Genomic DNA, 57364 nt, shown 5'->3' on the forward strand with positions numbered 1-57364 from the left:
CTGGTGCGCGTCGAAGAAATGCGCCAGTCGACGCGTATTGCAAAACAATGTATTGAGTGGCTGCGGAAGAATCCTGGCCCGGTGATGACCGACAATCACAAGGTCGCGCCGCCGCATCGTGATGGCATGAAGACGAACATGGAGGATCTGATCCACCATTTCAAGCTCTTCACCGAAGGTTTCCATGTGCCGGAAGGCGAGGCATATGCCGCTGTCGAACATCCGAAGGGCGAGTTCGGCATCTATCTGATCTCGGACGGTGCGAACAAGCCGTATCGCCTGAAGATTCGCGCGCCGGGGTATGCGCACCTTTCCGCGCTCGACGAAATGGCGCGGGGCCACATGATCGCCGACGCTGTGACGATCATCGGTACGCAAGATATCGTGTTCGGGGAAGTCGACCGTTAAGCTGTCTCGCGATGCCGGCCGGCAACGGCGGGTGTCGCAGGCGGCAAGTCCGCTCGCGGGGCGACGCGAAGCTCGCGGCCCCGCCAGGAGCCAAGAGGAGCGCTAGGTCTGTCGCATGAATGGTCGGCGGCAGGTTTTCGTTCGGTAGGAATTGAAAGAGTCGTGTCTGAAAATGATCTCAGCTGAAGGCCTGAAAGAAATCGATCGTGCGATCGCGAAGTATCCCGCCGATCAGAAACAGTCCGCCGTGATGTCGGCGTTGGCCGTCGCTCAAGAAGAGCGCGGCTGGCTGTCGCCCGAAATCATGCAATACGTGGCGGACTATCTCGGCATGCCTGCGGTTGCCGTGCAGGAAGTCGCGACGTTCTACACGATGTATGAGACGGCGCCTGTCGGCAAATACAAGATCACGCTCTGCACGAATCTGCCGTGCCAGCTCGGCCCGGACGGCGGCTCGGACAGCGCTGCCGACTATCTGAAGAAGAGGCTCGGCATCGACTTCGGCGAAACCACGCCCGACGGCAAGTTCACCCTGAAAGAGGGCGAGTGCATGGGTTCGTGCGGCGACGCGCCGGTGCTGCTCGTGAACAACCATCGCATGTGCAGCTTCATGAGCCGCGAAAAGATCGACCAATTGCTGGAGGAACTTTCGAAATGACGTCTCTCCACGATCGTCACATCAAACCGCTGATTCTCGCCGGCCTGAACGGCGACAACTGGCACCTCGAAGACTACGTGGCGCGCGGCGGTTACGCCCAGCTGCGCCGTATTCTCGAAGAGAAGATTCCGCCCGAGCAGGTGATCGCCGACGTCAAGGCGTCGGGTCTGCGCGGCCGTGGCGGTGCGGGCTTCCCGACCGGCTTGAAGTGGAGCTTCATGCCGCGTCAGTTCCCGGGGCAGAAGTACCTCGTCTGCAATTCGGACGAAGGCGAACCGGGCACGTTCAAGGACCGCGACATCCTGCGCTGGAATCCGCATTCCCTGATCGAGGGCATGGCGATCGGCGCGTACGCGATGGGCATCACGGTCGGCTACAACTACATCCACGGCGAGATCTTCGAAACCTATAAGCGTTTCGAAGAGGCGCTCGAAGAAGCGCGCCGGGCGGGCTTCCTCGGCGACAACATCCTCGGCTCGGGTTTCTCGTTCGAGCTGCACGCGCACCACGGTTACGGCGCCTATATCTGCGGCGAAGAAACCGCGCTGCTCGAATCGCTCGAAGGCAAGAAGGGCCAGCCGCGCTTCAAGCCGCCGTTCCCGGCGAGCTTCGGCGTCTACGGCAAGCCGACCACGATCAACAACACCGAAACCTTCGCCGCCGTGCCGTTCCTGCTGGCGATCGGGCCGCAGGCGTATCTCGAGCTCGGCAAGCCGAACAACGGCGGCACGAAGATCTTCTCGGTGTCGGGCGACGTCGAGCGTCCGGGCAACTACGAAGTGCCGCTCGGCACGCCGTTCGCGACGCTCATGGAGCTCGCCGGCGGCATGCGCGGCGGCAAGAAGATCAAGGCCGTCATTCCTGGCGGCTCGTCGGCGCCGGTCGTGCCGGGCGACATCATGATGCAAACCGATCTCGACTACGATTCGATCGCCAAGGCCGGCTCGATGCTCGGTTCGGGCGCGGTGATCGTGATGGACGAAACGCGTTGCATGGTGCGCTCGCTGCTGCGTCTGTCGTACTTCTACTATGAAGAATCGTGCGGCCAGTGCACGCCGTGTCGTGAAGGCACCGGCTGGCTCTATCGCGTCGTGCATCGCATCGAGCACGGCCAGGGCCGCAAGGAAGACCTCGATCTGCTGAATTCGGTCGCGGAAAACATCATGGGCCGCACGATTTGCGCGCTCGGCGATGCAGCGGCAATGCCGGTGCGCGGGATGTTGAAGCACTACTGGGACGAATTCGCGTACCACGTGGAGCACAAGCATTGTCTCGTCGGCGGCCATGCGGGCGCTCCGGCATCGGCCGAAGCGGTGCTCGCGTAATACGCGGCGGCTTTAGGCGGTAGGCAGTAGGCGGTTCGAGCAGTACCCCACGCACGGAATTCATTGCGACATTGAATGGCTCGACGGCAATCCGCCGGGCCGGCATTGAGCGAATGATTGAGCGGTAAATAGGTTAAGGACCATTCACCATCATGGTTGAACTTGAAATAGACGGCAAGAAGGTCGAGGTAGCCGAAGGCAGCATGGTGATCCAGGCTGCGCATAAGGTCGACACGTACATTCCTCACTTCTGCTATCACAAGAAGCTCTCCATCGCGGCCAACTGCCGGATGTGTCTCGTCGATGTCGAGAAAATGCCGAAGGCCGTGCCCGCCTGTGCGACGCCGGTCTCGCAAGGCATGATCGTCCATACGAAGTCCGACAAGGCGGTGAAGGCTCAGCAATCGGTGATGGAATTCCTGCTGATCAATCACCCGCTCGATTGCCCGATCTGCGACCAAGGCGGCGAATGCCAGCTGCAGGATCTCGCGGTCGGCTACGGCAAGTCGTCGTCGCGCTACAACGAAGAGAAGCGCGTCGTGTTCCATAAGAATGTCGGTCCGCTCATCTCGATGGAAGAGATGACGCGCTGCATTCACTGCACGCGCTGTGTGCGCTTCGGCCAGGAAATCGCCGGCGTGATGGAGCTCGGCATGCTGGGCCGCGGCGAGCATTCCGAGATTACGTCGTTTGTCGGCAAGTCCGTCGACTCCGAGCTGTCGGGCAACATGATCGACCTGTGCCCGGTCGGCGCGCTCACGAGCAAGCCGTTCCGCTACAGCGCGCGTACGTGGGAACTGTCGCGCCGCAAGTCGGTGAGCCCGCATGATTCGGTCGGCGCGAATCTCGTCGTCCAAGTGAAGAACAACCGCGTGATGCGCGTGCTGCCGTTCGAGAACGAAGCGATCAACGAGTGCTGGATCTCGGATAAAGACCGCTTCTCGTATGAAGGCTTGAATAGCGAAGAGCGCCTCACGCAGCCGATGATCAAGCAAGGCGGCCAGTGGATCGAAACCGACTGGCAGACTGCGCTCGAATATGTCGCGAAGGGGATCAAGGGCATTACCGCGGACCACGGCGCGAAGGCGCTGGCGGCGCTCGCGAGCCCGCACAGCACGGTTGAAGAGCTGTTCCTCGTGAAGCAGCTCGCCGCTGCGATCGGTACGCCGAACGTCGACTTCCGTCTGCGTCAGGCCGATTTCTCGGCGACGTCGGAAGGCGCGCCGTGGCTCGGCGTGAAACTGGCCGATCTGTCGAAGGTCGATGCCGCGTTCGTGATCGGTTCGTTCCTGCGCCGCGATCATCCGCTCGTGGCCGCGCGCCTGCGTCAAGCGGCGAAGAGCGGCGCGAAGGTGCATTTCCTCAACGCGACCAGCGACGACGCGCTGATCCCGACCGCGAAGCGCATCGCCGCCGCGCCGTCGGCATGGCTCGACGAGCTCGCGGGCGTGGCTGCCGCTGTCGCGCAAGCGCGCGGCGTGGCGCTGCCCGAAGCATTCGGCTCGGCTCAAGCATCCGACGCCGCGAAGGAAGTCGCCGCTGCGCTCGCAGCCGGTGAACTGCGCGTTGTGCTGCTCGGCAACGGCGCTGTGCGCCACCCCGAGTTCGCACGCATTTACGCGGCGGCTCAATGGATTGCTGAAAACACGGGCGCTACGCTCGGCTTCGCGACCGAAGCGGCGAATACGGTCGGTGCTCATATCGCCGGTGCGCTGCCGGGCGAGGGCGGCTTGAACGCACGCGAAGTGTTCGAGCAGCCGCGCAAGGGCTACCTGCTGCTCAACGTCGAACCCGAGTTCGACACCGCGAATCCGGCGCAAGCGCTGGCGGCACTGAACCAGGCGGAAATGGTCGTGATGCTGTCGGCGTTCAAGCACGGCACCGACTACGCCGACGTGTTGCTGCCGATCGCTCCGTTCACGGAAACGGCCGGTGCGTTCGTCAACGCGGAAGGCACGGTGCAATCGTTCAACGGCGTCGTGCGTCCGCTCGGCGAAACGCGTCCCGCTTGGAAGGTGTTGCGTGTGCTCGGCAGCCTGCTCGGCTTGCCCGGCTTCCAATACGACACGGCGGAAGAAGTGCGCACGGCCGCGCTTGGCGAGGGTGAAATCGCCGCGCGCCTGTCGAACCGCACGAATGCCGCAGTCGCACGTGCGAACGGCGCCGCGCCGAAGGCCGCGGACGGCAAGTTCGAGCGCATCGCCGACGTGCCGATCTACCACGCCGACCCGCTCGTGCGCCGCGCGCCGTCGCTGCATCTGACGGCCGCTGCACGCGCCGCGAACGCGATCGGCCTGCCCGCCGCGCTGTTCGACAAGCTGGCGTTGAAGGATGGCGACGCGGTGCGCGTGCGTCAGGGCGACCGCGAGGTTCAAGCGCCGGCGGTGCGTGAGGCAAATCTTGCTGCAGACGTTGTCCGGGTATCGGCGGCTACGCCTGCCGGTGCTGCCTTGGGCAGCCTGTTCGGTGAACTGGTGGTGGAGAAGGCGTAAATGAGCTTGTTCGATACGATCAACTCGGGCGGCACTCAGCTTCTCGGCGTGGCATGGCCCACGGTGTGGGCGCTCATCCGGATCCTGGTGGTGTCCGTCGCGATCCTGCTGTGCGTGGCCTACTTGATTCTCTGGGAGCGCAAGCTCATCGGCTGGATGCACGTGCGTCTCGGTCCGAACCGCGTCGGCCCGGCCGGTTTGCTGCAGCCGATCGCCGACGTGCTGAAGCTGCTGTTGAAGGAAGTGATTCAGCCGACGGCCGCAAGCCGTTGGATCTACCTGATCGCACCAGTCATGGTCGTGGTTCCGGCGTTCGCGGTGTGGGCGGTGATCCCGTTCCAGGCGGGGGCGGTGCTCGGCGATATCAACGCGGGTCTGTTGTATGCGATCGCGATTTCGTCGGTCGGCGTGTACGGCGTGATTCTGGCGGGCTGGGCGTCGAACTCGAAGTATGCGTTCCTTGGCGCGATGCGCGCCGCGGCGCAGATGGTGTCGTACGAAATTTCGATGGGCTTCGCGCTCGTCGTCGTGCTGATGACCTCGGGCAGCCTGAACCTGTCGGATATCGTCACCTCGCAAGAGCGCGGTCTCTTCGCGAGCTACGGCTTGACGTTCCTGTCGTGGAACTGGCTGCCGCTGTTGCCGGTGTTCGTCATCTACTTCATCTCGGGCATCGCCGAAACGAACCGCCACCCGTTCGACGTGGTGGAAGGGGAGTCGGAAATCGTCGCGGGTCACATGATCGATTACTCGGGTATGGCGTTCGCGCTGTTCTTCCTCGCCGAGTACATCAACATGATCGTGATCTCGGCGCTGTGTGCCACGATGTTCCTCGGCGGCTGGAGCGCGCCGTTCGGTTTCCTGTCGTTCATCCCGGGCATCGTTTGGCTCGTGGTGAAGGTCTTCTTCTTGTTGTCGGTATTCATCTGGGCGCGCGCCACGTTCCCGCGTTACCGCTATGACCAAATCATGCGTCTCGGCTGGAAGGTGTTCCTGCCGGTGTGCGTGGTGTGGGTGATCGTGGTCGGGTTCTGGATCATGTCGCCGTTGAATATCTGGAAATAAAGGGCGGACGAGAACATGACCGCAATCCAAAACTTCTTCAAGACGTTCTTTCTGACCGAGCTGCTCAAGGGCTTGGCGCTGACCGGACGCTACGCGTTCAAGCGTAAGTTCACGGTGCAGTTCCCGGAAGAAAAGACGCCGATCTCGCCGCGCTTTCGCGGGCTGCACGCGCTGCGCCGCTACGAGAACGGCGAAGAGCGCTGCATCGCCTGCAAGCTGTGCGAAGCAGTGTGCCCGGCCATGGCGATCACGATCGAGTCGGAAACGCGCGCGGACAACACGCGCCGCACGACGCGCTACGACATCGACCTGACCAAGTGCATCTTCTGTGGTTTCTGCGAGGAAAGCTGCCCGGTCGATTCGATCGTCGAGACGCAGATTCTCGAGTACCACGGCGAGAAGCGGGGCGATCTGTACTTCACGAAGGAAATGCTGCTTGCAGTCGGCGATCGCTACGAAACGGAGATCGCGGCGGCCAAGGCAGCCGATGCGCCTTACCGTTGAACCGCGCGTCGGGACGCCTCGTTTAAACGCTTTAGCTTGACCGTTTTTGGTTTGATGCTGCCGGCTTGAAGGCCGTGCGCCGCGGGGCGATCTGTGTGTGCCGCGGCGCGGAAAATCGCCGTGCCCAATGTGGCATTGGGCGGATGCCTCGAGCCAAAGAACCACCATGCCTGACGATGGGCTAACGATGAACCGGTAATCATGGAATTCACGACCGTACTGTTCTACATCTTCGCTGCGCTCCTGACGGTGTCAGGGCTGAAGGTGATCACCTCGCGCAACCCGGTTGGGGCTGCGCTCTTCCTCGTGCTCGCGTTCTTCAACGCGGCGGCCATCTGGATGCTGCTGCAGGCCGAATTCCTCGCGATCCTGCTGGTGCTCGTCTACGTCGGCGCGGTGATGGTGCTGTTCCTGTTCGTCGTGATGATGCTGGACATCAATCTCGACATCCTGCGCAAGGATTTCCGGCGCTTCGTGCCGATGGCGACGTTGGTCGGCGCGATCATCGTGATCGAAACGGCGCTGATCCTGTGGCACGGCTACGGCGCGACGACCACGCCGGTGCACGACCTCGCGGCAAGCGTGGCCGGTGCGACGAGCGCGATGCCGAACACGCGCCTCATCGGCAAGGTCATCTACACCGACTACATCTTCGCGTTTGAAATCGCCGGTCTCGTGCTGCTCGTCGCGATCATCGCCGCCGTTGCGCTGACCGCGCGCCAAGGCAAGGACAGCAAGCGTCAGCGCGTGTCGCAACAGGTCAAGGTGCGTCGCGAAGACCGCGTGCGCCTCGTGAAGATGCCGGCGGAGAAGGTCTTGCCCGAAGCCGCTGCAAGCGAAGCCGCACCGGGCAACACCGGCGCCGGCACGGTCGGCAACAAGGCCTGAGCGCACTGGAGAAAAACATGTTGACCCTTGCTCATTACCTCGTGCTCGGTGCGATCCTGTTTGCGATCAGCATCGTCGGTATTTTCCTGAACCGCCGCAACGTCATCATCATCCTGATGGCGATCGAATTGATGCTGCTGGCGGTGAACACCAATTTCGTCGCGTTCTCGCATTACCTCGGCGATGTGCACGGCCAGATCTTCGTGTTCTTCGTGCTCACGGTGGCCGCGGCTGAAGCTGCGATCGGCCTCGCGATTCTGGTGACTCTGTTCCGTAGTCTCGACACGATCAACGTCGAAGACCTCGATCAGCTCAAAGGTTAAATTCAGGCACCGCTGTTATGTCAACGACACTTAATGAAAACCTGCTGCTGGCGGTTCCGCTCGCACCGCTCGCCGGCTCGCTGATTGCGGGGCTGTTCGGCAAGACGGTAGGGCGCAAGGGAAGCCACCGGGTCACGATCCTGGGCGTGTTCATTTCGTTCATCCTGTCGGCGATGGTGTTCGTCGACGTGTTGAACGGCGCGAGCTTCAACGCGACGGTCTACGAATGGATGAACGTCGGCTCGGTGAAGCTCGAAGTCGGCTTCCTGGTCGACACGCTGACTGCGATGATGATGTGCGTCGTGACCTTCGTGTCGCTGATGGTGCACATCTACACGATCGGCTACATGGCCGAAGACGACGGCTACGAGCGCTTCTTCTCGTACATCTCGCTCTTCACGTTCTCGATGCTGATGCTCGTGATGAGCAACAACTTCCTGCAGCTGTTCTTCGGCTGGGAAGCGGTGGGCCTCGTGTCGTACCTGCTGATTGGCTTCTACTTCACGCGTGAAAGCGCGATCTACGCGAACATGAAGGCGTTCCTCGTGAACCGCGTCGGCGACTTCGGCTTCCTGCTCGGCATCGGCTTGATCTTTGCGTACGGCGGTTCGCTGAACTACACGGACGTGTTCGCGAAGAGCCATGACTTGGCGGCGCTGTCGTTCCCGGGTACGAGCTGGGGCCTCCTGACGGTTGCCTGCATCTGCTTGTTCATCGGTGCGATGGGTAAGTCGGCACAATTCCCGCTGCACGTGTGGCTGCCCGACTCGATGGAAGGCCCGACGCCGATCTCCGCGCTGATTCACGCGGCGACCATGGTGACGGCCGGCATCTTCATGGTGACGCGCATGTCGCCGCTGTTCGAGCTGTCGGATACGGCACTGTCGTTCATTATGGTGATCGGCGCCATAACCGCGCTCTTCATGGGCTTCCTCGGCATCGTCCAGAACGACATCAAGCGCGTCGTTGCCTATTCGACGCTCTCCCAGCTCGGCTACATGACCGTTGCGCTTGGAGCGTCGGCCTACTCGGTCGCCGTGTTCCACCTGATGACGCACGCGTTCTTCAAGGCACTGCTGTTCCTCGGCGCGGGCTCGGTCATCATCGGCATGCACCACGATCAAGACATGCGCAACATGGGCGGTCTGCGCAAGTACATGCCGATCACCTGGATCACGTCGCTGGTGGGGTCGCTCGCGCTGATCGGCACGCCGTTCTTCGCAGGCTTCTATTCGAAGGACTCGATCATCGATGCGGTGAAGCTCTCGCATCTGCCGGGTGCGGGCTTCGCGTACTTCGCGGTCGTGGCGAGCGTGTTCGTCACCGCGCTGTATTCGTTCCGTATGTACTTCATGGTGTTCCACGGCGAAGAGCGCTTCCGCGGTCCGAAGCACCCTGACTCGCCGCTGGGCGCGGAAGCGGCGTTGCACGCGGCGCACAGCCATGGTCACGACGACCACGGCCATGGCCACGGTCACGACGATCACGCACACGAGCCGCATGAGACGCCGTGGGTCGTGTGGGTGCCGCTGGTGCTGCTCGCGATTCCGTCGGTGGTGATCGGTGCAATCGCAATCGGTCCGATGCTGTTCGGCGACTTCTTCCAGCACGGCGTGGCGTTCAGCCAGGTGATCTTCATCGGCGAGAACCATCCGGCGCTGCACGAGATGGCCGACGAGTTCCAAGGCTGGGCCGCGATGGGCCTGCACTCGGTGTCGGGCCTGCCGGTATGGCTCGCGCTCGCAGGCGTGGTCACGGCATGGTTCCTGTATCTGAAGCGTCCTGATCTGCCGGCGGTGATGCGCCGCGCGTTCGGCCCGATCTACACGCTGCTCGATAACAAGTACTACATGGACAAGATCAACGACCTCGTGTTTGCCAAGGGTGCTGTGGCGATCGGCCGTGGCCTCTGGAAAGAGGGCGATGTCGTGGTCATCGACGGTATCGTCAACGGAAGTGCGCGCTTCATCGGCTGGTTCGCGAGCGTGATCCGCTTCCTCCAATCCGGTTACATCTATCACTACGCGTTCGCCATGATTATCGGCATGTTGGGGCTCCTGACCCTGTTTGTAACGCTCGGCGGCAAATAAGGCGGGGGATACTTATGCACTCTTTTCCGATTCTCAGTGTCGCGATTTGGTTGCCGATCGTTTTCGGCCTCGCTGTTCTCGCTATCGGTTCCGATAGGAACCCCGGACCGGCGCGCTGGCTTGCGCTGATCGGTTCGATCCTCGGCCTGCTTGTCACGTTGCCGCTCATCACCGGCTTCGACTCGAGCACGGCCGCGCTGCAGTTCGTCGAGCAGGCGAACTGGATCGAACGCTTCCATATCACGTACCACCTCGGTGTCGACGGCATCTCGATGTGGTTCGTGGTGCTGACCGCGCTGATCACGGTAATCGTCGTGATTGCCGGCTGGGAAGTGATCACCGAACACGTGTCGCAGTACCTCGCCGCATTCCTGATCCTCTCGGGGATCATGGTCGGCGTGTTCTCGGCGGCTGACGGCATGCTGTTCTACGTGTTCTTCGAAGCCACCCTGATCCCGATGTACCTCATCATCGGCGTGTGGGGCGGCGCGAACCGCATCTACGCGGCGTTCAAGTTCTTCCTCTATACGCTGGCCGGCTCGCTGCTGATGCTGGTCGCGCTGATCTACCTGTACGTGCAGACCGGCACCTTCGATCTCGGAGCATGGCAGCAGGCGCAAATCGCGATGACGCCGCAGGTGTTGCTGTTTATCGCGTTCTTCCTCGCGTTCGCGGTGAAGGTGCCGATGTGGCCGGTGCACACGTGGTTGCCGGACGCGCACGTGGAAGCGCCGACGGGCGGCTCGGTCGTGCTGGCGGCGATCATGCTGAAGCTCGGCGCGTACGGTTTCCTGCGCTTCTCGCTGCCGGTCACGCCTGACGCAAGCCACGCGCTGGCGCCGATCGTCATCGCGCTGTCGCTGATCGCGGTGATCTACATCGGCCTCGTCGCGATGGTGCAGGCCGACATGAAGAAGCTGGTCGCGTATTCGTCGATTGCGCACATGGGCTTCGTCACGCTCGGTTTCTTCATCTTCAACCAGATGGGCGTCGAAGGCGCGATCGTGCAGATGATCTCGCACGGCTTCGTGTCGGGCGCGATGTTCCTTTGCATCGGCGTGTTGTACGACCGCATGCACTCGCGTCAGATCGCCGACTACGGCGGCGTGGTCAACGTGATGCCGAAGTTCGCGACGTTCGTGATGCTGTTCGCGATGGCGAACTGCGGCCTGCCGGGTACCTCCGGTTTCGTCGGCGAGTTCATGGTGATCCTGGCGTCGGTCGGCTACAACTTCTGGATCGCGTTCGGCGCCGCGTTCACGCTGATTCTCGGCGCGGCCTACACGCTGTGGATGTACAAGCGCGTGTACTTCGGCAAGGTGACGAACGACCACGTGGCGAAGCTCACGGATATCAATCGCCGCGAGTTCTTCATCCTGGGCGTGCTGGCGGCGCTGACGCTGTTCATGGGCCTGTATCCGAAGCCCTTCACCGATGTGATGCACGTCTCCGTGGAAAATCTCCTCGCCCACGTCGCGCAGTCGAAGCTGCCGCCGTTGTCGCAGTAAGAGAGAGCAGAGGAACTTAAAGATCATGCAAAACGCTTCTATGTCTGCTCTGGGTCCAGATGCGCTGATCATGGCCGCGATCGTCGTGGCCTGGCTGAACGACACGTTCGTCGGCGCCTCCGGCCGTCGCTTGACGTATTTGATCGCGCTCGTGTCGTCGGTGATCGCCGGCATCTGGTTCGCGGCGCTTTCTTTCGACACGCAGACGCTGTATTTCTATTCGCGGATGTACGTGGTCGATTCGTTCGCGAGCGCGATGAAGGCGGTGGTGTCGCTCGGTTTCGCGGTGACACTCATCTACTCGCGCAAGTATCTCGAGGATCGGGGTCTGTTCCGCGGCGACTTCGTCCTGCTCGGGATGTTCTCGCTGCTTGGCCAGCTCGTGATGATCTCGGGCAACAACTTCCTGACGCTGTACCTCGGCCTCGAACTGATGTCGCTGTCGCTGTATGCGGCGATCGCGCTGCGTCGCGATGCGTCGCAGTCGAACGAAGCAGCGATGAAGTACTACGTGCTCGGCGCGCTGGCTTCCGGTTTCCTGCTGTACGGCATCTCGATGCTGTACGGCGCGACCGGTTCGCTCGACCTGAAGGAAGTGCTGACGGCAGTGGCTTCGGGCCGTATCAACGACGTCGTGCTGCTGTTCGGCGTGATCTTCATCGTTGCCGGTATCGCGTTCAAGATGGGCGCCGTGCCGTTCCACATGTGGGTGCCGGACGTCTACCACGGCGCGCCTACGGCGATGACGCTGCTCGTCGGCGGCGGACCGAAGGTCGCGGCGTTCGCGTGGGGCTTGCGCTTCCTCGTGATGGGTCTGCTGCCGCTCGCAGTCGATTGGCAGCAAATGCTCGTGATTATGGCGGCGCTTTCGATGATCGTCGGCAACATCACCGGTATCGTCCAGCGCAACGTCAAGCGGATGCTTGCTTACTCGGCGATCTCGAACATGGGCTTCGTGCTGCTCGGCCTGCTCGCGGGCGTGGTCGACGGCAAGACCGGCGGCATGGCCGGCGCGTACGGTTCGGCGATGTTCTACAGCATCGTTTACCTGATCACGACGCTCGGTTCGTTCGGCGTGGTGATGCTGCTCGCGCGCCGCGAGTTCGAAGCCGATTCGCTCGACGACTTCAAGGGCTTGAACAAGCGCAGCCCGGTGTTCGCGTTCGTGATGATGGTGATGATGTTCTCGCTGGCCGGCATTCCGCCGACCGTCGGCTTCTACGCGAAGCTCGCCGTGCTGCAATCGGCGATGAACGCCGGCCTCACGTGGCTGTCGGTGCTGGCCGTGGTGACGTCGCTGTTTGGCGCGTTCTACTACCTGCGTATCGTCAAGCTGATGTACTTCGATGCACCGCAAGACACGACGCCGATCGCAGGCGATACGTGCAAGCGGGTCGTGCTCGCACTGAACGGTGTCGCCGTGCTCGTGCTCGGCATCATCCCGGGCCCGCTCATGACCGTCTGCTTGAACGCGATCACGCATACGCTGCCCGTGGCGCTGTAATGTCGGCAGCAGGCTGGTTCATCGTTCTGTTGGCGCTCGTGGGCGCCAACTTGCCGTTTCTGAATCAGAAGCTCTTTGCCGTCGTGCCGCTCAAGGCGACGAAAAAGAGCGCCTGGATTCGCATCGGCGAAATGATCGTGCTGTATTTTCTGGTCGGCGCGCTCGGCTTCATGCTCGAAGCGCGCGCCGGCAACCGCTTCGACCAGGGCTGGCAGTTTTACGCGATCACGTTCAGCCTGTTCGTCGTTTTCGCGTTTCCCGGCTTCACTTTTCAATATCTCGTCAAACGCCGCTGATGGCTCCGTGCCATCGCGCGTCCTTGAGGATGCACCATGGCTGAACTGCCCAATCACGATGCCGCGCTCACCGAGACGTGCGTCGAAAGCAACACGATCCACGCAGGCTCCTTCCTGACGCTCAAGCGCGACACGGTTCGCTTGCCGGACGGCAAGCACGCGACGCGCGAATACGTCCAGCATCCGGGCGCGGTGATGGTGATCCCGCTCTTCGACGATGGCCGCGTGCTGATGGAAAGCCAATATCGCTATCCGATCGGTAAGGTGATGACCGAGTATCCGGCGGGAAAGCTCGATCCGAACGAAGGTGCGCTGGCCTGTGCGAAGCGCGAGTTGCGCGAGGAGACCGGCTATACGGCGCGCGAGTACGTGTATTTGACGCGCATTCACCCGATCATTTCGTACTCGACCGAATTCATCGATATCTTTCTTGCGCGTGGCCTGACAGCGGGCGAGCGCAAGCTCGACGACGGCGAGTTTCTCGAGACGTTCACCGTCGATCTCGCGCACGTGATGGAGTGGGTGCGCACCGGCAAGATCACCGACGTGAAAACGATCATCGGCACGTTCTGGCTCGAGAAGGCGCTCTCCGGCACGTGGCCGCTTGGGGACGCGCAGCCGGGCTGAGTACGGCTGGCTAGCGCGAGGGTTGTCCGTTGGCGGCAACAAATTAGCGCGGCAACAAGAGACGGCGGCTGATGCCGCCGTTTTTTATTGGCGTCGAAGCTCGTCCGCTTGTGCGCGTAGCCCCAGAACCGCACCATCCGGACCGACTTTCGCCGCGGCTGTCATCGTGCCGTCACCTTCGGCGCGATCTCGCGCGAAGCGCTAAAATCGCCCACGCACGTCGATTTTCTCTACGCGTTCAGCGTCCGGCAGTCCTCGTCGCGATCTCCCGTTAAATTTACGAACGATCGTTCACAAATTTTGATTTTGCGCTACACTCGTGCGCAAGCCCTGACTCATGAAGGTTCTCGACTTACAGTGTCCGCATGGCCATCGGTTCGAAGGCTGGTTTGCTTCCGCCGATGACTTCGAATCGCAGTTGTCCCGCAAGCTCGTCGAATGTCCGATCTGCGGTGCGACCGAAGTGAGCCGCATGCCGTCCGCGCCCCGTCTCAATCTGTCGGGTGCGAGCGACGCGCAGCCCGCGATGGATACGGCTGAATGGCAGGCCCGCGCGATGCGTGCATTGCGCGAGGTGCTCGAGAAAACCGAAAACGTGGGCGAGCGCTTTGCCGAGGAAGCGCGGCGCATTCACTACAATGAAGCGCCCGCGCGCAGCATTCGCGGCGTCACGACGCCGGAGGATGCGAAAGCCTTGGTCGAAGAGGGCATCGACGTGATGCCGCTGCCGATCCCGACCGCACTCAAAGAGTCGCTGCAATAGCGCAGCGTCATCCTGGCGGCGAACGGCGCGGCCAGGAGACACTGCGTATGAATCTCGACTACACCCCCGCCGAAGACGCGTTCCGCGTCGAAATCCGCGCGTGGCTCGAGGCGAATCTGCCCGCCGAGCTTGGCGCCAAAGTCCTCAATCACAAACGCTTGTCGCGCGACGACATCGCGAGCTGGCATAAGCGGCTCGGCACGCGCGGCTGGTCGGCGCCAGCTTGGTCCGTCGAATACGGCGGCCCCGGTTGGAACGCGACGCAGCGTCATATCTGGGAAGAGGAATGCGCTCGCGTCGGCGCGCCGCCGGTGCTGCCGTTCGGCGTATCGATGGTCGCGCCCGTGCTGATGAAGTACGGCAGCGAGGCGCAGAAACGCCGCTATTTGCCGCGCATACTCGACGGCACCGACTGGTGGTGCCAAGGCTATTCGGAGCCCGGCTCGGGGTCCGATCTCGCGTCCCTGCGCACGCGAGCCGAGCGCGTCGGCGATCACTACGTCGTCAACGGGCAGAAGACCTGGACGACGCTAGGCCAGCACGCCGACATGATGTTCTGCCTTGTGCGTACCGATAGCGGTGCCAAGAAACAGGAGGGCATCTCGTTCCTGCTGATCGACATGAAGACGCCGGGCATCACCGTGCGTCCGATCATCACGCTCGACGAAGATCACGAAGTCAACGAAGTGTTCTTCGAGGACGTGAAGGTGCCGGTCGAGAATCTTGTCGGCGACGAGAATCGCGGCTGGACTTACGCAAAGTATTTGCTTGGGCACGAGCGCACGGGTATTGCGGCGGTGGGCCGCTCGAAGCGCGAACTCGTGTTCCTGAAACGTCTCGCGCGCGAGCAGAAGAAAAACGGCAAGCCGCTGATCGAGGATCCCTCGTTCGGCGCCAAGGTCGCCGCACTCGAGATCGAGCTGATGGCGCTCGACGTGACCGTGCAGCGCGTCGTCAGCAACGAGGCGAGCGGGCGCGGGCCGGGGCCCGAGGCGTCGATGCTGAAGATCAAGGGCACCGAGATCCAGCAAGGGTTGACCGAGCTGATGTTCGAAGCGGCCGGGCCGCTTGCGGCGGCGTTCGACGTGCCGTTCCTCGAAGGCGAACGCGAGCACAGCCTCGCCGGCGACGACGATGCCGCGCCGCTCGCCGCGTACTACTTCAACTACCGCAAGACGTCGATTTACGGCGGTTCGAACGAAATTCAGAAGAACATCATCGCGCAGATGATTCTCGGCCTCTGAGCTTTGCATGGGACGGCACTAAGCGCTAAAGCGCTAAGTGCCGTCGACAGGAGACATCGATGGACTTCACCTTCACCGAAGAACAGCAGCAATTCGCCGACGCGCTGCGTCGCTATCTCGAGAAGAACTACGGCTTCGAAACGCGGCAGGCGATCGTGCGCTCCGAGGCGGGCGTGTCGGCGGAGCATTGGAGCGCGTTCACCGAGCTCGGTCTGACAGCGCTGCCGGTGCCGGAAGCGCAGGGCGGCTTCGGCGGCAGCGCTGTCGACATGCTCGTGGTCATGCAGGAGTTGGGGCGCGGGCTTGTCATCGAGCCGTATTGGGCGGCGGCGGTCGGCATCGAGGCGCTGCGCCTCGCGGGCACAGGCGAGGGCGCCGACGCGCAATTGCTCGAACGCGCCGGCGCGGGCGAGATCAAGCTCGCCGTCGCGTTTCACGAGCCGCATGCGCGCTACGACTTGTTCGACCTTGCGACGGTCGCCGAGGCGAGCGGAAATCAATTCACGCTGACCGGCTCCAAGTCGATCGTGCAGCACGGCGCACAAGCGGACTATTGGATCGTGCCGGCGCGCCTTGACGGCGAAATCGCGTTGTTCGTCGTACCGCGCGATGCGGCGCACGCCAAGGTCGCGGAGTACCGCACGATCGACGGCCAGCGCGCCGCGACGCTCACGTTCGCGAATACGCCCGCGCGCCGGCTCGCTGGTCTGCACGCGGGAGCGGCGACTCTCGAGCACATCGCGGACTACGGCATCGTGTTGTTGTGCGCGGAAGCGATCGGCGCGCTCGACGCGCTGAATCACGCGACGCTCGAATACACGAAAACGCGCCAGCAGTTCGGCGTGCCGATCGCGCGCTTCCAGGCGCTGCAGCACCGCATGGTCGAGATGCTGATCCACACGGAGCAGGCTCGCTCGCTCGCGTATCTGGCCGCAGTCCGCTATGCGAGCCGCGATGCTGACGAGCGCCGCCGCGCGGTGTCGGCTGCGAAGGTCCGCATCGGACAAGCTGCGCGCTTCGTCGGCCAACAAGCCGTGCAATTGCACGGCGGCATGGGCGTGACGAACGAAGTGGCGGCGGCGCACTGGTTCAAACGGCTCGCGATCATCGAGACGACGCTCGGCGACGTCGATCATCACCTCGCGCGCTTCGCGGCGCTGCCCGGCTTCGCGACGGCCGACGCGTGAGCGCCCGGCTCGACGACGGACTTCTACGAAGGAGCAGAACAATGGGTGTCAGTTACGAAGACTATGAAGTCGGCACGACGGTCGATATCGGCGAGCATACGTTCAGCGCCGATGAAATCATCCGCTTCGGCGAGCAATTCGATCCGCAGCCGTTCCATATCGACGAGGATGCCGCGAAGGCGTCTCCGTTCGGCGGCCTGATCGCGAGCGGCTGGCATACGTGCTCGGTCATGATGGGGCTGATCGTGCGCAATACGCTGAGCGGCTCGACGTCGATGGGCTCGCCCGGCGTCGACGAAATCCGCTGGATCAAGCCGGTGCGCGCCGGTGACACGATCCTGATGAAGAACACGGTGCTCGACAAGCGCGTGTCCGAGAGCCGTCCTGACCGCGGCATCGTGTCGATCCAATGGGAAGGCATCAATCAGAAGGGCGAGACCGTCATCACCGTGCGTTCGAAGGTGATGTTCGGGCTGCGCAATCCGGGAGGCACGGCATGACGCGCGAGGCGCCCGTGTCAGCGGAAGTCGTGATCGTCGAGCTGGCGGATGCGAACGCGCTGCGTTCGCTCATTGGCGCAGCGCCGTTGACGAGTGGCTGGGTCGCTATCGATCAGGCTCGCGTCAACGTGTTCGCGGACGCAACCGGCGATCGACAGTGGATTCACGTCGACCCCGAGCGTGCCGCGCGCGAATCGCCGTTCGGTGGGGCGGTCGCGCATGGATTCCTGACGTTGTCGCTGGTGCCCGCGTTGCTCGAGAAGACCGTCGCGATGCGGCAGCGCATGGGCGTCAACTACGGGCTCAATCGCGTGCGCTTCACGGCACCGGTGCCGGTGGGTTCGCGTGTGCGGGCGCGCTTTCAGGTGGAGGGCGTGACCGATGTGGACGGCGGCGGCGTGCAAGTCATCTGGAATGTGACGCTCGAAGCCGAGAGCGGCGCCGCGGGTACCGGCGACAAGCCGGTTTGTGTCGCCGAGTTCATCACTCGGCATTATTTCTAAGGCGGTTTCACTGCAAGCTGCGGCGAGCGGCACGTTCAAGCCGCTCGCCATGCTCATCCAACGTCGCGCGCTGCCCGATCAATGCCGCGCGTATTGTGTCGCGCCGAACAGCACTTCCTTCGCTTTGTCGTCGAACGATGGCTTGCGCGCCGACGCGAGCACTTCGACTGCGCGTTGCACCGCCGGCCGTGCCGCAATCGCTTCATGCCAGCGCTTCACGTTCGGGAAGTCGTCGAGCTCGACACCTTGGTTTTTCCATGAGCGCGTCCACGGAAAGCTCGCGATGTCGGCGATCGAGTAATCGTTGCCCGCGAGAAATTGCGTCTTGCCGAGCTTCGTATCCATCACGCCGTATAGGCGCTTCGTCTCGTTCGTGTAGCGATTCACCGCGTATTCGATCTGCTCGGGCGCGTAGAGGCGGAAATGGTGCGTCTGCCCGAACATCGGGCCGACGCTGCCCATCTGGAACATCAGCCATTGCAGCGTCGCGTAGCGGGCGGCGGGGTCGGCCGCGAGAAATTTGCCGGTCTTCTCGGCCAGATAGATCAGGATCGCGCCCGACTCGAACAGCGACAGCGGCTTGCCGCCGGGGCCTTCCGAATCGACGATCGCCGGGATCTTGTTGTTCGGGCTGATCGCGAGGAACTCGGGCTTGAACTGGTCGCCGGCGCCGATGTCGATGGGGTGCACGTTGTAAGCGAGGCCGGTCTCCTCGAGCATGATGTGAACCTTATGGCCGTTCGGGGTCGCCCAGCTATAGACGTCGATCATCGTGGCTCCTTGTCTTTTCCATAAAGAAGGCGCCGCATGTGCGGCGCCGAAAGCGTCGAAAAATTAGAGCATAGATCGCCGCATGCTGCTGACGGCCCCGAAAGCCCCGCCTGGCGTCCGGGTTTTCAGCCGCGCGCGGGCCGACGCGTACGCATAGGCGAACGGGAAGTCGTCGCTGACGTCGCCACAGTGCTTAACGCACTTTCTGCGCGTACTGCCAAGCCAGTTCGGCCATTGGCCGGGCGCGGCGGCCGGCGTCGGCCGCTTGCGCGCTCGCCGCCGTGCCCTCGACGACGCGCTTCATGATCCCTTGCAGGATCGCCGCGATGCGGAACATGTTGTAGGCGAGGTAGAAGTTCCAGTCGCCTTCGATCTGCAAGCCGGTGCGTTCGCAATAGCGCTGCACGTAATGGGCTTCGTCGGGAATGCCGAGCGCCGCCCAATCGAGCCCGGCGATGCCGCGAAACTGCGCGGGATCGACGTGCCATGCCATGCAGTGATAGGCGAAATCGGCGAGCGGATTGCCGAGCGTCGACAGTTCCCAGTCGAGCACCGCGAGCACGCGCGGCTCGCTTGGATGGAAGATCAGGTTGTCGAGCCGGTAGTCGCCGTGCACGATCGAGACGCGCGTTGTTCCGTCGTGGCCTTCGTCCGCCTCGGCCGGCATGTGCTGCGGCAGCCAGTCGATGAGCCGGTGCATCGCTTCGATCGGCTCGGTTTCCGATGCCTGGTACTGCTTGCTCCAGCGGCCGATTTGACGGGCGAAGTAGTTGCCGGGCTTGCCGTAGTCGGTGAGGCCGGCTTGATCGACATCGACGGTATGCAATGCGGCGATCACGCGATTCATTTCGTCGTAGATCGCAGCGCGTTCGGCGCTCGACATGCCGGGCAGCGATTGATCCCACAACACGCGGCCCTCGACAAACTCCATCACGTAGAACGCTCGGCCGATCACCGCTTCGTCTTCGCAGAGCGCGAGCATGTGCGCGACGGGGACCTCGGTGTTCGCGAGCGCGTGCATCACGCGGTACTCGCGTTCGATCGCGTGCGCGGAAGGCAGGAGCTTCGCGGCAGGGCCCGGTTTCGCACGCATCACATAGCTGCGCGACGGCGTGACGAGCTTGAACGTGGGGTTCGACTGGCCCCCCGCGAATTGCTCGACCGTGAGCGGCCCGGCGAAACCGTCGACGTGCTCGGCGAGCCATGCTTCGAGCGCCGCGACGTCGAAACGCTGACGCTCGGACACCGCTCGAGTCCCGACGAACGCAGAATAGTCCTGCGCTTGCTCCGATTCCGCTGCTGGATGGCGGGTAGCCATTGTCTCCTCCAGATCGGCTTGGGTTTGGATGTCGTGCTCAGTCGCGCTTGTATCGAAGGTATTGCGCGTAGAGCAGCTCCATCGTCGTGTTGCGCACGTCCTTGAAGAGCGGCGACGGCGGCGAATAGTTGATCGTGCGGATGACCCAGTCGCGCGGCTCGTCGCCGACGTCGAGCGCGTTGATGCAGCCTGTTGCTTGCGCGAGGTGGCCGAAGAACGCGCGCCCGCCTGCCGTGATCGCGTGCGACAGCAGCGCGCGATTGACGCCGCCGTGCAGCACCAGCAACGCCGTGTCCCACGACGGATCGTTGCGCAGCTTCGCGACCGGCGGCAGCACGCGGTCGAGCAATTCGCCGATCGTCTCGCCGCCGAGGAAGCGCGTTTCCTCGGGGACGATGCCTTCGAACACGCGCAGAAAGGCCGATTCGACTTCGTCGGGCGGCAGGCCCGCGAGGCGCCCGCCGCGAATCTCCTGCCATTCGGGCCAGATTTCGATGTCGACTTTCTGACCCGTCTCCGCGAGCACACGCTGCGCCGTTTCGACCGTGCGCGGCAAGCCGCTCACGATCACGCGATCGAAGCGCACATCGTGAGTCGCGAACTCGCGGCCCGCGGCGCTGGCTTGCTCGCGTCCGTTGGCATTGAGCGGCACCGTTTCGGGCTCGATGGCGCGGCCCGAGGCATCGAAGTAAGTCACGTCGCCGTGCCGCATCAGGAAGATGCGGCGGCGCTTGGGCATGTCGAAGCCCGTTGTCGTCGGATCGCTCATTTGTAGACCGGGGCGCGTTTTTCGAGGAAAGCGGTGATGCCTTCGAGTCCGTCGCGGTGATGGAGCGACGCGACGAAGTTGTCGCGCTCGGCAATCAGGTGATCGGCGAGCGACTGCGAATCGGCTGCGGCGACGAGCGATTTGATCCGCGTGGCCGCGTTCGGCGAGACGCGCCCGAGTTCGTCGGCCCAGGCGAGCGCAGTGTCGAGCACGGCGGAGGGCTTCGCGAGACGGTTGACGACGCCGAGCTCATACAGGCGCGTGGCCGCTACCGGCTTGGCTTCGAGCAGGACTTCGGTCGCGAGCTGACGTGGCAAGGCGCGCGCGAGAAACCACGAGCCGCCGCCGTCGGGCGTGAGGCCCACGCGCGAATACGACATGACGAACTTGGCGTCGTCGGCGGCGACGATCAGGTCGCACGCGAGCGCGAGCGAGAAGCCTGCACCTGCGGCGGCACCCGCCACCGCGGCGATGACCGGCTTGGTCGAAGCGCGCAGCGCCGAGATCCATTCGCCGAGCAGGTCGATGCTTTGCGCTTGCACCGACGGGTCTTTCGCGCGGTTCTCGAGCAGCCGGTTCAAGTTGCCGCCCGCGCAGAAGAAGTCGTCCGCGCCGGTCAGCACGATCGCGCGGATCGACGGATCGCGCTCGGCGGTGTTGAGCGCTTCGATGCCGGCGGCGTACATGTCGGGGTGCAGCGCGTTGCGTGCGCCGGGGTTCGAGAGCGTGAGGACGAGCGTCGATTCGCTTTCGGGCGGGCGCGACGCAAGGAGTTCGGCGGTCATGGCGTGTCCTGAGTAGGTAAGGTGTTTGTCGAGCTCGGTCTTAGTGCGCTGCTTCAGGTGCATCGGATGCATCGGCGCTCGTGAGCGGCAAGCCGAGCTGCGCGCGCCGCGCGAGCCACGGCGACGGCCGATAGCGCGGGTCGCCGAGCACGCTCGACATATTGCGCAGAATCGCGAGGATCGTCTTCGCGCCGAGCGCATCGCCAAGCGCGAGCGGTCCCTTCGGATAGCCAAGGCCGAGCGTGACGGCGAGGTCGATATCTTCAGGCGACGCGATTTGCCGTTGCGCGATATCGCAGCCGATGTTGACGATCGTCGCCACGATACGCTGGGCGACGAAGCCCGTGGAGTCGCGTATCACCGTGACGGGTACGCCGTCGGCCGCGAAGAGCGCATGCGCGGCATCGCGTGCGGCGCGCGTGGTCGCGGGCGTCGTCATTAGCGTGCGGCGTTTGGCGTTGACAAGCGGGAAGAGCGTATCGATTGCGACGGTGCGGGTTGCGTCCAGTTGCTCTTCGACCGCCGCCGTCGTCGCATCGAGTCCGAACGGCGTCACGACGATCAGCGAATCGGCAGCCGGTTTCGCGCCTTCGTCGAGCGCGACGTTCACGCGTGTCATGAGCTCCAGCACTGCGTTGCGGGCTTCGGGATGACGCGCGCTGACCCACACGCGCTGCGGCAGCGCGGTCGGGGCGCTCGGCTCGTCGGGCACTTGCTGCTTGCCGTCGACATAGCGATAAAAACCTTCGCCCGCTTTCTTGCCGATCAGCCCGCCCGCGAGCCGCGCGCCGGTAATCGGCGACGGCGTGAAGCGCGGCTCTTCGTAGAACTGGTGATAGATCGACTCCATGACCGGATGCGAGACATCGAGCGCGGTCAGGTCGAGCAATTCGAAGGGGCCGAGGCGAAAGCCGGCCTGCTCGCGCATGATCCGGTCGATATCGACGAAGCTCGCCACGCCCTCGCTCGCGACGCGCAGCCCTTCGGTATTCATCCCGCGTCCGGCATGGTTGACGATGAAGCCGGGCATGTCCTTCGCTCGCACGGCCGTGTGCCCCATGCGGCGCGCGAGGTCCATGAGCGCATCGCCGGCGGCGGGGTCGCCGCGCAGGCCGTCGATCACTTCGACGACCTTCATGAGCGGCACCGGATTGAAGAAGTGGTAGCCCACGACGCGCGAAGCATCCGTGCACGCGGCGGCAATCGCGGTAATCGACAGCGACGACGTATTCGACGCGAGCACGCATCGTCCGCTGACGATGGTTTCGAGTTCGCGGAAGAGCGCGCGCTTGGCGTCGAGCTTTTCGACGATCGCTTCGATCACCAGGTCGCAATCGGCGAGCTCGGCGAGCGATTGGGCGCCGATTACGCGTGCGAGCGCGGCGTGCGCGCCGGCTTCATCGAGTTTGCCCTTGACGGTCAGCTTGACGAAGATGTCCGCGAGGTAGTCGCGCGCGGCGCTCACGGCTTGCGGATCGGTATCGAAGAGCCGCACGGTGAGGCCGGCGAGCGCCGCGATCTGTGCGATGCCGCGTCCCATCGCGCCTGTGCCGACAACGCCGACAGTCTCGATGGCGTACTGACGAGAGGCCATAATGGTGTCCCACTCCAAGTCTGTTTTAGAATAGCACGGTCGTGCGATTTAAAAATAATGCCTTGCGGAGCATGGCTGCGGCGCGCAGCGCCGAGCGGCTCCGATCATCCTGTCACATGGAGACGCCGTATGATCCAGCTGCATGGTTTCGCGCTGTCCAACTACTACAACAAGGTGAAGTTCGTTTTGCTCGAACACGGTATCGCGTTCGAGGAAGTGTTCGTGATCCCATCGCAGGACGAGACGGTGCTCGCGCATTCGCCGCTTGGCAAGGTGCCGTACATTCGCACGGAAGAGGGGGATCTGTGCGAGTCGGAGGTCATCATCGAGTACCTCGCGCAGCGCTATCCCGACAAGCCGATCTTCCCGGCCGATCCGTTCAAGGCTGCGAAGGCGCGCGAACTGGTGACGTTCGTCGATTTGCATCTCGAGCTCGTCGCGCGCGAGCTGTACAAGGAAGCGTTCTTCGGCGGCACGGTGACCGACGCCACCAAGGCGCGCGCCGAGAAACGCCTCGTGCACGGCATTGCCGGCTTCAAGCGGCTCGCGAAGTTCTCGCCTTACGTGGCGGGCGGCGAGTTCACCATCGCTGATATTGCCGCGTTCGCGAGCCTGCCGCTTGTGGGCATGACGACGAACGCGATCTACGGACGCGACTTCGTGCTCGATGCAGGCATCGATTGGAAGGCGCATGTGAAGCTGATCAACCAACGGCCCGCCGCGCAGCGCGTGACGGACGATCGCAAGGCTTACGTCGCGGCGACGAAGACGAACTGAGCCGTGGCGCGCATGCGAAGAACCGATGCTCTGTCGCATGATCGCGCCCTTCGTCAGAGCCGCGCGAGCCGTTCGAGCGCGGTGGCGAGCGTGCTTTCCTGCTTGGCGAAACAAAAGCGCACCACGCCCGATTCGTGCGCCTCGTGATAGAACGCCGACACCGGAATGGCCGCGACGCCGATTTCGCTCGTCAGCCACGTCGAGAAGTCCGCCTCCGTCATATCGCTCACTGCCGAGTAGTCGACGCACTGGAAGTACGTGCCGGTGCAAGGCAGGAGCTTGAAGCGCGTCTTCGCGAGGCCCTCGCGAAAGAAGTCGCGCTTCTTCTGATAGAACGCGGGCAGATCGAGATAGGGTGCCGGATCGCGCAGATAGTCGGCGAGCCCGAACTGCATCGGCGTGTTCACCGTGAACACGTTGAACTGGTGGACCTTGCGGAACTCGGCCGTCAACGCGGCGGGCGCGCAGACGTAGCCGATCTTCCAGCCCGTCACGTGATAGGTCTTGCCGAAGCTCGACACGACAAAGCTGCGCTGCGCAAGCTCCGGATAGCGCGCGATGCTTTCGTGCGGTGCGCCGTCATAGACCATGTGTTCGTAGACCTCGTCCGACAGAATGAGCACGTTGGTGCCGCGCACGATGTCTTCGAGCTGCTTCATGTCGCCGGCGCGCCAGACCGTGCCGGTCGGATTGTGTGGCGTGTTGATCAGGATGAGCCGGGTTCTCGGCGTGATCGCGGCGGCGAGCTTATCGAACGGAATCGCGTAGTCGGGCGCTTCCAGCGTGACGAAGACCGGCTTGCCGCCTGCCAGCTCGATCGACGGCACATAGCTGTCGTAGTTCGGTTCGAGGACGATGACTTCGTCGCCGGGATGCACGGTCGCGAGGATCGCAGTCAGCAATGCCTGCGTGGCGCCGGCCGTCACGGTGACCTCGGTATTCGCGTCGTAGCGGCGGCCATAGAGGTTCGCGACCTTGTCCGAGATTGCCTGGCGCAACGGCGCGATGCCGGCCATCGGCGGATATTGGTTGTGCCCGTCGCGCATCGCTTTCGCGACCGCGTCGACGATGCGCGGATCGCAATCGAAATCGGGAAAGCCCTGCCCGAGATTGACCGCGCGTTTCTCGGCGGCAAGCGCGCTCATGACGGTGAAAATGGTTGTGCCGACGTTGGGCAGGCGCGAGGCGAAGGTGGGCGTCGTGGGCGTTTCGTGCGGTGCGTTCATGGTGCGGTCGGCAGGCTCAAGCAGGTTCGTGTCGGTGGTCAAGACGCTGGCAGCGGGTTTCGTCGGGCTTGACGCGCAAGGGCGGGGCGTCAGGCCGGTTCCGGCTCCGGCGTGCGGGTCGCGCCCAGTTCGCAAGCGGCGACGAACGGCGCGGGCTGCGCGATCCGGAAGCCGAAGTCGCGCGCAATGCGCTTCGCCAGCTTCAGCACGGCGCGGTCCTTCGAAACCAGCCAATCGGCGCGCGCGACATGCGCGAGTTCGAGAAACTTCTGATCGTCGCGATCCTTGCAGACGGGCAGCGGACGGGCGTTTTCGGTTGCGGCGTCTGGTGCGTCCGGTGCATTCGGTGCGACAAATTCGGCGAGGCGCCCGACGGCGGCCAAGGCCGCTTCCTTGTCGACACTGCGCGCGACCAACTGAGGATAGTCGAGCACGCGGGTGAGTTCGGCGAGGCATCGCCCGTCGATCAGCGCGTGCAGCGCGCCGGATTCCAGCGCCGCGAGGATCGGACGCGTATCGGGGTCGTCGAACACGAGAATGTCGATCCAGACATTCGAATCGAGGATGACGCGAGGCGCGCCGCGCGAGGCATGGGAACTAGGCATTCGTTACAATCGGGCTTTTCCGTCTTTACCGTCCGGCACGGCGTGCCGGCGAGCCTCTATGATAATTGTTTTGTCTCCGGCGAAATCGCTCGACTACGAAACGCCGCCGCACGTCAAGAAACATACGATCCCCGATTTCGCAGACGAAGCCGCCGAGCTGATCGGCGAGCTGCGCCGCTTGTCGCCGCAACAGATCGCGTCGCTGATGGACATCTCCGACACGCTCGCTCATCTGAATTTCCAGCGTTATGCCGATTGGTCGCCGCGTTTCTCCACGGAGAATGCGAAGCAGGCCGTGCTCGCGTTCAACGGCGACGTGTACGAAGGCTTCGATGCGAAGTCGCTGTCGGCTGCCGATCTCGACTACGCGCAAAACCACGTGCGCGTGCTGTCGGGCCTTTATGGCCTCCTGCGGCCGCTCGACCTGCTGCAGCCCTACCGCCTCGAAATGAAGACGCGCTTTGCGAACGCACGCGGCAAGGATCTCTACGCGTTCTGGGGCGAGCGCATCACGCAGGCGCTCAATGCTCAGTTGCACAAGAACAAGGGCGCTGCGCGGGTGCTCGTCAATTGTGCATCGGAGGAGTACTTCAAGTCGGTCAAGCCGAAGCTGCTCGACGCGCCCGTGGTCACGCCGGTCTTCGAGGATTGGAAGGGAGGCCGCTACAAGATCATCAGCTTTCATGCGAAGCGCGCGCGCGGCCTGATGGCGCGCTATGCGGTCGAAAACCGCGTCGACTCGCCGGAAGCGCTGAAGCATTTTGCGGCCGAAGGCTACGCATTCGATGCCGCCGCTTCGAACGATTCCACCTATGTATTTCGCCGGCGCGTCGGCGATTGAGTGACAGCCAGCTCCGCTGACGTCGTGCAAACCAACAAGGAACCCTCATGAGTCTATCGATCACGACCCATTTCGACGCCGGCGCAGTCGAAGTCCTGTCCTGCGAACAAGCGGGCGACATCCGCCTGCGCATCCGCCGCGACAGCCACGCGGATCTCGCGCAGTGGTTCTATTTCCGTCTTTCGGGCGCGCGCGGCGAGCGCTGCGTGATGACATTCGAGAACGCGTCCGAATGCGCGTTCGCGGACGGGTGGCGGAACTACCAGGCCGTGGCGAGCTACGACCGCGTCAACTGGTTCCGCGTGCCGACCTCATACGACGGCCGCGTGATGACGATCGATCACACGCCCGATTTCGATCGCATCTACTACGCGTATTTCGAGCCGTACAGCGAGGAGCGGCACTCGGAGTTTCTGGGCGCGGTGCAGCAGATGCCGCAAGCGAATCTGGTCGAACTGGGGCAGACGGTCGAAGGCCGGCCGATGTCGCTGCTCGTGCTCGGCACGCCGGAACTGGACAACAAGCCTAAGAAGAAAGTCTGGATCATCGCGCGCCAGCACCCGGGCGAGACGATGGCCGAGTGGTTCGTCGAAGGGCTCGTGAAGCGGCTTGCCGGGTGGGGCGATTGGGCGGGCGACCCGGTCGCGCGCAAGCTCTACGATCACGCGGTGTTCTACATCGTGCCGAACATGAATCCGGACGGCAGCGTGCGCGGCAATCTGCGCACCAATGCCGCGGGCGCCAACTTGAACCGCGAATGGATGGAGCCGGACGCGGCGCGCAGCCCCGAAGTGCTGCTCGTGCGCGATGCGATTCGCGCGACGGGCTGCGATCTCTTCTTCGATATCCATGGCGACGAGGCGTTGCCGTACGTGTTCGTCGCGGGCTCCGAGATGCTGCCGGGCTTCACCGAGGAGCAGGGCAAGCAGCAAGCCGCGTTCATCGAAGCATTCAAGCAGGCAAGCCCGGATTTCCAGGACAAGTTCGGCTACGAATCGTCGAAGTACCAGCAGGATGCGTTGAAGCTCGCGTCGAAGTACATCGGCCATGAATACGGCTGCCTGTCGCTGACGCTGGAGATGCCGTTCAAGGACAACGCGAATCTGCCTGACGAACGCGTGGGCTGGAACGGCGAGCGCAGCGCGGCGCTGGGCGCGGCGATGCTGAATGCCGTGTTGCGGCACGTGGAGACGTTTGGCTAAGAGCTCGAAACTGGAAGGCGGCGCGATGCATCGCGCTGCTGTTTTGACAGACGGTAGCAAGCGGTTAGGGCTTTTTCGTTGTCGAGGTCGTCGTCTTCTTCGAGCTGCTCGATTTCTTCGTCGACGATTTGTTGGCCGTAGTCTTCTTATTCGACGTCGTTTTCGGCGACACCGCCTTGCTCGAGCCTTTTCCAGTCGACTTCTTCTTTGTCGTGCCTTTGCCGGTGTGCTTGCCCTTCGTGGCCTGAGAGACGGGAGCCGCGGCTCGCGGCTCCGCGCGCGGCTTTGCGGGCGGCACCGGGTCGTTCCAGCTGAAAGCGAGCATCTGCGTGCCGACGTAGCCGCAGCGGAACTTCAAATTGATCGGCGGTTGGCTCGAGTCATGCGGATAGCCGAGCCCTTCGACCGTCACGATGTTATCGACCTTCACCCGTTGCTTGCCTTCGTCGAACGAATCGTTCCAAGGGGTGACGCTGGCGTGCTGGCTATCGAAAGACTCGGCAGAGAACTCGACGTGGTCGATCGCGCTCGATGTGCTCGCGACGAAGTTTCCGTGTGCGGCGCAGTCGGCCACGAGCGGGTCGGCATGCATGTCGGTGATGTACTTGTTGATCATGTCGTTGCGTTGATCGACAAGGTCGGCAAAGGCGGGGGTGGCAAGGGCGAGTGAGGCGGCAGTGCATGCTGCCAGCCGGCCGACGAAGAGAAAGAATCGGCGCGGAGTGTTGGAGCTATCCATCTAGTTGTGCAGGTTAAGACATCAGGCACGTAAGATGCCTGACGATGCGGTGTAGTTCAACTTTAGTGCAAATATTCCGGCGGATTTCGCAGCGAGATAGGGGTGATGCCTTGGCGAGCCCGCTCGGATTTCCACTGCCGATGCCGCGCCGCAATCGTATCCGCAGCAATGCCGCGATGGCCCGGGTAGCGAAGATGCGATTCAGGTGCGGGGGCCGCCGAGCCGATAGCGGCGCACATCGTACGTAGTGACCCAGGTCGGTTTATAGACGGCGATGAGCGCCGTCGACATTCCGGTAAACCACGCCTCGCCGGATGCGAGCAGCAGTACGCTGAATGCGTACCCAACCGGGACCACAGTCATCGACCCGTTGGCCAGCGCCACGTGCGTGCCGATCGCAGCCGCTGATGCGGCAGCGACTGCAATGGCGGGCGACACGAAGCCTTGCGCGCAGATAAAGACAAACAAATTGCGCGGCAGCCACGCGGTGGTCGCGCGCTGCAACAACGCGGATATGCCGACCGGCATCGCTCCGTAGACAAGGAAGGTCAGTGCGACACCTTGCCATGTCGCATCGAAGATCACCGCCGCGATACCGCTGACGGCCGCCATAGCGATCAGCGCGAGCGCCCAGTCGAACAGCGTGACCACCAACGTCGCGCCGAGCAGGTGCATGACGGGCCCGTCGTCGAGCCACGCATTGGTCGCCCATAGCACCGAAACCGCCACGATGATCGCGAGCCATACGTGCTGAAGCGTGCCGTCCTGGAGACGGCGGAACGGTCTGCGCGACAACGCGAACGCAAGCAGTCCTGCGGCGACGATCCAGGCACCGACGGCAAGCCAAAACGGTAGCGGTGTGTAGAGGAAACCCATGCATCTCATATTACTCGTTGGTGCGCAAAAGGTGTGAGCGGAATCCATGCCAGCGGCCTGTCGAAGCCGCTGGCCAACGCGTCGGGCAACGCGTCAGGTTCCGTCTGATCTCTTCTTGCCGAATGGCGCAACCGGTTCTGCCGCGATCGGGAGTTTGTCGTCTTCGTTGTCGGGCAACGGATACTTGAATCGGGCATTACGCCTCAGAGGTACGGGGCCGGCCTGGCCGAGTACAGGCTTCGGAGCGCTATCGGATGGCGAGCGCAGGACTTCTAGTTGCGGCGACTGCCAATCGTTGTAGATCGCTACAGCTGCCGCGCGGTTGAGCGCGCCCAACTGCTGGAAGATGCTGGCGAGATGGATTTTGACTGTGCCCTCGCTGATGCCGAGCGTGCGCGCGATCATCTTGTTGGTGCTCCCCATGTGGACGCAGCGCATGATCTGCTCCTGGCGCGGCGAAAGCGGGCGTGAAAGACGCACTCGGCCCGAATTGCGGTGGGCTGCGTCGCGTGCTCGCGATCCAGCGCCGTGAGGCGGCTCCTGCGCCCAGGGCGTGTCGAGCGTCAACACCCAATGCGGGACGAAGTGGCCGCCGAGCAACACTCGCTCGAACGCGTGGACGATCAACTGCGGTTCCATCGCTCGCGGGATGATGCCGCGCACGCCTTCGTCGAGCAGCGCCCGCACCTGAGGCAGCGACGCATCGTCGATGAGTGCCGCGATTCGCAGCGACGGGTGTTCGCTGAGGAGCGCTCGCATATCCGTCAAGGACATCGAATCCTGCCAGTCGACGACGAGAAGGTCGACGCTCGAACGCTGCAATGCGCGGCTTGCCTGGGCCCAATCTTTTGCATCATTAAAGCGCGCCTGCCGGTCGATTTGCCGCAACAGCGCCTTGAGCCCATCGCGTCTTTCTGCTTCTGAATTGACAACCGAGAACCGCATAGTTTGCCTCCCTGGGTCGGATGTGGCGGCGCGTTATCTGGTGTGCCGGTTCGAGCCGGCTGACTGTGATGCGCCGCCAGAGCTATGATGACAAATTACTTACATCACGTGCGCCTGACCGAAAGGCATAGGAAAAATGCACAAAAAAGCCCTGCGCGGGCAGGGCTTGGTGTCGCGGTGCGCGCTTGACGCGCAAACTCAGTGGAAGTGCGGTTGCGCGGGCTCCGCATCTTCCGGCATTTCGGCGTGCACGATTTCGCCGAGCGGGTCCGCATACAGCGGCACGCCGCAGTCGTCGCAGTACTCCGGTTCGAAGCGGCCCGCGTGGCGGCGGATGTCGGTCACGCCGGCTTCCTTTAGTAGCGCGACGATTTCCTCGATAGGGCCGTCGGCGGGTTCGGCGCCTTCCGGTTCCTCGTCAATGGCCAGATCGCCGTTTTCGCGGCCGTAAAGTGGCCAGACGACGCCATAAATCACGTCGTTGCTGCCGCGCCGGGTGAAACCGACTCGATACTCGTCGATGCGGCGCTCGCCGAAGCCTGCGACCACGGCGCGCAGATCGTGCGGCGCCGCGCCGATCGTGTCGTACAGATAGCGGATGGCCGTGCGGACCGTATGCGGGCGCACGCGCTCATCGGCGTCGCGGCAGGCCGAGTAGTAGGCATCCGGCAGCAGGCATTCGAACTCGCAGCCCGGCAGCACCAATGCGAGATTGGCGCCGCCCTGCGTGGCCCATTGCTCGAGGCATTGACCGCGCTCGATGCGCGCGCCGCCTTCCTCCTCCTGCCAACGAAAGAGCGGGGCGCCGACCGGTGCGGCGACGACCGCAAGCAGAAAGCGCGGGTCGGCGAGAATCGGCGAGGTTTCCGGCAGATCGCCGAAATTGATCTTGGTGGCGGCCCCGCTGACGGCGGCCTGGACGAGTTGTTGCGCTACTCGGTACGTTTCGACGTGATGCCGTGGCAGTTGGTCGATGCTGTACAGGAATGGCGCTAGTGCGACGCGGGTGGAATCGGCAAGGACGTGCGCCTGCAGGTGCGCGCGCAAGGCTTCGACGGAATCGCTCTTCAGCGGGCCGGAAGGGATCGCGTAGCGCGTCCACGCCAGCACTGGTGCGGCGATCAGGAGCGCTTCATATGGCGTGCCTTCATGTTCGACGAGGAACGACTCGCTATGCGTTTCGGCCATGTCGGCTAGCGCGCCGTACGCATCGGGATGGTTCTGCTGAAGGTGGTCGAGCGCGGCATCGAGCGTCGTCTGGTTGCCGTTGCGGACGATCTTCGCGAGCAGTGCATCGAGCTTCGCCTCCCAGAAGCGGTCTTCGATGCGGCTGCCCGACGCAAACAAGGCGAGCGACAGACCTACTAGCTTGTCAGCATCAGGAGGGAGGCGTTTGGCGATTCGCGAGCGCATAGTGGCTAGATGATTGTGTCCGAAGAACCCTCCATTGTAGTCTTTTCCTGCGCGCTTTAACTTTGACTGGGCGGGGTCAAGGGCCGTCAATGGGCCAGGGGCTTGGGGGGGCAGATGCCGCTGCCCATGTAAATGCGGGGCATGGTTCCGGCTGAACGCGATGCGCATTGGTTTGCTGCCGGGCGTTGGCGAATAAAGGGCGCCTAAAGTCGCAGTGAAGTGTTTGTCATAAGAATTTCAAAATACCGCTTGCCAGGTATGCGGAGGGTGGCTAGAATCTCGGTCTTTCGCGCTTCGGAGTGAAGCGCGGGGGAAGCGAGGCAGGTCGGGTGCAAGCTGGACGAAGCCCGATGTAGCAAGGCTTTCGGCGGGGTTGATAAGTTTGAGTGGTTAAAAAACTTGTTGACGAGTGACGAAAGAGTCTGCATAATCTCATTTCTCTGCTGCTGATGCAGCGACGCAAGACGGTAGCGAAGTTCGGTGCTGTTGCGCGATGCGATCTTTAACAATTTACAGCCGATAAGTGTGGGCGCTTGATGGCGATGCGAGGCGGATCTTTCGGGGTCTGCTCCAAGCAAAAGTATCAAGTCTCACACAGTATTAGAGGAAGGTTTATCCGTCGAAAGATGGATTAATCATCGTCAGTACGTTGAGTGAGCGACCGGTTCTACGGAACCGAAAACAGTAACAGGCATTGAACTGAAGAGTTTGATCCTGGCTCAGATTGAACGCTGGCGGCATGCCTTACACATGCAAGTCGAACGGCAGCACGGGGGCAACCCTGGTGGCGAGTGGCGAACGGGTGAGTAATACATCGGAACGTGTCCAGTAGTGGGGGATAGCCCGGCGAAAGCCGGATTAATACCGCATACGATTTTAGGATGAAAGCGGGGGACCGAAAGGCCTCGCGCTATTGGGGCGGCCGATGGCAGATTAGCTAGTTGGTGGGGTAAAGGCCTACCAAGGCGACGATCTGTAGCTGGTCTGAGAGGACGACCAGCCACACTGGGACTGAGACACGGCCCAGACTCCTACGGGAGGCAGCAGTGGGGAATTTTGGACAATGGGGCAACCCTGATCCAGCAATGCCGCGTGTGTGAAGAAGGCCTTCGGGTTGTAAAGCACTTTTGTCCGGAAAGAAATCCTTGGCCCTAATATGGCTAGGGATGACGGTACCGGAAGAATAAGCACCGGCTAACTACGTGCCAGCAGCCGCGGTAATACGTAGGGTGCGAGCGTTAATCGGAATTACTGGGCGTAAAGCGTGCGCAGGCGGTTCGCTAAGACCGATGTGAAATCCCCGGGCTTAACCTGGGAACTGCATTGGTGACTGGCGGGCTAGAGTATGGCAGAGGGGGGTAGAATTCCACGTGTAGCAGTGAAATGCGTAGAGATGTGGAGGAATACCGATGGCGAAGGCAGCCCCCTGGGCCAATACTGACGCTCATGCACGAAAGCGTGGGGAGCAAACAGGATTAGATACCCTGGTAGTCCACGCCCTAAACGATGTCAACTAGTTGTTGGGGATTCATTTCCTTAGTAACGTAGCTAACGCGTGAAGTTGACCGCCTGGGGAGTACGGTCGCAAGATTAAAACTCAAAGGAATTGACGGGGACCCGCACAAGCGGTGGATGATGTGGATTAATTCGATGCAACGCGAAAAACCTTACCTACCCTTGACATGGACGGAACCCTGCTGAAGGTGGGGGTGCTCGAAAGAGAACCGTCGCACAGGTGCTGCATGGCTGTCGTCAGCTCGTGTCGTGAGATGTTGGGTTAAGTCCCGCAACGAGCGCAACCCTTGTCCTTAGTTGCTACGCAAGAGCACTCTAAGGAGACTGCCGGTGACAAACCGGAGGAAGGTGGGGATGACGTCAAGTCCTCATGGCCCTTATGGGTAGGGCTTCACACGTCATACAATGGTCGGAACAGAGGGTCGCCAAGCCGCGAGGTGGAGCCAATCCCAGAAAACCGATCGTAGTCCGGATTGCACTCTGCAACTCGAGTGCATGAAGCTGGAATCGCTAGTAATCGCGGATCAGCATGCCGCGGTGAATACGTTCCCGGGTCTTGTACACACCGCCCGTCACACCATGGGAGTGGGTTTTACCAGAAGTGGCTAGTCTAACCGCAAGGAGGACGGTCACCACGGTAGGATTCATGACTGGGGTGAAGTCGTAACAAGGTAGCCGTATCGGAAGGTGCGGCTGGATCACCTCCTTTCTCGAGCTTAACGCGTCAAAGTTAAGCGCTCACGCTTATCGGCTGTAGATAAAGACAGGCTTAAGGGGTCTGTAGCTCAGTCGGTTAGAGCACCGTCTTGATAAGGCGGGGGTCGTTGGTTCGAATCAACCAGACCCACCAATTGTCTGCGGTGGCTGGAGCTCGGAACCCTTGGAGTGTCAGGTACGGGGGATTAGCTCAGCTGGGAGAGCACCTGCTTTGCAAGCAGGGGGTCGTCGGTTCGATCCCGTCATCCTCCACCAATCACTAATGATAAGGACTTGATCCGAGTGAGGATCGAGTGTTTGTCATTGGCGATTGAGCCAGTCAGAGCGGTAAGTGAAAGCTTATCGGCTGTCGTTCTTTAACAATCAGGAAGAAGTAGTAATGGATAGCGAAAGCGCTTAGAGATGGGCGTGGACGCTATCTGGGTTGTGATTGTATCGATGTATCTCAAGATGATTCGAACTTAATGTTCGGCTCAATTGGAATACGGCACAACGCGAAAACTCAACCTATGACGGGTGTGCTTGGAAGCGGACGCGAAAGCGCAAGCGAGCGAGACGCACTAGTTATAGGGTCAAGCGAACAAGTGCATGTGGTGGATGCCTTGGCGATCACAGGCGATGAAGGACGCGGTAGCCTGCGAAAAGCTTCGGGGAGCTGGCAAACAAGCTTTGATCCGAAGATGTCCGAATGGGGAAACCCGGCCCGTATGGGTCATCCTAGACTGAATACATAGGTCTAGTGAAGCGAACGCGGTGAACTGAAACATCTAAGTAACCGCAGGAACAGAAATCAACCGAGATTCCCAAAGTAGTGGCGAGCGAAATGGGATCAGCCTTGTACCTTTTATCTTAGTTGTTAGCCGAACGCTCTGGAAAGTGCGGCCATAGCAGGTGATAGCCCTGTAGGCGAAAACAGTTAGGAAGAACTAGGGGTACGACAAGTAGGGCGGGACACGTGAAATCCTGTCTGAAGATGGGGGGACCATCCTCCAAGGCTAAATACTCGTGATCGACCGATAGTGAACCAGTACCGTGAGGGAAAGGCGAAAAGAACCCCGGGAGGTGAAATAGATCCTGAAACCGCATGCATACAAACAGTCGGAGCCTCGCAAGGGGTGACGGCGTACCTTTTGTATAATGGGTCAGCGACTTACGTTCAGTAGCAAGCTTAACTGATTAAGGCAGGCGTAGCGAAAGCGAGTCCGAATAGGGCGTTCAGTTGCTGGGCGTAGACCCGAAACCAAGTGATCTATCCATGGCCAGGTTGAAGGTGCGGTAACACGTACTGGAGGACCGAACCCACTAACGTTGAAAAGTTAGGGGATGAGCTGTGGATAGGGGTGAAAGGCTAAACAAACTTGGAAATAGCTGGTTCTCTCCGAAAACTATTTAGGTAGTGCCTCGTGTATCACCTTCGGGGGTAGAGCACTGTCATGGTTGAAGGGTCCATTGCGGATTACTTCGCCATAGCAAACTCCGAATACCGAAGAGTGCAATCACGGGAGACAGACATCGGGTGCTAACGTCCGGTGTCAAGAGGCAACCCAGACCGCCAGCTAAGGTCCCCAAATATGGCTAAGTGGGAAACGAAGTGGGAAGGCTAAAACAGTCAGGAGGTTGGCTTAGAAGCAGCCATCCTTTAAAGAAAGCGTAATAGCTCACTGATCGAGTCGTCCTGCGCGGAAGATGTAACGGGGCTAAGCCATATACCGAAGCTGCGGATGCACATTTATGTGCATGGTAGGAGAGCGTTCCGTAAGCCTGCGAAGGTGCGTTGAAAAGCGTGCTGGAGGTATCGGAAGTGCGAATGCTGACATGAGTAGCGATAAAGGGGGTGAAAGGCCCCCTCGCCGTAAGCCCAAGGTTTCCTACGCAACGTTCATCGGCGTAGGGTGAGTCGGCCTAAGGCGAGGCAGAAATGCGTAGCTGATGGGAAGCAGGTCAATATTCCTGCACCATTGTTAAATGCGATGGGGGGACGGATCGCGGAAGGTTGTCCGGGTGTTGGACGTCCCGGTCGCTGCATTGGAGAAGGTGCTTAGGCAAATCCGGGCACAGGATTCAAGGGTGTGGCGCGAGCGACTTCGGTCGCGAAGCAATTGGAAGTGGTTCCAAGAAAAGCCTCTAAGCTTCAGTTTAACAATGACCGTACCGCAAACCGACACAGGTGGGCGAGATGAGTATTCTAAGGCGCTTGAGAGAACTCGGGAGAAGGAACTCGGCAAATTGGTACCGTAACTTCGGGATAAGGTACGCCCCTGTAGCTTGACTGGCCTGCGCCGGAAGGGTGAAGGGGTTGCAATAAACTGGTGGCTGCGACTGTTTAATAAAAACACAGCACTCTGCAAACACGAAAGTGGACGTATAGGGTGTGACGCCTGCCCGGTGCCGGAAGATTAAATGATGGGGTGCAAGCTCTTGATTGAAGTCCCGGTAAACGGCGGCCGTAACTATAACGGTCCTAAGGTAGCGAAATTCCTTGTCGGGTAAGTTCCGACCTGCACGAATGGCGTAACGATGGCCACACTGTCTCCTCCCGAGACTCAGCGAAGTTGAAGTGTTTGTGATGATGCAATCTCCCCGCGGCTAGACGGAAAGACCCCATGAACCTTTACTGTAGCTTTGCATTGGACTTTGAACCGATCTGTGTAGGATAGGTGGGAGGCTATGAAACCGGAACGCTAGTTTCGGTGGAGCCGTCCTTGAAATACCACCCTGGTTTGTTTGAGGTTCTAACCTTGGCCCGTGATCCGGGTCGGGGACAGTGCATGGTAGGCAGTTTGACTGGGGCGGTCTCCTCCCAAAGTGTAACGGAGGAGTACGAAGGTACGCTAGGTACGGTCGGAAATCGTGCTGATAGTGCAATGGCATAAGCGTGCTTAACTGCGAGACCGACAAGTCGAGCAGGTGCGAAAGCAGGTCATAGTGATCCGGTGGTTCTGTATGGAAGGGCCATCGCTCAACGGATAAAAGGTACTCTGGGGATAACAGGCTGATACCGCCCAAGAGTTCATATCGACGGCGGTGTTTGGCACCTCGATGTCGGCTCATCTCATCCTGGGGCTGTAGCCGGTCCCAAGGGTATGGCTGTTCGCCATTTAAAGAGGTACGTGAGCTGGGTTTAAAACGTCGTGAGACAGTTTGGTCCCTATCTGCCGTGGGCGTTGGATATTTGAAGGGGGCTGCTCCTAGTACGAGAGGACCGGAGTGGACGAACCTCTGGTGTACCGGTTGTCACGCCAGTGGCATCGCCGGGTAGCTATGTTCGGAAGAGATAACCGCTGAAAGCATCTAAGCGGGAAACTCGCCTTAAGATGAGATATCCCCGGGGACTTGATCCCCTTGAAGGGTCGTTCGAGACCAGGACGTTGATAGGTCGGGTGTGGGAAGCGCAGTAATGCGTTAAGCTAACCGATACTAATTGCCCGTACGGCTTGATCCTATAACCAGTGCGTTTCTGTCGACCAGTGTTAGCGCTTCAGCGCTTACTCTGGTCCCATGCAGAGCAACACGCCCAAGGTTGAGATCAACCGCGTTGTGCACACAGTCACAACCCAATCCATTACACACCCTACTTCTTCCCAGATTGGCTGCGCCGCCTCAAGCGATGCAGCAACAAGTCATGCCTGATGACCATAGCGAGTTGGTACCACCCCTTCCCATCCCGAACAGGACCGTGAAACGACTCCACGCCGATGATAGTGCGGATGCCCGTGTGAAAGTAGGTAATCGTCAGGCTTCTCTATACGTCCACAACCCCACCCCTCAAAGGTGGGGTTGTGGCGTTTACGGCCTCCAAATAGCCTCTCTCCTAGGAAAACCTGCGAGTCGATACGGCTCGCCGAGCCAGGGCAGAGCGGCAACCTCAGCATCGCTGGCGGCCGGCAGGCCAGCTCATTTCCTGATCCCCTCGCATACCAACAGGCGCCGTGCCATCAGCGTGGCCTGATGGCCCAGTTCGCCGCCACGGCAAGCCGCCTTCGCCCCATCCCACCCTATATGAACGCGTCCCGTTTGCAACAGTTCTCGTGTGTTCTGACGGACAGGGTGGGCTGCAGCTCTATATCCGGCCTTGATGCAGCCGGTACTGCTGCTGCGGGCCTCTATGAAATTCGCTGACCCGCGCCTCATTCTCCTGACGAGCTCAAAGCTCTTGGTGCGATTCAGGTTTAGCGGGCCCCGGTCTTACCTGGCTTGTCATCACACTCGATAGCTGCGCAACCTTTCGACGTTCACCCTGTGTTTAAACGTTGATCTTCTACCTCGCGTGAGCCGATCAGGTCGGCTTCACGCTCACGTAGTCCTTGCGGTACGGCCGGTTATGAGCGAGCACCGCCCAGATCGTCCGCGCGATCTTGTTGGCCAGCGCGACGATGACGACATTGGCCGGTCGCCGCTTCTTCATCTGCTCGACCCACTCGCCGGGTTCCTTCGCATGCGCTAACACTGCTCGCGCACCGTGAATCAGCAGCGTGCGCAGATACGTGTCGCCCCGCCTGCTGATCCCGTGCAGGTTCACCTTACCGCCCGACCCGGTCTGCTTGGGCACAAGCCCCGTCCAAGCAGCAAATTGCCGCCCTGAACTGAACGCTTTCGGGTCGCCCATCATCGCCACCGCCGCCGTTGACGTGAGCAGCCCGACACCGGGAATCTCGCTGATCGCTTGCACTGCTAAGTCTTGCTTTTCCATTCGCGCATGCGTTGCTCGATCTGCGCAATCTGCTCATCGAGCTTGGTCAACCCGTTCCACTGTTCCCGCAAGGTATCGATCAGCACCGCGGGCAGGCGCTCCGCGATTCGGCCCAGCGCGGCCGGTATTTCCTTGTCCAGCTTCGCCCGTCCCTTGCTCATCACCTCGCCGTATTCCGCCAGCAATCCGCGCAGTCCGTTGCTCTGCATCGTGCGGAACTTCACCAACTGCTCGCGCATCCGGTGCAGCGCCAGCATCGCCTGCTGCATCTCGGTCTTCACTGCCACCGGCTTGCCCGGCTGCTGCACCGCCAGCCAGATCGCCCGCGCGTCCGCCGCATCGTTCTTATTGCGAATGTTGAATGCCTTCACGAACTCGGCCGGCATCAGCCTGACCACGTGCCCCATTTGCGTCAGTTGCCGAGCCCAGTGGTGCGCTCCACCGCATGCTTCCATTCCGATCAGGCAGGGCCCTCGATTCGCGAAGTGCTCCAAAAACTTGGCTCGCCTGATCGGCTTGTTCACGATCTGTCCGGTTTCCTGATCGACGTAATGCACCTGGAAAACCTGCTTGGCGATATCGACGCCCACGGCCATACTGTTCATCGTGGATCCTCCGGTTGCCGGGAAATGCGTGCATTTTCCACCTGGGTACATCGATGCCGTGGCCCGTGAGGATCCACCTTCTCTTGTTCTCACGTTCTCGGGTGGGACGCGTTCATTTCATTCTCCTGTCACGCTTTTTCCGCAGACAAAAAGCGCCGAGTCATTACACCTCAACGCCCCTTAACTTTCCCAATAAAATACTGTATAAAAATACAGTATCGGGTGCACGCTATCCATCCAACTGCATCACATCCCCGTAGGCTGGCAGCAGGTGGTCGCGTTGCTCATCGCCGCGTTTCGTCGGGGCGGCCATGTGCAGAAGACTGCCCAGTGCATGACAAAAGCAAGGAATGCGAGGCCACTTAACTGGGTGATGTCGGCTTGGCGCGTATAGCCCAGCCGCAGCGAAGTCGGGGTTCTTCTTGATGCTCGCTCGCGAGCAGGGCAGCGCATTCTCTTTAAAACGAGCAGGTTTATGACAGCAGTCATTCAGCTTGCGGTGCAGGCGCTGGCGCCCAATCTGCAACGCCAGATGTGGCAGGGCGACCAGGTTGCCGGTCCGCTGGCGCAGACGATTTCGAGCGGTCATCCAGCGCTCGACCGAGCGTTGCCCGGACAGGGCTGGCCTATCGGCAGTCTGACCGAGTTGTTGGTCGAGCATGACGGCGTAGGCGAGATGCGCTTGCTGGTTTATGCGCTTCGCCAGCTCACGGTGGAAGCGGAGCGGCATGTGGTGATGATTGCGCCGCCGTATCACCCGCATACGACGGCGTTGAAAGCATGGGGAATCGCTGTTGAGAGGGTTTTTTGGGTGCGGGCGGCGGAAGCTCAAGCTTTTTGGGCCGCGGAGCAGGCACTGAAGCAGGGCGGGATAGGGGCGGTATTGATGTGGGCGTCGAATGCACGGCCGGAAGCACTAAGGCGTCTGCAAGTCGCGGCTCAAGATTCCCGATCTCTGGCCTTTCTGATTCGTCCGGCGAATGTGGCGGTGCACTCTTCGGCTGCACCGTTGCGGATGATCTGTTCACCCATTCTGCCCAATGGCGCGCAGGCGATGAAGCGTCGGCTTTGGTTGCACAAGGTCGGATTGGCGATCGACATCATCAAGCGCCGTGGTCCGCCCCTTGCAGAACCGCTGCGCATGGAGCTTCCTGTGCAAGAGGCGATGTTGCCGGCGCGCACGGCACGTCCAAGGCGTCACGAACGAAAGGCCAATCATGTTGTGGATCGCTGTGACATTGCCACTCTTATCGCTGGAGGCCGTGAAGCCGCCTCTGTCCGAGAGAGAGAGCACGAGCCAATCGAATCAGCGTGATGGCATCGGCGAGACTGCATCCGGCGCTAGCGATATCCGCTGCTATGCCCTGGCCGATCACGCGCACATCCTGATGCCGGATGTCACTGCATACCAGCTCGGCGTGCAGGCGGGGCAAACGCGTTCGTATGCGCTGGTTCTGGCCCCCGGGCTCCAGATGCTCACGCCAGATGTTGAACACGAGACGCAGGCTTTCGAAGCGATGGCGCTGGCGCTGCTTGCGTATACGCCGAAGGTTTCGCAGGCTCACGCTCATACGCTGCTGCTCGAAGTGGGTTCAGGGTTGCGGCTCTTTGGTGGACTGCGCGCATTGCTGGCGAAGGTGGCGTCGACAGTCCGCGATTTCGGCTATACCGCGCGCATGGCTTGTGCGCCGACCGCATGGGGCGCGTGGCTGCTTGCGCATGCCCGCGCGCGGCGGGAAGGGCATCGGTGGCATGTCGTGAAGGAAGCATCGCTGCCGCGCGCGCTCGATGCGCTGCCGGTTTCGCTGTTGCCAGCCGTAGCCACATATGGCGACGTGTTCGAACAGATCGGCTGCGCGACGCTGGCCGATTTGCGGCGCTTGCCTCGTGCCGGAGTCGTCAGACGTTTCGGCAGCGACGTCCTGGACTTGCTCGCGCAGGCTTACGGCGAAAAGCCGGACCCGCGCGAGTCGTTCCGAGCGCCGGCTTCGTTTCGAGCGCAGCTCGAGTTGCAGGCGCGTGTCGATAGCGCCGAAGCGCTGCTCTTTGCCGCTCGCAGGCTCGTGATGCAGTTGGCCGGATGGTTGAGCGCACATCACGCGGCGGTCAGCCGCTACACGCTGTTGCTCGAGCATGAATTGGCCGCTCGCCATGCGCCGCGCACCTCGAGCTTGACGGTGTCGTGGGCGGTGCCGTCGCGCGATCCCGATCACCTGATCTGGTTGCTGCGCGAGAAGCTGAACCAAACCGAGCTGATTGCACCGGCCATCGAGCTGAAAATCGTCGCCGATCAGATCGACGAACATGCGGCGCAATCGGACACGCTGTTTCCTATGCCGGATGCGGATCGAGATTCAGTCGCGCGTCTCTTTGAACGGCTAAGTGCGCGTTTGGGCTCCGAAAACGTGATGCGGATTTCCATGCTGGACGATCATCGGCCCGAGAGGGCGATGAATGTCGAGGCGTATCAAACCGGGCAGCCCGAGCGGACGTCGCGGCAGGCGAAGTCGAAGCGTCCGTCGCGGCATTCGGGGGCGAAGTCTGCCGCAAAGGAGATGCCGACATCTGCATCGGACCTCGCGGCAGGGGGGGCCATCGAGCCAAGCCATCCAGATAGCGCGGCGCAAACCGTGCTGCCGGACAACGCGTTGCCGCTTCGCGAGCCTCCGCAAGCGCTTGTCTTATCCGATGAAGTCCCGCAGCCGCCGCGTCCCGTTTGGCTGCTCGACAAGCCGCTCAAATTGGTCATGCGCGAGCAGCGGCCGGTCTATCGACGCCCTCTGAAAATGCTGACCCGCACCGAGCGGATCGAGGCAGGGTGGTGGGATGGGCAGGGTGTCGAACGCGATTACTACATCGCAGCCGACGACGACGGGCGAATGTTCTGGGTGTTCCGAGAGCGCCTGTCGGGTTATTGGTTCTTGCAAGGTCTTTTCGGTTGAAGCGATGGCATCCTCTGCCTTATCTCCTGCCACGCAGGCATCGGCACCGTCGCCTCAATTGCCGGGCTACGCCGAGCTGCACTGCCTGAGCAATTTTTCTTTCCTGCGCGGCGCTTCGCATCCGCGCGACCTCGTCGATCAGGCGATCCATCATGGCTATACCGCACTCGCGATTACCGACGAGTGCTCGCTCGCCGGTGTCGTGCGCGCGCACGTCGCGGCGAAAACGCATGAGGGCGCGCTGCAGCTTTTGATCGGCAGCGAGCTTCGTCTGACCGGCGAAGACGGCGAGCCCTTTTGCACATTGGTTGTGCTCGCAACGAATCGGGAAGGCTATGGCAACCTTTCCGAGCTGATTACGCTGGGGCGCTCACGCGCGGAAAAGGGCAGCTACCGGCTCGTACCGGCGGACTTTACCGATCCCCCATCGGAACTCGCGCATTTGAAGCACTTGCCCGATTGCCTCTTGATGCTGGTGCCGCAGCGCGAAACCTCGCTGGCGCAGACGCTGCGTTGCGCACACTGGCTCGCGGCCTTCGCTCAAGAGCGCTCGTGGCTCGCGCTCGAGCTCTGGCAAAACGGCCGCGACGATGAACACATCGAAGCGCTGCGGATGCTTTCGGATGAGAGCGGCTTGCCGCTCGTCGCCGCAGGCGGAGTGTTGATGCACGCGCGCTCGCGCAAGCCGCTTCAGGATACGTTGACCGCGATCCGTCTCGTGAAGCCGCTTGCGGAGTGCGGCCACGCGCTCGAGCCGAATGCCGAGCGGCACATGCGCACCCGCGTGCGAATCGCATCGCTCTATCCGGCGGATACGCTCGAAGAGACGTTGCGTGTCGCGGCCCGCTGCACGTTCAGTCTCGCTGAGCTGCAGTACGAATATCCGGAAGAGCTGGTGCCGCCGGGCGAGACGCCGGCGAGTCATCTGCGCAAACTCGTGATGGCCGGTGCGATCGAGCGCTGGCCCGGTGGGCTTTCCGTCGACAACATCGAGCAGATCGAAAAAGAACTCGCGCTGATCGCCGAGCTTCGATATGAAAAGTATTTCCTGACGGTGTACGACATCGTGCGCTTCGCGCGCGAGCGCCATATCCTGTGCCAAGGGCGCGGCTCGGCGGCCAATTCGGTCGTTTGCTACTGTCTGCGGATTACCGAGATCAATCCGGCCTTGATACATATGCTCGTCGAGCGCTTCATCTCGCGGGCGCGTGACGAGCCGCCCGATATCGACGTCGACTTCGAGCATCAGCGTCGCGAAGAGGTCATCCAATACATCTACGAAAAATACGGCCGGCGCCGAGCCGCGCTGACCGCTACGCTCATTACCTACCGCACGCGCAGCGCGTTGAAAGATGTCGGCAAGGCGCTCGGGCTCGAGGAAGCGTTGGTCGAGCGGATCGGCAAGTCGCAGCAATGGTGGGATGGTCCGGATGCGATCGCCAAGCATCTGGCCGATGCAGGTTTTGACGCGCAATCGCACATCACGCAGCATCTGATTCGCTTGACCCACGAGCTGCGCGGCTTCCCACGGCATTTGTCGCAGCACGTCGGCGGTTTCGTGATCGCGCGCGACAAGCTCTCGCGTCTCGTGCCGATCGAAAACGCGGCGATGGACGGGCGCAGCGTGATCGAGTGGGACAAGGACGATATCGAAGCGCTCAAGCTGCTGAAGGTCGACGTGCTTGCGCTCGGCATGCTGTCGGCGATCCGGCGCTCGCTCGAATTGGTCGCGCTGCGGCGCGGCTTTCCGAATTTCGGCGTCGAGCATATTCCGAGCGAAGATCCGGCCGTCTACGAGATGTGTGGTCATGCCGATACGATCGGCGTGTTCCAGGTCGAGTCGCGCGCGCAGCAAAGCATGCTGCCGCGTCTGAAGCCGAAGCAGTACTACGACCTTGTGATCCAAGTGGCGATCGTGCGTCCAGGGCCGATTCAGGGCGGTATGGTGCATCCCTATTTGCGCCGCAGGCAGGGGCTGGAGGTGGTCGAGTACCCGAAGGACGAGCTGCGGCCGGTGCTTCAGAGAACGCTTGGCGTACCGATCTTTCAGGAGCAAGTGATGCACCTCGCGATGGTCGCGGCCGAGTACTCCGCTGAGAAGGCCGACGCATTGCGTCGCGCCATGGCCGCCTGGCGGCGCACCGGCAATCTCAAGCCCTATCAGGACGACTTGAAGCAGAAGATGAGGGCGCGCGGCTATGACGAGGCTTTTACCGACCGGATCTGCAAACAGATCGAAGGCTTCGGTGATTACGGCTTTCCGGAGAGTCACGCGGCGAGCTTTGCGCTTCTGGTCTATTTGAGCGCATGGCTCAAGCGCTACGAGCCGGCTGCGTTCCTTGCCGGTTTGCTGAACAGCCAGCCGCTCGGGTTTTATTCGCCATCGCAACTCGTGCAGGACGCGAAGCGTCATGGCGTGTCGGTGTTGCCGCCCGATGTCGCGCTAAGCGATTGGGAGTCGACATTGGAGAAGCGAGAGCGGTCCGGCGAGCGCATCTCGTGGAGCGAGACCGGTCGGCGTTGCCTGGACGCCAATCAGTATCGGCAGATGCTTCACGATGCGCCATTGCCCAAGCGAGCGGTGTCGAAGACGATCAAGCACGCCGTCAAGCGTCACCTCGCGCGCGTGAAGCAGCCGGCTGCGATCTATGGCGCGAAAGGTCCCGCGGTGCGCCTCGGCATGCATCTGATCAAGGGATTTTCGCAGGCCGCTGCCGAGCGGATCATGACTGCGCGCGGCGGCGCTCCGTTTACCGATATCGACGATCTCGCGCGGCGGGCCGCGCTTACACGTCGCGAGCTCGAAGCGCTGGCGGCGGCGAACGCGCTTGTCAGTCTTGCCGGCCATCGACGGCAGGCGTGGTGGGCCGTCACTGCGCAGCATACGGTGCCGCGATTGCTGCGCGACGCGCCGATCGTCGAAGCGCCGATCACGTTGCCGCGTGCGACCGAGGGGCGCGAAATCACCGACGACTATCGAAGCCTCGGGCTCACGCTGAATCGGCATCCGCTGGCCTTGTTGCGGCCGCGGCTCGCGAAGGAGCGCTTCAGGACCGCGGTGCAACTGGCGCATCTGAACCACGGCCGGCATGTGCATGCGTGCGGGATCGTCACGGTGCGGCAGCGGCCCGACACGGCGAACGGCACGATCTTCGTATCGATCGAAGATGAAACCGGCACGATCAACGTGATCGTCTGGCCGGCGCTCGTCGAAACGCAGCGCAAAGCGCTGCTGGGTTCGGGCTTGCTCGCGGTCTATGGCGTCGTGCAGCGCGAGGGCGAGGTGCTGCATCTGGTCGCGAAGCGGCTCGAGGATCGGACCGCGTTGCTCGGGCGGCTCGCCGTGTCGAGCCGCGATTTTCACTGACGCGAGCGCTCGCTTATCGGCTGGCTGGGCTCGCGCCGCTCACGGACGCCACGGGAACGCGCCGAGCACTTGCCGGATCGCCTCGTTGAACGGCGTGCGGCGTCCAATGCCGAGCGCTTCCAGGCGGCTCGAATCCAGATGACAGTCGCGCGGGCGAGGTGTCGCGTCAACCGGCGTGTGTTGTGGCGTGAGGCGGGCATCGAGTTGCAAGGCTTCAGCGAGCCGCGAGGCGATGTCCAACTTCGTCATCGGCTCGGCGCCGGACCATTGCGCGATCCCGCAGATCGCGTCGCCGCGCGCATGGTGCTCGAGCATCTGCCGGATGACGAAAGCGACGTCGGGCGTGAAGGTCGGGTAGCGCGTCGCCCAGGCATCCATGACAGCCGCCTTCGCATCGGGCAGGGCTGAGGCGGCGATCGCGGGCACGAGGCTCGTGACGGCCGATTCCTGCCAATCGACGATCGGTCCGAACAAGAGTGGCAGACGCAACACGCAGCCGAGCTCCGTCGTCTCCAATAACGCGCGCTCGCCTTCCAGCTTGCTGCGGCCGTATGCGTTGAGCGGCGCGGGCGGGTCGTCGCAATGGTAGGGCGGGTGCGTGCCGTCGAAGACGTAGTCGGTCGAAATCGACAGCACCCATGCGCCGCGTCGACGGGCGGCAGCCGCGACCGACCTCACGGCGTCGACGTTGAGCGCGCGGGCGAGCGCCGGATCGCGTTCGCAGACGTCGGGCCGGCGTTCGGCGGCGGCGATGACGATGGCGTCGGGCTCGGTGTGCCCGATGAAGGCGTGGACTGCCGCCGCGTCGCGAATGTCGAGCTGGACTGAGGTGTCGCCCACACGCCGATGAGCGGTGCGGACGACGCGCCACTCGGCGCGATCGGCCAGGGCATCGGCAATCGCGCGCCCGAGCAAGCCCGAAGCGCCGAGGAGGGCCACGCTGAACATCGCGCTTCCTTAGACGTTGCCGGCCGCGCGGTTTGTCGCGCCGTCGACAGCGCCTTTGACGGTGTAGCCGGCTTCGTCGATGGCGGCTTGCAGCACGCGTGCGTCTTGGACCGATTCGACGGCGACTCGTCCTTGCGCCAAATCGACCTGCACGCGTGCCGTGGCGTCGTGCGCCTGAATCGCTTTCGTCACGGCCGCGACACAGTGCTGGCAGCTCATGCCTTCAACTTGGAATTCGATCATTGGGTTTCCTTGGGTGGTTGGAGGAGAGAGGGCTGACCTTCCCATTGTGGGAAGGTGTACGATCGATCAGCACATCCAGGAGCTGACCATGAATATTGGCGACGCAGCCCGCGCATCGGGCGTCACCGCAAAGATGATCCGGTACTACGAGAGCGTCGGGTTGCTCGCGCCCAAAGCGCGCACCGAGTCGGGCTATCGGGTCTACGGCACCGATGAAATCCACACCCTGCGCTTTATTCGGCAAGCGCGGCGCCTCGGCTTTCTCGTCGAGGACATTCGCAAGCTGCTCGCCTTGTGGCAGGACCGCTCGAGAGCGAGCGCGGAAGTCAAAGCCATCGCGCTCGAACATGTCGCCGAACTCGAGCGGCGCATCGCCGAGCTGACCGACATGCGCGACACGCTCGCGCACCTCGCCCATCATTGCCACGGCGATGCGCGTCCGGATTGCCCGATTCTCGAACAACTCGCTCATGAGTTCAGCATCGATGAGCCGGCGAAATGCCATTGAGCCTGGGAGACGCTTTTGGAGACGCGAAGCATATAGGGTCGAATGCGTAAACCTGGTTTGCACAATTTTGGTGCTTTTTGACGAGGTGAAATGCCGGATAACAGAGAGGTCCGGTAAATCTTCGTTACAAATCAACGGTCCCAATCGCGTGCTAAGGCGTGGCATTCCAAAATGGAATGCACGTCATTCGTGCATTTCACTAGACGGTTGCACCGGCAGGGCTATAATTCGGGTTAACCCTTCTACGGGAAATCCCTGATGCCCAACCCGCCAGGGGTTCAATTCGATCCTTGGAGAACATCATGTTTGCGTACATCCTCGAAAAGCTGAGCAACTGGTTTGAAGCTGCTGAACGTCGCCGCCGTGAGGCTTATCTCGCGTCGTCGGCTGACATCGTCCAGCTCGAACAGCGTCTCCGCTCGCTCGAAACCAACGGCTACTCGCTGTAATCGCGAAGCGCCGCTGCGGCAGAGCCGCACGCCCTGCGTCGTTGTGATGCAAAGCCCCGCAAAGCGGGGCTTTGTCGTTTCCGGAACACCACTGCGACTAGCCTAAAGCTTGCCACCACGGTAAGGTAAAGCGCTTTTTGCCCCTCAACGCGGCTGATAACGGATACGTCGACCCATGTGCCCATTTCCCTCGCTTCGCGTGCTGCCGGCTGCTTGTGCGGCTCTCTTGCTCGTATCGTTGAATGCGTCCGCCCAGTCGAACGGCAAGCCGCTCGTGCTCGACACGGAAAGCGGTATCAACGATGGGCAAAGCGGCCTCGTGCTGCAAACGGCGCCGTTGTCGCGTCAGCCGATGGTCGCCGCCAAGCCGACCGCAACGCCTAGCGAGCTGCAACCCGACTCGTCACAGCCGATCGTCGTGGCGCCTTATATCAATCTGCCCGTGGGCGGAGCTTCGGCGCCGCGGCCCGTATACCGTCCTAAATCGAGCCAGTAAGGGCTCAATCGAACTTTAGTCGCCCCGGCTTTCGATCTTGAACTGCGCTGTTTCGTCCTGCCCGAGTTTGTCGACGAGGTAAGGCAGCGTCTCTTTCATCGTTGCGGCGAGCGTGTACGGCGGATTCAGGATGAACATGCCGCTGCCGTAGAGGCCGAAACCATCCGAGGGCGGGCGGCTTACCGTCAGCGTCAAATGCAGCCAGTTGGTCGGCTGCAAGCGCTTCAGTTGCTCGGGAAAACGCTGCGATTCTTGTCGCGTGACCTGCGGATACCAGATCGCGTAGGTGCCCGTCGCAAATCGCTTCAAACTTTCCTCGATACACGTCAGCGTGCGCGCGTAGTCGCGTTTGTCCTCGAACGAGGGATCGACCAGCACCAACGCCCGGCGCGGCGGCGGCGGGAGCAAGGCTTTGATTCCTTCGAAGCCGTCCGCGCCGAACAGCATGGCGCGGCGACCCGCATCGCGAAAGTTGTGGCGCAGGACATCGATTTCGGTCGAGTGCAGCTCGAAAAGGCGCATGCGATCCTGATCGCGCATCAGCCGCCATGCGAGGTACGGCGAACCCGGGTAATAGCGCAGTTCGCCGTCCGGATTCAACGCGCTGACTTCTTCGACATATTCCGTCAGCGCGGCGGGCAAATCCTTCTGCTTCCAAAGTCTTCCGATACCCGTATCGAACTCGGCGTTTTTCGTCGCGTAGCCTTCCTTGAGCGAATAGACACCTGCGCCCGCGTGCGTATCGATGTACCAATAGGCTTTGTCCTTCATGCCGAGATAACGCAGCAACTGCACGACGACGGCGTGCTTGAGGACATCGGCGTGATTGCCTGCGTGGAAGGCGTGGCGATAGCTGAGCATGGCAAATGGAAAGCGAGAGGATGAATGCGGTCAAACGCAGCGACCAGGCTATGGCGGCTCGCCCGTGTTGCGCGTGAATCCGCGCGACGCGAGGCGCTCGCGGGCGGTCGCGTATTGTACGCGAGGCCCGCGCCGCTCTTCGCGCGCACTATTGGTAGGCGTCGCCGACAACCTCCTCGATCTTCAATTTGATTTCCGGCGTGATCTTGACGGCCACCTCTTGTGCCTTCATGTTTTCGTGGATCTGCTCGATACGCGATGCGCCCGTGATCACCGTGCTGACGTTGGGGTTCTTCAGAATCCAGGCGATCGCGAGCTGGCCGACGGTGCAGCCGAGCTCGTCGGCGATTTGGCCTAGCTGGCCGACGATGTTGTTCTTGCCGGCGTCCGTCAACTGCGTGCGCAACCAATCGTAGCCTTGCAATTGAGCGCGGCTGTCGGCCGGTACGCCATCGCGGTATTTGCCGGTGAGGAGGCCCGATGCAAGCGGGCTCCAGGTCGTGAGCCCCAATCCGATGTCTTCATAGAGCCGCATGTATTGCTGTTCGACGCGCTTGCGGCAGAAGAGGTTGTATTGCGGCTGCTCCATCACCGGTTTGTGTAGATGATGCCGCTCGGCGATTTCGTAGGCCGCGCGGATTTCGTCGGCGCTCCATTCCGACGTGCCCCAGTAGAGCGCCTTGCCGCGCGCGATCATGTCGCTCATCGCCCAGACCGTCTCTTCGATCGGCGTGTTCGGGTCGGGGCGGTGGCAGAACACCAGGTCTACATAGTCGAGCTGCAGGCGGTGCAGCGACGCGTCGATGGCGTGCAACAGATACTTGCGGTTCAGCGTGTGGTACTGATTCGGCGCCTCATGCAGCCCCCAATAGAACTTGGTCGACACCACGTAGCTGATGCGCGGCCATGCGAGTTCTTTCAGTGCATGGCCCATGATTTCCTCGGACTTGCCGCCTGCATAGACTTCAGCGTTATCGAAAAAATTCACGCCTGCATCGCGCGCTGCTGCGAGCGATTCGCGCGCGGCTCGCCGATCCACCTGATTGCCGTAAGTGACCCACGAACCGATTGAAAGCTCGCTGACTTGCAGGCCGGAACGTCCGAGTCGTCGATAGTTCATATGCTTCTCCTTCGAGGGGGGGCGTGAGAGTCAAACGCACAGCTTAATCCGAATCGATTTGGCGCGTGACCGGCGGGTCTTGTTCTGCGGATTCGTTTATCAAGCAATTTGCGGAACAGGACCCTTACGCTTCATGCACAATACCGTGGTCGGTCGTGGCGGGGCAGTCGGCTGATCGGCATATGCCTTTCGGCTGGGTTGTCATGCATTTGTCGCCATGGTGTCATGTGCTCAATCCAGATGGAGGTTTTGAATGTCCACGAATCTGAACGGTAAGGTTGCTGTCGTCACGGGCGCAGCAAGCGGCATCGGCAAGGAAATCGCATTGGTGCTCGCGGCCCAAGGCGCCGCGGTGGCGATCGCCGACTTGAACTTGGCCGGCGCACAAGCCGTGGCCGACGAGATCAAGCAAAAGGGCGGCAAGGCGGTCGGCGTCGCAATGGACGTCACCAACGAGGAAGCTGTCAACCAGGGCATCGATAAAGTGGCCGCCGAATTCGGCTCGGTCGACATCCTCGTGTCGAACGCCGGTATCCAGATCGTCAATCCGATCGAGAACTACTCGTTCTCGGACTGGAAGAAGATGCAGGCGATCCACGTCGACGGCGCGTTCCTCACGACCAAGGCCGCGCTCAAGCACATGTACAAGGACAATCGCGGCGGCGTCGTGATCTACATGGGCTCGGTGCACTCGCATGAGGCGTCGCCGCTGAAGTCGGCGTACGTGGCGGCCAAGCATGCGCTGCTCGGCCTGGCGCGCGTGCTGGCGAAGGAAGGCGCGGCGCACAACGTGCGCTCGCACGTGGTCTGCCCGGGCTTCGTGCGTACGCCGCTCGTCGACAAGCAGATCCCCGAGCAAGCGAAGGAGCTCGGCATCAGCGAAGAGGAAGTGGTCAAGAAGGTGATGCTCGGCCAGACGGTGGACGGCGTGTTCACCACGGTCGAGGACGTCGCGCAGACGGTGCTGTTCCTCTCGGCGTTCCCGAGCGCGGCGCTCACCGGCCAGTCGTTCATCGTCAGCCACGGCTGGTTCATGCAATAAGGAGCCCATGATGGCGCAGCGCAAGGTAAAAAACGCGCGCGCCGACGCCCCCGTAGCAGAGGGCGGCGAGCGCGCTCGTGAGCAGGAGACGGTTGAAAGCCCCCGCATCGTCGTGCCTGACTACGAGAGCATTGCGCTCGTTCTGCAGGGCGGGGGCGCGCTAGGTGCCTATCAGGCCGGCGTCTATCAGGGCCTCGACGAAGCCGGCATTCTTCCCAACCGGTTTTGCGGCATTTCGATCGGCGCGCTCAATACGGCGATTCTTGCCGGCAATGCGCCGGAGTATCGCGTGGAGAAGCTACTCGAGTTCTGGGAGCTGATCTGCCAGCCGGCCTATGGGCCGCCAATGCCGCCGTTTGTCGAGCGGGCGCTGTTCAATTCGAACGATACGATGCGCAAGGCGTTTACGGCAATGCAGGCGGTTGGCGCGCTCGTCGACGGGCAGAAGGGATTTTTCGTGCCGCGCTTCCCGCCGCCCATGCCGACCGGGTCCGGGTCGCCGCTGACGGCGAGCTATTACGACACGTCGCCGCTGAAATCCACCCTCGAACGGTTCTGCGATTTCGATCGGATCAATTCGGCCGAAGTGCGTGTCTCGGTGGGGGCAGTCAATGTCGGCACCGGTAATTTCGCTTACTTCGATAACACGCATATGAAGCTGCGGCCCGAGCATTTCATGGCGTCGGGCGCGCTGCCGCCAGGGTTCGCGGCGGTGGAAATCGATGGCGAGTTCTACTGGGACGGCGGCTTGATGTCGAATACGCCGCTTCGGGAAGTGATTCAGACGACACCGCGACAAGACACGCTCGCGTTTCAAGTCGACTTGTGGAGCGCGCGTGGCCCGGTGCCGGACAATATCACCGACGTGCAAGGCCGCATGAAAGACATCCAGTATTCGAGCCGCACGCGTTTCGTCACGGACATGATGCAGCGCTCGCAGCGTTTCCGGCACGTGCTGCGGGAAGTGCTGACACGCATCCCGGAGGAGCATCGAAACGACCCGTGGTGCAAGCTTGCGGAAGAGCTTTCGTGTTCGAAGCGCTACGACGTGATTCACCTCGTCTATCACGACAAGCAATACGAGGGTAATTACAAGGACTACCAGTTTGGCCTATCGACGATGCACGACCACTGGGAGAGCGGACTGCAGGATATACGCGCGAGTCTCGCGCAACCGGGCTGGCTGGAGATGCCGCAAAACGACGCGGGTTTCGTGACGCACGATATCCATCGCGATCAACGTTAGTTCGTTTGGAGCGCCCGCATCGAGGCGATAGAAATTCGGCGAATCGGCGCGGCACGCAAAAGTCGAACGAGGAGCGGCATAAAGAAAAATGGCGCCCTGAGAGGGGCGCCATTTACGTCTGTCGTGAGTCGCAACCAACAGACTTCAAGCCGGCGAGCAGCGGCGCGAACACAGCGCCGCCGCTGCAACAGCCAAACCTTACTTCAACACATGCGCGACGGCATTCGCCACCACGTCGATGTTGCGCGTGTTGAGCGCGGCCACACAGATACGGCCGGTGCTGACCGCATAAATGCCGAACTCTTCACGCAGGCGGTCCACCTGCGCGGCATTCAGGCCCGAGTACGAGAACATGCCGCGCTGCGCGTTGACGAAGCTGAAGTCGCGATCCACGCCCGCTGCCTTCAGGCGCTCGACGAGGCCGCCGCGCATCGCGCGGATGCGGTCGCGCATTTCGCCGAGTTCCTGCTCCCACGTCGCGCGCAGTTCCGGCGAGGCGAGCACGGCCGCGACCACCGAGCCGCCGTGCGTCGGCGGGTTTGAGTAGTTCGTGCGGATCACGCGCTTCAGCTGCGACAGCACGCGCGCGGCTTCGTCCTTGCTGTCGGTGATGATCGACAGCGCGCCGACGCGCTCGCCGTACAGCGAGAACGACTTCGAGAACGACGACGACACGAACACGTTCAGTTCCGATGCCGCGAACAGGCGCACGGCGGCGGCGTCGGCTTCAATGCTGTCGCCGAAGCCTTGGTAGGCGATGTCGAGGAACGGCACCAGTTGGCGCGTCTTCACGACTTCGACGACTTGCTTCCATTGCGCGTCGGTGAGGTCGACGCCCGTCGGGTTGTGGCAGCACGCATGCAGCACGACGATCGTGCCCGCGGCGTAGCTGTTCAGCGCGCTCAGCATGCCGTCGAAATTGACGCCGTTGGTTTGCGCGTCGTAGTACGGATAGGCGACGACTTCGAAGCCCGCGCTTTCGAACAGCGCACGATGGTTTTCCCAGCTCGGATCGCTGATCGCGACCTTGGCGTTCGGGTTCACGCGCTTCAGGAAATCCGCGCCGATCTTCAGCGCGCCCGTGCCGCCGAGCGCCTGCGCCGTCACGACGCGGCCGGCTGCGATCAGCGGCGAGTCGTTGCCGAGCAGCAGCTTTTGCACGGCTGCGTCGTAGGCCGCGATCCCTTCGATCGGCAGGTAGCCGCGCGGCAGGGCCGCTTCGACGCGCGCTTTTTCCGCGTCACGAACTGCGCGCAGCAGCGGGATCTTGCCCTCTTCGTTGGTATAGACGCCCACGCCGAGGTTGACTTTGGTGGTGCGGGTATCGGCGTTGAAGGCTTCGTTGAGGCCCAGGATCGGGTCGCGGGGAGCGAGTTCGACAGCGGAGAAGAGAGACATGATGGTTCGGCGGTAGTGAAAAGAAAGAGGCAGGCTCCCGGCCTAACGGGTCCGTCCAAATAGGGTTGGGTACTCCCCGGACCGGCGGCGCGCGAGCGCAATTCGCCATTGTAGCGAATCCGAGCCCTCGATTCGGAAAAGCCGGGCAAGCAAAATCGTGGACGGTCGTGCGCTTTTACCGATAAGCCGCGCCAATCTCGCCCAATTTGGGAGCGACAGGGACGCATCGCCGGAGTCGGCAGCCTATCAGCCCGCCCGAGCGCAAGGCGCTAAAATAGCCTTTTGCCTGCCCTCGGCGAAGGAACCGCTTCCTCATGTCCGAACACCATCTCTCTCCAGTCGACGACACCCTCGACGAATCGAAATTCGTCGAGTTCGAAGGCTCCCCGTTTCACCTGTACCAGCCGTATCCGCCTGCCGGCGATCAGCCCGGCGCGATCAAGACGCTCGTCGAAGGCGTCGAGGACGGCCTGTCGTTCCAGACGCTGCTCGGCGTGACCGGCTCCGGCAAGACGTTCACGATGGCGAACACGATCGCGCAGCTCGGCCGCCCGGCCATCGTATTCGCGCCGAACAAAACGCTCGCCGCGCAGCTCTACTCGGAGTTTCGCGAGTTCTTCCCGCGTAATGCGGTCGAGTACTTCGTCTCGTACTACGACTACTACCAGCCGGAAGCCTATGTGCCGCAGCGCGACTTGTTCATCGAGAAGGATTCGTCGATCAACGAGCACATCGAGCAGATGCGGCTGTCGGCGACCAAGAGCCTGATGGAGCGGCGCGACGTCGTGATCGTGGCGACGGTGTCGGCGATCTACGGTATCGGCAATCCGTCCGAGTACCACCAGATGATTCTGACGCTGCGCACGGGAGACAAGATCGGCCAGCGCGACGTCATCGCGCGGCTGATCGCGATGCAGTACAGCCGCAACGAAGCCGATTTTCAGCGCGGCGCGTTCCGCGTGCGTGGGGACACGATCGACATCTTCCCTGCCGAGCACGCGGAGATGGCGGTGCGCATCGAGCTGTTCGACGACGAAGTCGAGTCGCTGCAGCTGTTCGATCCGCTGACGGGCCGCGTGCGGCAGAAGATTCCGCGCTTCACCGTCTACCCGTCGTCGCACTATGTGACACCGCGCGAAACCGTGATGCGCGCGGTCGAGACGATCAAGACCGAATTGCGCGACCGGCTCGAGTTCTTCCATCAGGACGGCAAGCTCGTCGAGGCGCAGCGGCTCGAGCAGCGCACGCGCTTCGATTTGGAAATGCTGCAGGAGCTGGGTTTCTGCAAGGGCATCGAGAACTACTCGCGGCACTTTTCGGGTGCGGCGCCGGGCGAGCCGCCGCCGACGCTCGTCGACTATCTGCCGCCCGACGCGCTGATGCTGCTCGACGAGTCGCACGTGCTGATCGGCCAGCTGAACGGCATGTACAACGGCGACCGGGCCCGCAAGGAAAATCTCGTCGACTACGGGTTCCGGCTGCCGTCGGCGCTCGACAACCGGCCGCTCAAGTTCCCCGAGTTCGAGCGCAAGATGCGCCAGGCGATCTTCGTGTCGGCGACACCGGCCGACTACGAGAAAAAGACCGCGGGCCAGGTCGCCGAACAGGTCGTGCGGCCGACCGGCCTCGTCGACCCCGAGGTCGAAGTGCGGCCGGCGCGCACGCAGGTCGACGACGTGCTCTCCGAGATCAATGCGCGCGTCGCGGCCGGCGACCGCGTGCTCGTCACCGTGCTCACGAAGCGCATGGCCGAGCAGCTAACCGAATTTCTCGCCGACCACGGCGTCAAAGTGCGCTACCTGCACAGCGATATCGATACGGTCGAGCGCGTCGAGATCATTCGCGACTTGCGTCTCGGCACCTTCGACGTGCTCGTCGGCATCAACTTGCTGCGCGAGGGGCTCGACATTCCGGAGGTGTCGCTCGTCGCGATTCTCGACGCGGACAAGGAAGGCTTCCTGCGCGCCGAGCGTTCGCTGATCCAGACGATCGGGCGCGCGGCGCGCAACGTCAACGGCAAGGCGCTGTTGTACGCGGACCGGATCACCGATTCGATGCGCCGCGCGATCGACGAAACCGAGCGCCGGCGCGCGAAGCAGATCGCGCACAACGAGAAGATGGGCATCGTGCCGCGCGGCGTCGTGAAGCGGATCAAGGACATCATCGACGGTGTCTACGACGCCGACGAAGTGCGTGCGGAGCTCAAGGAGCAGCAACAGCGCGCGAAGTTCGAGGACATGTCCGAGAAGCAGATCGCGAAGGAGATCAAGCGGCTCGAGAAGCAGATGATGGAGCACGCGAAGAATCTCGAATTCGAAAAGGCCGCCCAGGTGCGCGACCAGCTCGCGTTGTTGCGCGAGCGCGTGTTCGGTGCGAATGTCGGCGACCATCTGACCGGCACGGATTGATGGTTGCGATTGTTGCGTCATGCTGTGCGGCGGCGCGCCGCACTACGAACCCAAGAGGATGCTCGTGAGAACCAAGCTCGTACTGACCGCCGAAGACGTCAAGAAGATGGCCGCCGCTGCTGAAGCGCATGCGGTCGCTAACCACTGGGCCGTGACCGTTGCGATCTTCGACGACGGCGGTCATCTGCTGCATCTGCACCGCATGGACGGCGCCGCGCCGAGCACGGTCGAAATGGCGATCGGCAAAGGACGCACTTCGGTGCTCGGCCGACGCGAAACCAAGGTCTACGAGGAGATCATCAAGCAGGGCCGCACGGCGTTTCTGAGCGCGCCGCTGGTCAGCATGGTGGAGGGCGGGGTGCCGATCGTCGTGGACGGCGAAGTGGTGGGTTCGATCGGCGTATCGGGCGTGAAGTCGGATCAGGATGCGGCCGTGGCGCGCGCCGGTATCGCGGCGCTGGGCCTCTCCGAATAAGTTCGCTCAGGCCGCGGTGATCAGGCAGGAAACCGCGCAAAAAAATGGCATGGCTGGCTTCGACGGCTGCTTGAAGGTGTCTGCACGAAGGGGTCTAGATCTCGCGTGCAAGCCGTCGTGGCTGGCTACTGCCCAACACCCCTCTGGGAGGTGGTCCCCACAATACGCGGTGCTTACTTCGTCAGGATCAGCTTGCCCAATCGGGTTGCGCGAAGCTGGTAGGTCTCGCCGTTGTGCGTGATGCCGATGTGGCTGCGACCTTGCAGGAGCGATTCGCTGCGCAAGATGCGTTCGCCGTCATCGTTTGCTTTGCCCGTTTTCGTCCGATCGACGTCCGTAGAAGGCCCGACGTTCTTCGGCCGGCTGCTGGGCGCGGCGCTGCTATTGCGGCGCAGAGTGAGCGTGGAAGCGCGTGAGAAGTCGTTCATTCGTCGTTGTCGGTTCGTCGATTCGATGGGATCGAGTATAAATGAGAACAATTCCCATTTGCAACCGTGATGTATTCATCGGCGGCAGTTTTCGATAGGACGGATCGAAACGGAGCGGAGGGGTGTGCTGCGGGAGGGAGGCGAAGCGCGGGCGCTGAGA

48 protein-coding genes, 2 tRNA genes, 3 rRNA genes and 1 pseudogene (1 of these 54 only partly in view) are annotated in these 57364 nt (G+C 62.0%); 36 read left to right on the forward strand and 18 right to left on the reverse strand.

Features of this window, described 5'->3' with window-relative positions:
• The 18 genes from FAZ95_RS06015 to FAZ95_RS06100 form a co-directional block, all read left to right on the forward strand.
• Window positions 1-408: the final stretch of an NADH-quinone oxidoreductase subunit D gene (locus FAZ95_RS06015; RefSeq protein ID WP_137331615.1), read on the forward strand. The gene continues 846 nt to the left of window position 1, outside the view; 408 of the gene's 1254 nt are visible here — the last part of the coding sequence; its start codon lies off the left edge, out of view; it ends in the stop codon at window positions 406-408.
• A gap of 172 nt (window positions 409-580) precedes the next feature.
• Window positions 581-1066: an NADH-quinone oxidoreductase subunit NuoE gene (gene nuoE / locus FAZ95_RS06020; RefSeq protein ID WP_137331616.1), complete on the forward strand. Its 486-nt coding sequence runs from the start codon at window positions 581-583 to the stop codon at window positions 1064-1066.
• The gene (nuoF, locus tag FAZ95_RS06025; protein ID WP_137331617.1) at window positions 1063-2391 is read left to right on the forward strand and encodes an NADH-quinone oxidoreductase subunit NuoF; all 1329 of its coding nucleotides are present in this window, start codon (window positions 1063-1065) and stop codon (window positions 2389-2391) included. The genes nuoE and nuoF overlap by 4 nt, the downstream gene beginning before the upstream one ends.
• Window positions 2392-2543: 152 nt before the next feature.
• Window positions 2544-4883, forward strand: a complete 2340-nt coding sequence (gene nuoG, locus FAZ95_RS06030; RefSeq protein ID WP_137331618.1) for an NADH-quinone oxidoreductase subunit NuoG — start codon at window positions 2544-2546, stop codon at window positions 4881-4883.
• Window positions 4884-5948: an NADH-quinone oxidoreductase subunit NuoH gene (gene nuoH, locus FAZ95_RS06035; RefSeq protein WP_137331619.1), complete on the forward strand. Its 1065-nt coding sequence runs from the start codon at window positions 4884-4886 to the stop codon at window positions 5946-5948. It begins immediately after the preceding gene.
• Window positions 5949-5963: 15 nt separating this feature from the next.
• Window positions 5964-6452, forward strand: a complete 489-nt coding sequence (gene nuoI / locus FAZ95_RS06040) for an NADH-quinone oxidoreductase subunit NuoI (protein WP_137331620.1) — start codon at window positions 5964-5966, stop codon at window positions 6450-6452.
• A gap of 201 nt (window positions 6453-6653) precedes the next feature.
• Window positions 6654-7340 carry an NADH-quinone oxidoreductase subunit J gene (locus FAZ95_RS06045; protein ID WP_137331621.1) on the forward strand — a complete coding sequence of 229 codons (687 nt, stop codon included), beginning with the start codon at window positions 6654-6656 and terminating at the stop codon, window positions 7338-7340.
• 17 nt (window positions 7341-7357) lie between these two features.
• A complete protein-coding gene (gene nuoK / locus FAZ95_RS06050; RefSeq protein WP_006052894.1) occupies window positions 7358-7663 on the forward strand; it encodes an NADH-quinone oxidoreductase subunit NuoK in 306 nt (101 codons plus the stop codon).
• Between the two features lie 17 nt (window positions 7664-7680).
• On the forward strand, window positions 7681-9753 hold the full coding sequence (gene nuoL, locus FAZ95_RS06055) for an NADH-quinone oxidoreductase subunit L (protein WP_137331622.1): 2073 nt from the start codon (window positions 7681-7683) through the stop codon (window positions 9751-9753).
• Between the two features lie 14 nt (window positions 9754-9767).
• Window positions 9768-11261, forward strand: a complete 1494-nt coding sequence (locus FAZ95_RS06060) for an NADH-quinone oxidoreductase subunit M (protein ID WP_137331623.1) — start codon at window positions 9768-9770, stop codon at window positions 11259-11261.
• Between the two features lie 25 nt (window positions 11262-11286).
• Window positions 11287-12765: an NADH-quinone oxidoreductase subunit NuoN gene (gene nuoN, locus FAZ95_RS06065; RefSeq protein WP_137331624.1), complete on the forward strand. Its 1479-nt coding sequence runs from the start codon at window positions 11287-11289 to the stop codon at window positions 12763-12765.
• On the forward strand, window positions 12765-13061 hold the full coding sequence (locus FAZ95_RS06070) for a DUF2818 family protein (RefSeq protein WP_137331625.1): 297 nt from the start codon (window positions 12765-12767) through the stop codon (window positions 13059-13061). Before nuoN ends, FAZ95_RS06070 begins: the two co-directional genes overlap by 1 nt.
• Before the next feature lie 36 nt (window positions 13062-13097).
• Window positions 13098-13688, forward strand: a complete 591-nt coding sequence (locus FAZ95_RS06075; protein WP_137331626.1) for an NUDIX domain-containing protein — start codon at window positions 13098-13100, stop codon at window positions 13686-13688.
• A gap of 337 nt (window positions 13689-14025) precedes the next feature.
• Window positions 14026-14451 carry a DUF1178 family protein gene (locus FAZ95_RS06080; protein WP_137331627.1) on the forward strand — a complete coding sequence of 142 codons (426 nt, stop codon included), beginning with the start codon at window positions 14026-14028 and terminating at the stop codon, window positions 14449-14451.
• A 47-nt stretch (window positions 14452-14498) separates the two neighbouring features.
• Complete coding sequence (locus FAZ95_RS06085; protein ID WP_137331628.1) at window positions 14499-15695, forward strand: acyl-CoA dehydrogenase family protein; 1197 nt, start codon at window positions 14499-14501, stop codon at window positions 15693-15695.
• A gap of 59 nt (window positions 15696-15754) precedes the next feature.
• Window positions 15755-16882 carry an acyl-CoA dehydrogenase family protein gene (locus FAZ95_RS06090; protein ID WP_137331629.1) on the forward strand — a complete coding sequence of 376 codons (1128 nt, stop codon included), beginning with the start codon at window positions 15755-15757 and terminating at the stop codon, window positions 16880-16882.
• A 41-nt stretch (window positions 16883-16923) separates the two neighbouring features.
• Complete coding sequence (locus FAZ95_RS06095; RefSeq protein ID WP_137331630.1) at window positions 16924-17382, forward strand: MaoC family dehydratase; 459 nt, start codon at window positions 16924-16926, stop codon at window positions 17380-17382.
• Complete coding sequence (locus FAZ95_RS06100; protein WP_137331631.1) at window positions 17379-17885, forward strand: MaoC family dehydratase; 507 nt, start codon at window positions 17379-17381, stop codon at window positions 17883-17885. The genes FAZ95_RS06095 and FAZ95_RS06100 overlap by 4 nt, the downstream gene beginning before the upstream one ends.
• Before the next feature lie 78 nt (window positions 17886-17963).
• Here the strand turns inward: FAZ95_RS06100 and FAZ95_RS06105 are convergent, their stop codons facing one another.
• From FAZ95_RS06105 to FAZ95_RS06125, 5 genes are all read right to left on the reverse strand, one after another.
• Window positions 17964-18656 carry a glutathione binding-like protein gene (locus FAZ95_RS06105; RefSeq protein ID WP_137331632.1) on the reverse strand — a complete coding sequence of 231 codons (693 nt, stop codon included), beginning with the start codon at window positions 18654-18656 and terminating at the stop codon, window positions 17964-17966.
• A gap of 193 nt (window positions 18657-18849) precedes the next feature.
• Window positions 18850-19974 carry a phosphotransferase gene (locus FAZ95_RS06110; protein ID WP_137331633.1) on the reverse strand — a complete coding sequence of 375 codons (1125 nt, stop codon included), beginning with the start codon at window positions 19972-19974 and terminating at the stop codon, window positions 18850-18852.
• Between the two features lie 37 nt (window positions 19975-20011).
• Window positions 20012-20743, reverse strand: coding sequence for a histidine phosphatase family protein (locus tag FAZ95_RS06115; protein ID WP_254699819.1), 732 nt, complete (start codon window positions 20741-20743; stop codon window positions 20012-20014).
• The gene (locus FAZ95_RS06120; RefSeq protein WP_137331634.1) at window positions 20740-21528 is read right to left on the reverse strand and encodes an oxepin-CoA hydrolase, alternative type; all 789 of its coding nucleotides are present in this window, start codon (window positions 21526-21528) and stop codon (window positions 20740-20742) included. Before FAZ95_RS06120 ends, FAZ95_RS06115 begins: the two co-directional genes overlap by 4 nt.
• Before the next feature lie 40 nt (window positions 21529-21568).
• Window positions 21569-23122 carry a 3-hydroxyacyl-CoA dehydrogenase gene (locus FAZ95_RS06125; RefSeq protein WP_137331635.1) on the reverse strand — a complete coding sequence of 518 codons (1554 nt, stop codon included), beginning with the start codon at window positions 23120-23122 and terminating at the stop codon, window positions 21569-21571.
• A 129-nt stretch (window positions 23123-23251) separates the two neighbouring features.
• Here FAZ95_RS06125 and FAZ95_RS06130 point away from each other — a divergent pair, with 129 nt between their 5' ends.
• Window positions 23252-23899 carry a glutathione S-transferase family protein gene (locus FAZ95_RS06130; protein ID WP_137331636.1) on the forward strand — a complete coding sequence of 216 codons (648 nt, stop codon included), beginning with the start codon at window positions 23252-23254 and terminating at the stop codon, window positions 23897-23899.
• Window positions 23900-23952: 53 nt separating this feature from the next.
• Here the strand turns inward: FAZ95_RS06130 and FAZ95_RS06135 are convergent, their stop codons facing one another.
• Both FAZ95_RS06135 and FAZ95_RS06140 read right to left on the reverse strand, forming a co-directional pair.
• Complete coding sequence (locus FAZ95_RS06135; RefSeq protein WP_137331637.1) at window positions 23953-25125, reverse strand: pyridoxal phosphate-dependent aminotransferase; 1173 nt, start codon at window positions 25123-25125, stop codon at window positions 23953-23955.
• An 89-nt stretch (window positions 25126-25214) separates the two neighbouring features.
• Window positions 25215-25730 (reverse strand): putative toxin-antitoxin system toxin component, PIN family, encoded by a 516-nt coding sequence (locus tag FAZ95_RS06140; protein WP_137331638.1) that lies wholly within the window; start codon window positions 25728-25730, stop codon window positions 25215-25217.
• 58 nt (window positions 25731-25788) lie between these two features.
• Here FAZ95_RS06140 and yaaA point away from each other — a divergent pair, with 58 nt between their 5' ends.
• Window positions 25789-26571, forward strand: a complete 783-nt coding sequence (gene yaaA, locus FAZ95_RS06145; RefSeq protein ID WP_137331639.1) for a peroxide stress protein YaaA — start codon at window positions 25789-25791, stop codon at window positions 26569-26571.
• 47 nt (window positions 26572-26618) lie between these two features.
• On the forward strand, window positions 26619-27773 hold the full coding sequence (locus FAZ95_RS06150) for a M14 family metallopeptidase (RefSeq protein ID WP_137331640.1): 1155 nt from the start codon (window positions 26619-26621) through the stop codon (window positions 27771-27773).
• 64 nt (window positions 27774-27837) lie between these two features.
• On the opposite strand, the gene FAZ95_RS06155 is transcribed toward FAZ95_RS06150, so the two are convergent.
• From FAZ95_RS06155 to FAZ95_RS06170, 4 genes are all read right to left on the reverse strand, one after another.
• A complete protein-coding gene (locus FAZ95_RS06155) occupies window positions 27838-28512 on the reverse strand; it encodes a BspC domain-containing protein (protein ID WP_137331641.1) in 675 nt (224 codons plus the stop codon).
• Window positions 28513-28713: 201 nt separating this feature from the next.
• Window positions 28714-29388 carry an energy-coupling factor ABC transporter permease gene (locus FAZ95_RS06160; RefSeq protein WP_137331642.1) on the reverse strand — a complete coding sequence of 225 codons (675 nt, stop codon included), beginning with the start codon at window positions 29386-29388 and terminating at the stop codon, window positions 28714-28716.
• A gap of 93 nt (window positions 29389-29481) precedes the next feature.
• Complete coding sequence (locus tag FAZ95_RS06165) at window positions 29482-30333, reverse strand: helix-turn-helix transcriptional regulator (RefSeq protein WP_137331643.1); 852 nt, start codon at window positions 30331-30333, stop codon at window positions 29482-29484.
• 198 nt (window positions 30334-30531) lie between these two features.
• Window positions 30532-31746, reverse strand: coding sequence for a DUF2863 family protein (locus tag FAZ95_RS06170; protein WP_137331644.1), 1215 nt, complete (start codon window positions 31744-31746; stop codon window positions 30532-30534).
• Window positions 31747-32442: 696 nt separating this feature from the next.
• Here FAZ95_RS06170 and FAZ95_RS06175 point away from each other — a divergent pair.
• The 5 genes from FAZ95_RS06175 (at window position 32443) to rrf (ending at window position 37716) form a co-directional block, all read left to right on the forward strand.
• Window positions 32443-33970: ribosomal RNA gene (locus FAZ95_RS06175) — 16S ribosomal RNA — on the forward strand.
• Between the two features lie 65 nt (window positions 33971-34035).
• Window positions 34036-34111 (forward strand) — tRNA-Ile (locus tag FAZ95_RS06180).
• Between the two features lie 46 nt (window positions 34112-34157).
• Window positions 34158-34233: transfer RNA gene (locus FAZ95_RS06185), tRNA-Ala, on the forward strand.
• A 315-nt stretch (window positions 34234-34548) separates the two neighbouring features.
• A 23S ribosomal RNA gene (locus FAZ95_RS06190) occupies window positions 34549-37420 on the forward strand.
• 183 nt (window positions 37421-37603) lie between these two features.
• Window positions 37604-37716 (forward strand): 5S ribosomal RNA (rrf, locus tag FAZ95_RS06195).
• The 16S, 23S and 5S rRNA genes sit together here with 2 tRNA genes alongside, the layout of an rRNA operon.
• A 538-nt stretch (window positions 37717-38254) precedes the next feature.
• Here the strand turns inward: rrf and FAZ95_RS06200 are convergent.
• A pseudogene (locus FAZ95_RS06200) lies at window positions 38255-39273 on the reverse strand (IS110 family RNA-guided transposase).
• Window positions 39274-39748: 475 nt separating this feature from the next.
• Here FAZ95_RS06200 and imuA point away from each other — a divergent pair.
• From imuA to FAZ95_RS06215, 3 genes are read left to right on the forward strand one after another with little or no spacing between them, the layout of a single operon-like run.
• On the forward strand, window positions 39749-40588 hold the full coding sequence (imuA, locus tag FAZ95_RS06205; protein ID WP_137331645.1) for a translesion DNA synthesis-associated protein ImuA: 840 nt from the start codon (window positions 39749-39751) through the stop codon (window positions 40586-40588).
• Window positions 40491-42215, forward strand: coding sequence for a Y-family DNA polymerase (locus FAZ95_RS06210; RefSeq protein WP_137331646.1), 1725 nt, complete (start codon window positions 40491-40493; stop codon window positions 42213-42215). Before imuA ends, FAZ95_RS06210 begins: the two co-directional genes overlap by 98 nt.
• Before the next feature lie 4 nt (window positions 42216-42219).
• Entirely contained in the window at window positions 42220-45582 is a 3363-nt protein-coding gene (locus FAZ95_RS06215) for an error-prone DNA polymerase (protein ID WP_137331647.1), read from the forward strand.
• A 39-nt stretch (window positions 45583-45621) separates the two neighbouring features.
• Here FAZ95_RS06215 and FAZ95_RS06220 read toward each other — a convergent pair whose 3' ends face one another.
• Window positions 45622-46530: a dTDP-4-dehydrorhamnose reductase family protein gene (locus tag FAZ95_RS06220; RefSeq protein WP_137331648.1), complete on the reverse strand. Its 909-nt coding sequence runs from the start codon at window positions 46528-46530 to the stop codon at window positions 45622-45624.
• A 9-nt stretch (window positions 46531-46539) separates the two neighbouring features.
• Window positions 46540-46773, reverse strand: a complete 234-nt coding sequence (locus tag FAZ95_RS06225; protein ID WP_137331649.1) for a heavy-metal-associated domain-containing protein — start codon at window positions 46771-46773, stop codon at window positions 46540-46542.
• A gap of 88 nt (window positions 46774-46861) precedes the next feature.
• Between FAZ95_RS06225 and cueR the strand changes: the two genes are divergently transcribed.
• The 3 genes from cueR (at window position 46862) to FAZ95_RS06240 (ending at window position 48226) form a co-directional block, all read left to right on the forward strand.
• Window positions 46862-47281 carry a Cu(I)-responsive transcriptional regulator gene (cueR, locus tag FAZ95_RS06230; RefSeq protein WP_137331650.1) on the forward strand — a complete coding sequence of 140 codons (420 nt, stop codon included), beginning with the start codon at window positions 46862-46864 and terminating at the stop codon, window positions 47279-47281.
• Between the two features lie 302 nt (window positions 47282-47583).
• Window positions 47584-47730, forward strand: a complete 147-nt coding sequence (locus FAZ95_RS06235) for a DUF3563 family protein (RefSeq protein ID WP_137331651.1) — start codon at window positions 47584-47586, stop codon at window positions 47728-47730.
• Window positions 47731-47905: 175 nt separating this feature from the next.
• Window positions 47906-48226 (forward strand): hypothetical protein, encoded by a 321-nt coding sequence (locus FAZ95_RS06240; protein ID WP_137331652.1) that lies wholly within the window; start codon window positions 47906-47908, stop codon window positions 48224-48226.
• Between the two features lie 15 nt (window positions 48227-48241).
• On the opposite strand, the gene FAZ95_RS06245 is transcribed toward FAZ95_RS06240, so the two are convergent.
• Both FAZ95_RS06245 and FAZ95_RS06250 read right to left on the reverse strand, forming a co-directional pair.
• Window positions 48242-49087 carry a 23S rRNA (adenine(2030)-N(6))-methyltransferase RlmJ gene (locus FAZ95_RS06245; protein ID WP_137331653.1) on the reverse strand — a complete coding sequence of 282 codons (846 nt, stop codon included), beginning with the start codon at window positions 49085-49087 and terminating at the stop codon, window positions 48242-48244.
• Between the two features lie 148 nt (window positions 49088-49235).
• Window positions 49236-50207: a potassium channel beta subunit family protein gene (locus FAZ95_RS06250; protein ID WP_137331654.1), complete on the reverse strand. Its 972-nt coding sequence runs from the start codon at window positions 50205-50207 to the stop codon at window positions 49236-49238.
• 253 nt (window positions 50208-50460) lie between these two features.
• Here FAZ95_RS06250 and FAZ95_RS06255 point away from each other — a divergent pair, with 253 nt between their 5' ends.
• Window positions 50461-51249, forward strand: coding sequence for a 3-hydroxybutyrate dehydrogenase (locus tag FAZ95_RS06255; protein ID WP_137331655.1), 789 nt, complete (start codon window positions 50461-50463; stop codon window positions 51247-51249).
• A 10-nt stretch (window positions 51250-51259) separates the two neighbouring features.
• Window positions 51260-52495 (forward strand): DUF3734 domain-containing protein, encoded by a 1236-nt coding sequence (locus FAZ95_RS06260; RefSeq protein ID WP_137334442.1) that lies wholly within the window; start codon window positions 51260-51262, stop codon window positions 52493-52495.
• A 198-nt stretch (window positions 52496-52693) separates the two neighbouring features.
• Here the strand turns inward: FAZ95_RS06260 and FAZ95_RS06265 are convergent, their stop codons facing one another.
• The gene (locus FAZ95_RS06265; RefSeq protein ID WP_137331656.1) at window positions 52694-53893 is read right to left on the reverse strand and encodes an amino acid aminotransferase; all 1200 of its coding nucleotides are present in this window, start codon (window positions 53891-53893) and stop codon (window positions 52694-52696) included.
• A gap of 314 nt (window positions 53894-54207) precedes the next feature.
• Between FAZ95_RS06265 and uvrB the strand changes: the two genes are divergently transcribed.
• Complete coding sequence (gene uvrB, locus FAZ95_RS06270) at window positions 54208-56301, forward strand: excinuclease ABC subunit UvrB (RefSeq protein WP_137331657.1); 2094 nt, start codon at window positions 54208-54210, stop codon at window positions 56299-56301.
• A 64-nt stretch (window positions 56302-56365) separates the two neighbouring features.
• Window positions 56366-56776, forward strand: a complete 411-nt coding sequence (locus tag FAZ95_RS06275) for a GlcG/HbpS family heme-binding protein (protein ID WP_137331658.1) — start codon at window positions 56366-56368, stop codon at window positions 56774-56776.
• 173 nt (window positions 56777-56949) lie between these two features.
• On the opposite strand, the gene hemP is transcribed toward FAZ95_RS06275, so the two are convergent.
• Window positions 56950-57204, reverse strand: a complete 255-nt coding sequence (hemP, locus tag FAZ95_RS06280; RefSeq protein ID WP_137331659.1) for a hemin uptake protein HemP — start codon at window positions 57202-57204, stop codon at window positions 56950-56952.
• Window positions 57205-57364 lie beyond the last annotated feature (160 nt).

It is taken from the genome of Trinickia violacea, from assembly GCF_005280735.1.
Lineage (GTDB): Bacteria > Pseudomonadota > Gammaproteobacteria > Burkholderiales > Burkholderiaceae > Trinickia_A > Trinickia_A violacea.

Coding starts and splice junctions, on each gene's coding strand:
- cueR (WP_137331650.1), top strand. CDS start 46,862: ATGAATATTGGCGACGCAGCCCGCGCATCGGGCGTCACCGCAAAGATG.
- FAZ95_RS06095 (WP_137331630.1), top strand. CDS start 16,924: ATGGGTGTCAGTTACGAAGACTATGAAGTCGGCACGACGGTCGATATC.
- nuoI (WP_137331620.1), top strand. CDS start 5,964: ATGACCGCAATCCAAAACTTCTTCAAGACGTTCTTTCTGACCGAGCTG.
- FAZ95_RS06135 (WP_137331637.1), bottom strand. CDS start 25,125: ATGAACGCACCGCACGAAACGCCCACGACGCCCACCTTCGCCTCGCGC.
- FAZ95_RS06115 (WP_254699819.1), bottom strand. CDS start 20,743: ATGAGCGATCCGACGACAACGGGCTTCGACATGCCCAAGCGCCGCCGC.
- nuoN (WP_137331624.1), top strand. CDS start 11,287: ATGCAAAACGCTTCTATGTCTGCTCTGGGTCCAGATGCGCTGATCATG.
- FAZ95_RS06105 (WP_137331632.1), bottom strand. CDS start 18,656: ATGATCGACGTCTATAGCTGGGCGACCCCGAACGGCCATAAGGTTCAC.
- uvrB (WP_137331657.1), top strand. CDS start 54,208: ATGTCCGAACACCATCTCTCTCCAGTCGACGACACCCTCGACGAATCG.
- FAZ95_RS06100 (WP_137331631.1), top strand. CDS start 17,379: ATGACGCGCGAGGCGCCCGTGTCAGCGGAAGTCGTGATCGTCGAGCTG.
- FAZ95_RS06265 (WP_137331656.1), bottom strand. CDS start 53,893: ATGTCTCTCTTCTCCGCTGTCGAACTCGCTCCCCGCGACCCGATCCTG.
- FAZ95_RS06255 (WP_137331655.1), top strand. CDS start 50,461: ATGTCCACGAATCTGAACGGTAAGGTTGCTGTCGTCACGGGCGCAGCA.
- nuoF (WP_137331617.1), top strand. CDS start 1,063: ATGACGTCTCTCCACGATCGTCACATCAAACCGCTGATTCTCGCCGGC.
- FAZ95_RS06225 (WP_137331649.1), bottom strand. CDS start 46,773: ATGATCGAATTCCAAGTTGAAGGCATGAGCTGCCAGCACTGTGTCGCG.
- FAZ95_RS06070 (WP_137331625.1), top strand. CDS start 12,765: ATGTCGGCAGCAGGCTGGTTCATCGTTCTGTTGGCGCTCGTGGGCGCC.
- FAZ95_RS06165 (WP_137331643.1), bottom strand. CDS start 30,333: ATGCGGTTCTCGGTTGTCAATTCAGAAGCAGAAAGACGCGATGGGCTC.
- nuoE (WP_137331616.1), top strand. CDS start 581: ATGATCTCAGCTGAAGGCCTGAAAGAAATCGATCGTGCGATCGCGAAG.
- FAZ95_RS06245 (WP_137331653.1), bottom strand. CDS start 49,087: ATGCTCAGCTATCGCCACGCCTTCCACGCAGGCAATCACGCCGATGTC.
- FAZ95_RS06140 (WP_137331638.1), bottom strand. CDS start 25,730: ATGCCTAGTTCCCATGCCTCGCGCGGCGCGCCTCGCGTCATCCTCGAT.
- FAZ95_RS06090 (WP_137331629.1), top strand. CDS start 15,755: ATGGACTTCACCTTCACCGAAGAACAGCAGCAATTCGCCGACGCGCTG.
- FAZ95_RS06085 (WP_137331628.1), top strand. CDS start 14,499: ATGAATCTCGACTACACCCCCGCCGAAGACGCGTTCCGCGTCGAAATC.
- nuoL (WP_137331622.1), top strand. CDS start 7,681: ATGTCAACGACACTTAATGAAAACCTGCTGCTGGCGGTTCCGCTCGCA.
- nuoK (WP_006052894.1), top strand. CDS start 7,358: ATGTTGACCCTTGCTCATTACCTCGTGCTCGGTGCGATCCTGTTTGCG.
- nuoH (WP_137331619.1), top strand. CDS start 4,884: ATGAGCTTGTTCGATACGATCAACTCGGGCGGCACTCAGCTTCTCGGC.
- FAZ95_RS06125 (WP_137331635.1), bottom strand. CDS start 23,122: ATGGCCTCTCGTCAGTACGCCATCGAGACTGTCGGCGTTGTCGGCACA.
- hemP (WP_137331659.1), bottom strand. CDS start 57,204: ATGAACGACTTCTCACGCGCTTCCACGCTCACTCTGCGCCGCAATAGC.
- FAZ95_RS06045 (WP_137331621.1), top strand. CDS start 6,654: ATGGAATTCACGACCGTACTGTTCTACATCTTCGCTGCGCTCCTGACG.
- FAZ95_RS06160 (WP_137331642.1), bottom strand. CDS start 29,388: ATGGGTTTCCTCTACACACCGCTACCGTTTTGGCTTGCCGTCGGTGCC.
- FAZ95_RS06250 (WP_137331654.1), bottom strand. CDS start 50,207: ATGAACTATCGACGACTCGGACGTTCCGGCCTGCAAGTCAGCGAGCTT.
- FAZ95_RS06075 (WP_137331626.1), top strand. CDS start 13,098: ATGGCTGAACTGCCCAATCACGATGCCGCGCTCACCGAGACGTGCGTC.
- FAZ95_RS06170 (WP_137331644.1), bottom strand. CDS start 31,746: ATGCGCTCGCGAATCGCCAAACGCCTCCCTCCTGATGCTGACAAGCTA.
- FAZ95_RS06210 (WP_137331646.1), top strand. CDS start 40,491: ATGTTGTGGATCGCTGTGACATTGCCACTCTTATCGCTGGAGGCCGTG.
- nuoG (WP_137331618.1), top strand. CDS start 2,544: ATGGTTGAACTTGAAATAGACGGCAAGAAGGTCGAGGTAGCCGAAGGC.
- FAZ95_RS06080 (WP_137331627.1), top strand. CDS start 14,026: ATGAAGGTTCTCGACTTACAGTGTCCGCATGGCCATCGGTTCGAAGGC.
- FAZ95_RS06155 (WP_137331641.1), bottom strand. CDS start 28,512: ATGGATAGCTCCAACACTCCGCGCCGATTCTTTCTCTTCGTCGGCCGG.
- FAZ95_RS06060 (WP_137331623.1), top strand. CDS start 9,768: ATGCACTCTTTTCCGATTCTCAGTGTCGCGATTTGGTTGCCGATCGTT.
- imuA (WP_137331645.1), top strand. CDS start 39,749: ATGACAGCAGTCATTCAGCTTGCGGTGCAGGCGCTGGCGCCCAATCTG.
- FAZ95_RS06240 (WP_137331652.1), top strand. CDS start 47,906: ATGTGCCCATTTCCCTCGCTTCGCGTGCTGCCGGCTGCTTGTGCGGCT.
- FAZ95_RS06260 (WP_137334442.1), top strand. CDS start 51,260: ATGGCGCAGCGCAAGGTAAAAAACGCGCGCGCCGACGCCCCCGTAGCA.
- FAZ95_RS06130 (WP_137331636.1), top strand. CDS start 23,252: ATGATCCAGCTGCATGGTTTCGCGCTGTCCAACTACTACAACAAGGTG.
- FAZ95_RS06150 (WP_137331640.1), top strand. CDS start 26,619: ATGAGTCTATCGATCACGACCCATTTCGACGCCGGCGCAGTCGAAGTC.
- FAZ95_RS06235 (WP_137331651.1), top strand. CDS start 47,584: ATGTTTGCGTACATCCTCGAAAAGCTGAGCAACTGGTTTGAAGCTGCT.
- FAZ95_RS06215 (WP_137331647.1), top strand. CDS start 42,220: ATGGCATCCTCTGCCTTATCTCCTGCCACGCAGGCATCGGCACCGTCG.
- FAZ95_RS06120 (WP_137331634.1), bottom strand. CDS start 21,528: ATGACCGCCGAACTCCTTGCGTCGCGCCCGCCCGAAAGCGAATCGACG.
- FAZ95_RS06220 (WP_137331648.1), bottom strand. CDS start 46,530: ATGTTCAGCGTGGCCCTCCTCGGCGCTTCGGGCTTGCTCGGGCGCGCG.
- FAZ95_RS06110 (WP_137331633.1), bottom strand. CDS start 19,974: ATGGCTACCCGCCATCCAGCAGCGGAATCGGAGCAAGCGCAGGACTAT.
- yaaA (WP_137331639.1), top strand. CDS start 25,789: ATGATAATTGTTTTGTCTCCGGCGAAATCGCTCGACTACGAAACGCCG.